Origin of the sequence: Kribbella sp. NPDC050470 (assembly GCF_044458365.1) — a bacterium.
Lineage (GTDB): Bacteria > Actinomycetota > Actinomycetes > Propionibacteriales > Kribbellaceae > Kribbella.
Genome location: NZ_JBITHV010000001.1, coordinates 172,563 through 229,146 on the forward strand (window position 1 = coordinate 172,563; position 56,584 = coordinate 229,146).

Sequence of the window (56,584 nt, forward strand, 5' to 3'; positions counted from 1 at the left end):
TGTAATGAGCTATGTACAGGGAGTCCTGACGTTGCTACTGTCCGGCTGATTTGACATCGATGTCAGCGACAGGGGAGTGGTCACGATGGTCTCGAGACGAACGTTCCTGGCGGGTAGCGGCGCGGTGGCGGCGGGTGGGTTCGGGGTGGTTCAGCCCCTTTCCGCCGCCGCGGCCGACAACGCTGCCAATGCTTCGGCCCAAGCGGCGGCAGACCGCTGGTTGCCTGCCTTCGCCAAGCCGGGGCGGTTGCACTACGGCGACGTCAGCAAGCTCAGCGGGGGCGACCAGACCCTGCTGACCACCTTGCAGGGCGTCGTCAACCGCACGAAGCCTGAGCTGTACTTCCTGTTCAACCCGGGCGGCCCGGACGGTCCCGATGCCAAGTGGCTCGCGGACATGAAGCTGCCGACCACCCGGTACGACGATCCGCTCGACCTGGTGGCGAAGTACCGGAGCCGGATCAAGGGCGCGATCGTTCACGATCCCGCCGTAGCGGACTCGATCAACGTCGCCACGACGCTGGCCGGGCTGGAGAACGCGGTCGTGGCGACCGCGGAGCAGGCGCAGGCGCACGGGCTGCGGATCGTGAAGGACCTGCGTGGGGTCTTCGACGGCGACCGGGTGAAGACCTATCGCTGGCAGCTGGACAACCTGTTCCCGCGGTGCAACCAGAAGCTGCTCACCGGTCTGCCGCCGACGATGGTGGTGCAGGTCGAGGACGTGCAGTGGCAGGAGATCGCCCGCGAGACCCGGCAGATCCGGGACTCGTCGAACCGTGGGACGTACGACCTGGACGTCTCGGCGAAGCTCGGCCCGGACGGGGTGTTCGTCCGGTTCGGGGACTCGTTCGGCGACGACGGCTGGGGCGCCTCGGTGCTCGGGGTGACGGTGAAGGCGAACGGGACCGAGATCGCGCGGTTCCTGCCGAACACGCCGGAGGAGGCGCCGTACCTGTTCGAGGCCGCGAACTCGTCGATCGGTGGCGAGGGCAACCGGTTCGCCGACGGCGGGAACTACTGGATTTACCGCTTCGCCCCGCCGGCCGGTACGACGAGCCTCGTGGTGACGGTGGAGATGTGGAACCAGTACGTCGTGTCCGCGACCGACACCGCGCCGACCCGGATCGAGCCGTTCCCGTTCTTCCGCGACTACGTGGTGGCCACCAAGGCCCTGGTGAGCTGGCTGCCGCCGAACGGTCCGACCGGCGACCTGCTGACCGAGCACTTCGACAAGGTCGGGCCGACCGCGCCGTACGCGGGCTGGTTCTCGAACGACGTCGCGGGGGAGTGGAGCGGTGTCGACCTGGCGTCGCAGGGCGGCTCGCCGGTGATCCCTGCGGACTTCTACATGAACGGCACCGTGCACTCCGGCTTCGTCGCGCCGATCTCGGACAAGGTCCGGCCGGTACGGCGGTTGCAGCCGAAGAACAAGGTGTACGTCACGCTGACCTTCGGCGAGGGCGACAACGTGCAGTACTGCCAGCGGCGGATGCGCGACATGTGGGACGACCCGCGGCGTGGTGAGGCGATGGTCAACTGGACGATCAGCCCGCTGCTCGCCGAGATCGGCCCGGGGCTGTTCAGCTACTTCCAGCGGACCGCGACCTCCAACGACCTGCTGATCTGCGGGCCGTCCGGCGCCGGCTACAGCTACCCGGGGTCGTGGCCGGCCGACCAGCTGACGGCGTACCTCAAGTTGTCCGGGTCGTTCATGCGCCGTACCGGCATGGACCTCGTCTACGCCTACAACCACCGGGATGCGAACGGCTGGGTCGCGTTCCCGGAGGAGATCGCCCAGGGGTACAACGACCACACCCCGCTGCAGGGCATCGTCCAGTCGTGGGAGGGCGGCGACCTGCTGGTCAAGCGCGGCGGCCTGCCGATCATCGGGAACTTCGGCGCACCCGGGAAGGCCGCTGAGTACAAGGCGGCCCTGGACGCGAAGATCGCCGACTGGGACGGCGCGAGCCCGGCCTTCATCGCCTGCGGTATCAACGCGTGGGGCTGGACGCCGTCGGACATCGCCGACCTGGCTCCGCTGCTGACGGACCCGTACGAGCTGGTGCTCGGCAACACCTTCTTCGACCTGCTCAACCAGGTTCTGTAGGGAGCCACGCTCCGGCGGGCGGTCCGCCAGCGCCCGCCGGAGCGTGGATTCACCGGAACAGGTCCGCCCAATGGAGTAGGGCGGCCGCCCGGCGGGGGAGCCGGACGGCCGCTGGGGTGGGGGTCTGGGTTACCAGCGGTGGGCGACGTCCACCACGAGGCGGGTGTTCGAGCCCGGGCCGGCGAGCGTGAAGACGCGGAACGGAAGGCGGGCGCGAACGCCGAGACCGATGGTGGTCTGGCCTTCGAAGCTGCCGCCGTACGCGACCTGGCGGAAGGTGCTGTAGCCGGCCACGTTGGTCAGCTCGCGCTTGTTCGCGGGGCGGTACGTCTGCTGGCCGGCCAGTGTGTGGGCGGGCGCGCGGACGATGATCTGGAGCTTCGCGCCGCCGCGGAGCGGTACGACGAAGCCGGAGCCGTCCTGGGTGACGTTGCTGACGTAGCGGACGTCGTACCCGGCGGCGCGGCCGCGGAGGTCGACGACCAGCCGGTCGAAGCAGGCGTGCCGGCCGGTGCGCACGTTGGTGATCGGCGCGGAGGTCATCCGGCTGTTGGTCTCGGGCAGCGAGCCCCAGCCCTTCGGGCATGCGGTGGTGGTGCTGGTCGAGGCGGCGCTGGTGGAGACGGTGCGGGGGGCGGAGGTGGAGCCGGTGACGGCCGGTGCGGCGATCGCTGCGGCGGGGATCGCCATGATGGCGAGGGCGGCGACGATCGTCTTGCGCGAGATGTGGTGGATGTTCATGATGTCCCCCCTTTCAGGACAAACGGTTAGACGCCGCTGTTCACCAGTTGGTTGACTGCGGACATGACGCCTGCCGAGTTGCTCGAGGTCTTCCATCGCCGGATCCGGTTGCCGGACGCCGACGCCATTCCCGGCTGGAAGACCGAGCATGTCGGCCTGGTGCATCGCTCGTACGTCGAAGGGCCCGACGGCGCCGGGTTCGTCGAGTCGCCGCGCGGCCTCGGCGACGACCCGGACGCGGTGATCGCGGCCGAGGTCGCGTTCTTCCGTGACCGTGGGTTGCCGTTCGAGTGGAAGACGTACGCGTACGACGAACCCGCCGACCTCGGCGACCGGCTGGTCCGGGCCGGGTTCACCCCGGACGATCCGGAGACCCTGATCCTCGGCGAGGTGGACCGGATCCTGGAGCGGCCGTCCGCGCTGCCGTCGAAGGTGCGGCTGCGGGAGGCCGACGGCCCGGCCGACTACCACCGGATCGCCGTACTGATGGACACGCTGTGGCACAACGGGCTGGAGCGGATCGAGGAGCGGCTGTCCGGCGAGGCCCGGATGTTCCCGGACCGGCTGTCGGTGTACCTGGTCGAGGACGCGCTGAAGGGGCCGGACGGGCCGGCGGTGTCGGCCGCGTGGGTCCGGTTCCACCCCGGGACGGGGTTCGCGAGCCTGTGGGGTGGCGGCACGCTGCCGGAGTGGCGGCGACAGGGTCTGTACGGCGCTCTGCTGGTCCATCGGGCCCAGTTGGCGAAGGAACGCGGGTACGAGTTCCTCCGCGTGGACGCGTCCGAGGACTCCCGTCCGATCCTCCAGAAACTGGGCCTGCACGCCGTCACCACGACCACGCCGTACAACTGGACCCCCTGATACGCCTACCTGCATTACGGAACGACACGCCGAGGCTGTACGTTGCCGAATCATGGCTCTGAAGATCGCTTCCCGCTTCCGCCGGCTGCTGCAGCGCCCCGGCTCGATCGACCTCGGCCCGTACGAGCGGCTCACCCAGCTGGTCGGCGAGGCGGAGGAGTCGGTGCAGTCCCTGACCGACGAAGAGCTCACCGAGGCGGTGGGCGAGCTGCGCACCACCGGCGGGCTGCACGAGGACGAGCAGATCGAGTTCCTCGCCCTGGGCCGGGAGGCCGGTCACCGCGCGATCGGTGAGCGGGCCTTCGACGGCCAGGTCGTCGGCGCGCTGGCGATGCTGCAGGGCCGGGTCGTGGAGATGGCGACCGGTGAGGGCAAGACGCTGGCCGGCGCGATCGCCGCGGCCGGGTACGCGATCGGCGGCCGCAAGGTCCAGGTGCTCGCCGTCAACGACTACCTGGCGCGCCGCGACGCGGAGTGGATGGGCCCGGTGTACGAGCTGCTCGGCGTGAGCGTGTCGCACGTCGGCCAGGCATCCACACCGGAGGAGCGCCGGGAGGCGTACCAGGCGGAGGTCTGCTACGTCCCGGTCAGCGAGGTCGGGTTCGACGTACTGCGGGACCGGCTGGTGACCGACGTGGCCGACCGGGTCACGGTCGAGCCGGACGTGGCGCTGGTCGACGAGGCCGACTCGGTGCTGATCGACGAGGCCCGGGTGCCGCTGGTGCTCGCGGGTGCGACCCGGACCGAGGCGCTGGACGACGACGTCGTACAGCTGGTCCGGACGCTGCGTGCCGGTGTGGACTACGAGATCGACGGCGACGGCCGGACGGTCGCGCTGACCGACAAGGGCACGGACAAGGTCGAGGACACGCTCGGCGGGATCAACCTGTACGAGGACGACAACCTCGACCGGCTCACCCAGATCAACGTCGCGCTGCACGCCGAGGTGCTGCTGCGCAAGGACGTCGACTACCTGGTCCGCGACGGCAAGGTCAGCCTGATCAACAACAACCGCGGCCGGATAGCGAAGCTGCAGCGCTGGCCCGACGGCCTGCAGGCGGCGGTCGAGGCCAAGGAGGCCGTGCCGGTCAGCGACTCCGGCGAGGTGCTGGACAGCATCACCGTGCAGGCGCTGGTCAAGGGCTACAAGACGCTGTGCGGCATGACCGGTACGGCGGTCGTCGTCGGTGAGTCGCTGCAGGAGTTCTACGACGTCGAGGTGGCCGTCGTACCCCCGAACAAGCCGAACGTCCGCAAGGACGACCCGGACCGGCTCTACCTGACCGTCGAGCAGAAGAACACGGCGCTGGTCGAGCACATCGCCGAGGTGCACGAGACCGGGCGGCCGATCCTGATCGGGACGCACAGCGTGGAGGAGTCCGAGCAGCTGAGCGACCGGCTCGAGGCGGCCGAGATCCCGCACGTCGTGCTGAACGCGAAGAACGACGCCGAGGAGGCCGGCATCATCGCCGAGGCCGGTGTGCCGGGAACGGTGACCGTGTCGACGCAGATGGCCGGTCGCGGTACGGACATCCGGCTGGGTGGGCGCGACGAGTCGCACGACAAGGAGAAGGCGCTCGAGCTGGGCGGTCTGTACGTGATCGGGACCGGTCTGCACGCGTCGCGGCGGCTGGACGACCAGCTGCGTGGACGGGCCGGGCGGCAGGGTGACCCGGGTGGGTCTCTGTTCTTCGCGAGCCTGGCCGACGAGCTGGTGACCCGGTACTCCGTTTCCTCGGGGCTGCGGCCGCATCCGGACGACTCCGGGCGGCTGACCGACCGCAAGTCGATCGGTGTGCTCGAGCACGCACAGCGGGTCGCGGACGGTGCGAACGCCGAGCTGCACCGGACGACGTGGCAGTACCACCGGCTGACCGGCCAGCAGCGGGCGATCCTGCTCGACACCCGCGAGAAGGTGCTGACCGAGGACCTCGCGGCGACCGAGCTGGCCGAGAAGGCCAAGGAGCGGTACGACGAACTCGTCGAGGAGCTCGGTGAGGACGTGGTGAAGGACGCCGTACGGCGGATCGCCCTGCACCACCTGGACCGGCGGTGGACCGACCACCTGGCGTACCTGGCCGACCTGCGGGAGGGCATCCACCTGCGGTCGCTGTCCGGCGGCATCGTGCACCTGAAGCCGATCGACGAGTTCAACAAGTCCGCGATCGCGTCGTTCGACACCCTGATCGCCGACGCCTGGGCCGACGCCGTCGAGACCTTCAAGACCGCCGAGATCACCGCCGAGGGTCTGGACGAGGAGGCGAGCGGCGTCCCCCGCCCGATCGCCACCTGGACCTACCTCGTCAACGACAACCCCTTCGGCACCGAGGCCGACCGGATCCTCGGCCGCCTCCGCAACGCCATCAAGCCGGAGTCGGTGGCCGAGTTCGAGGAGATCCTGCCCGAGGAGTTCGACGAGGACGACCTCCCGGAGGAGCTCCGCGAGGCCGACGACGAGGACCTCCCCGAGGAACTCCGCGAGGCCGACGACGAGGAAGACCCGAAGGACAGCAAGAAATAACTGTCTGTAGGGCTAGGTAGGCTCTCACCTGTGAGTGAAGGCTTGTTCGAGATCCCGGGAGCTCCTGCGCCTGCTCGGGGCGGCGGGAGCTTGGCCGACATGGACCACACGGCTGCGCCGTTGGCTGTGCGGATGCGGCCTCGGAGCCTTGACGAGCTGGTGGGGCAGCAGCATCTGCTGGCGCCTGGGTCACCGCTGCGACGGCTGGTCGAGGGGGACCAGCCGATGTCGTTGCTCCTCTGGGGGCCGCCGGGAACCGGGAAGACGACGATCGCGGCGGTGGTCTCGCATCAGACCAACCGCAAGTTCGTGGAGTTGTCGGCGGTCACCGCGGGGGTGAAGGACGTCCGGCAGGTGATCGACGCCGCGCGAAGGGATCTGGCGCGGGCGGCGGGGACGGTCGAGACAGTGCTGTTCATCGACGAGGTGCACCGGTTCACGAAGGCTCAGCAGGACGCGTTGCTCCCCGGCGTGGAGAACCGCTGGGTGACCCTGGTCGCGGCCACCACCGAGAACCCGTTCTTCTCGGTGATCTCACCGCTCCTGTCCCGATCACTCCTGCTCACCCTCGAGTCGCTGACCGACGACGACATCGCCGTACTGCTGGACCGGGCGCTGGCCGACGAGCGCGGGCTGAACGGCGAGTTCGAGCTTGCGCAGGACGCCCGCGACCATTTGCTCCGGATGGCCGGGGGAGATGCCCGGCGGGCGTTGACCTACCTGGAGGCCGCGGCCGGTGGCGCGCGGGCGAAGGAAGCCGAAGTCATCGACCTGAAGACACTCGAGACGGCGGTGGACCGGGCCGCGGTGCGGTACGACCGGGCCGGCGACCAGCACTACGACGTCGCGTCGGCGTTGATCAAGTCGATCCGCGGGTCCGACGTGGACGCCGCGATGCACTACCTGGCCCGGATGATCGAGGCCGGCGAGGACCCGCGGTTCATCGCCCGCCGCCTGGTGATCTCGGCGAGCGAGGACATCGGCATGGGCGATCCGACCGCGCTCGGCGTCGCGGTCGCCGCAGCCGAGGCGGTCCAGCTGATCGGCATGCCGGAGGCCCGGATCAACCTGGCCCAGGCGGTCGTCGCCCTCGCGCTCGCCCCGAAGTCCAACGCGGTGATCATGGCCGTCGACGCCGCGATCGCCGACGTGAAGGCGGGCAAGGTCGGCCCGGTGCCGCCCCACCTGCGCGACGCGCACTACGCCGGCGCGAAGAAGATCGGCCACGGCTCGTCGTACCAGTACTCGCACAACGACCCGCGCGGCGTCGTCCCGCAGCAGTACGCGCCGGACGTGATCGACGGCACCGACTACTACAACCCGACCCGCCGCGGCGGCGAGGCGGCGTACGCGGACCGGGTCGCGAACATCCGCAAGATCCTCCGGGACCGCAAATGAGCCGCACGACCGACCACGTCGACGCCTTCAACCAGGCCGTCAGCACCGGCGACTGGGACACCTTCGCCGCCCGCTTCGCCCCCGACGCCACCATGACCTTCGTGAACGTCCCAGCCGGCCCCTTCCACGGCCGGGAAGCCATTGCCGAGGCGTACCGGGCCACTCCACCCACCGAGACCATGAGTCTGGTCGAAGAGGTCGGCGACTTCGCCCGTTTCCGTTGGTCCGGAGGTGGGACCGGCACCATGCGCCTGGTTTGGACACCTAACGGGACGGTTCGGACACTCACTGTCAGCTTCGACTGACGGATGGAGGGCCCACGCTTGCGTGGTCGGCTGCGGTGGGTAGGCTGCGAGTCGGCCTGGGGGTGAAAGGTAGCGTTTTGAGGCACTTCAACCCGCCCCCTGGTTGGCCCGAACCGCCGAACGCGCGCTGGCGGCCACCGAAAAGCTGGAAACCCGATGACGACTGGCCGAAGCCTCCGGCCGGCTGGTCCTTCTGGGTCGACGAGAACGGCGTACCGGTCCGCGGCCCCGTCGGCCGGTACGGCGGCCCACCGGTGCTCAAAATGGGTGCGCTCGCAGCCGTCGTGATCACGCTGGTCGGCCTGTTGCTCGTCGTACCGTACAACGCGCGCGAGTCGGCGACCACGACGCCGAGCCTGGCAGCGCCCGAGAGCAGCACTCCGTCCGAGACGACTGATCCCGGCGACCCCGCGGGTGCCTCGCCGAGCCTGGTCGGAGTGCCGCCCCGGGAGCTCACGAGCCAGTCTCCGAGCCAGTCGCCGAGCCAGAGCACCTCACCTGCCCCCGGCCCGGCGACGAGCTGGTTCCCGCCGGCCCAGCCCGCGAATAGGCCGGCCACGCTGAGCCCACCGTGGTCGCCGACGAAGGCGGCCGCCACCCCGAACTCCCCGGCCCAGCCGTCGACGCAGCCCTCCACCGAGCCGTTCTCTCAACCCCCGTCGACACAGCCACCGTCGACGATCCAGCCGTCGACACCGCCCAGCAGCACCGTCCCGGGGCCGACCACCACAACCCAGCCGTCGACCACGCCAAGTACGACCCAGACGACTCCTCCGGCCACCACACCGACGGTGGTTTACAAGAACTGCGCTGAGGTTCGCGCCGCAGGTAAGGCACCTCTGTACCGCGGGGACCCGGGCTACACCCCGGCCCTGGACCGCAACGGCGACGGCATAGCCTGCGAGCGCGGCAACCCCTGACTGTCGGCCCCTGAGCTAGAGCCGAAGGTCACTGTCATGCGTGCCCCCAGCGCGCTCCCCTGAGAACATCAGCATTCGGCGCTGGGGGAGCCCCGAAGTATTGGGGGAGTCATCATGACCATCAGTCGACGCCGCCTGTTCCAAGCCGGAGCAGGACTGGCGATTCCGGTTGCGTTCGGTCCGGCCGCCCGCGCGACCGCCGCCGTCCCGGCCGGACTCACGATGTTCACCGAACAACTGCCGACGCTCGCCGACCTGGGTGTCATCGACGCCACCGGGGGCGGCAGCGCGACGATCCGGATGGTGAACGCCGTCCACCGGTTCCACGGCGCGCTGGGTCCGGCGGACACCTTCGCGTACCGGACGTCGGCCGGTGCACAGTCCTATCTCGGTCCGGTGATCGTGGCCCGCCGCGACGTTCCGTTCGACCTCACCGTCCGCAACGAGCTGGGCGCTCACCCGCTCGCCTTCGCGATCGACGACGAGCTGGTCGAGCAGGCCGTCGAGGAGGGCTTGGTGGCGGCCGGCACGAACGACGCGGTGGCGCCACGGGCCGCGGTCCACCTGCACGGCGGCAACACCCGGCCGGAGTTCGACGGGGGACCGCTCGACGTGTTCCTGCCGGGCACCGAGTTCGTCTACTCGTACGAGAACAGGCAGGAGTCGGCCGGGCTCTGGTACCACGACCACGCGCTGGCGATCACCCGCCTGAACGTGTACGCCGGGCTGGCCAGTGGTTACCTCATTCGGGACGACAACGATCCGGGCGACGGCAGCCGGTTGCCGGCGCCGCCGTACGAGGTGCCGCTGGTGATCCAGGACCGGATGTTCACCCAGGAAGGGACGCTCGCGTACCCGGCGAACCAGAACCCGACCACGCCACGGCCGTGGGCGCCCGAGTTCTTCGGTGACGTCGCGACCGTCAACGGCAAGGTCTGGCCGAACCTCGACGTGGCCAAGGGCAAGTACCGCTTCCGGGTCTACAACGGTTCGAACGCCCGCTTCTACCTGCTGAAGTTCATGATCGGCGCAAACGCGCACAACTTCCATCAGATCGGTACCGACGGTGGCCTGCTGGACGCCCCGGTGCAGATGAACAAGCTGACGCTCGGTCCGGGGGAGCGAGCCGACCTGGTGGTCGACTTCGCCGGGCTGCCGACCGGCGCCGCCGTCATCCTCACGAACAACGCCCGGACGCCGTTCCCCGACGGGCCGCAGGCCACACGGCGCGGCGGGGCGCCGCTGCCGCAGATCATGCGATTCACGGTGACCGGTGCGAGCGGCTACACAGCTCCGCTGCCGGCCACGTTGCGTTCGGTCCCGCTCACGAGGCTGGCGGGACAGCCGGTCGCGGCCACCCGGACGATGTCGCTGGTCGAGATCCTCGACGCGGCCGGGGCACCGCTCACCGCACTGCTCAACAACCGCTCCTTCGCCTCCGTCGACTACCGGGGCGTGCCGGTCGGCCAGGACACGCTCGAGGTCTGGGAACTGGCGAACACGACGGGTGACGCGCATCCGATCCACCTGCACTTCACCCAGTTCCAGGTGCTCAACCGGCAACGATTCGCAGTCAGCCAGTACACCGAGGCCGCGTACGGCGTGGACCCGCTCGAACCCGGGACGGGGCTCTACCTGCCGCCGTCGGTCACGCCGTACCTGGTCGGCGGCGCCGCACCGCCGCCGGCGAACGAGCGCGGCTGGAAGGACACCGTCGCGGCGATGCCCGGTGAGGTCACCCGCATCCTGGTCCCGTTCGGAGCGAACGCCGCCGGCGGTGCGCCGCTGGCGATCGGCGCGTCCTACACCGGCGAATACGTCTGGCACTGCCACATCCTCGAGCACGAGGACAACGACATGATGCAGCGCTACGTCATCGCCTGAACACGGACGAATTCCGGTCCCCGGGGCTGGCCGGCCCCGGGGACCGGCACGCGTGCGGCGACGCAGGATCGCCGGTTTGGTGGGGGACTGTGATCTGAGGGATGGTGTCCTGGAGCGGACTGAGGTATGGCCGCGCGATAAGGTCGGGCGGTCCACGAGGTCGCAACGGAAGGTGGATCGTTTCCCATGAGCGTCGGTGAAGTCGCGGGGCTGATAGCCGCCTGCGCGCTGCTCATCCTGGTGGGCCTGCTGGCCTATCCGATCCTGAAGCTGGGCAAGGTCTTCGACGAGACCCGCATCATGGTCAAGGGCGTCTCCGACTCGAGCATCCCGTTGCTCGGCGAGGTGACCACCACCGTGTCCACCACGAACGCGCAGCTGGCCAAGGTCGACACCATCACCGACAACGCGACCACGGTGACCACGAACGCGGCGGCGCTGATGTCGCTGTTCTCGGCGACCGCCGGCGGCCCGCTGGTGAAGGCCGCGGCGTTCACGTACGGCGTCCGCAAGGCGCTCGGCGACAGCCAGCGCAAGGACGTCACCCGGCGAGTGAAGGATGAGATGAAGGCCGAGCGCAAGGCACGGAAGCGAGGTGATGTCGGATGAAGCGGATCTTCTGGCTGATCGTCGGCATCGCGGTCGGCGTGTACGCCGTGACCCGGTTGAAGAAGCGCGCCCAGGTGCTCGCCCCGGAGAGCCTGCAGGAGTCCGCGGCCAAGGTGGCCGCCGCGATCCGGCACTTCGGCGACGAGGTGCGCGAGGGCATGGCCGAACGGGAGACCGAGTTGCGGGACGCGCTCGGCATCGACACAAACACAGACACGCGTGAGGACTACCGGTAACACCCATGGAAACCAGTGAGATCAGGCGGCGGTTCCTGCAGTACTTCGAGGACCGCGGCCACACCGTGGTGCCGAGTGCGCCGCTGCCGTCGCCGGACCCGAACCTGCTGTTCAACGTGGCCGGCATGGCCCAGTTCGTGCCGTACTTCGTCGGCCAGCAGACGCCGCCCTACCCGCGCGCGACCAGTGTGCAGAAGTGCGTCCGCACCCTCGACATCGACGAGGTCGGCAAGACCACCCGGCACGGCACGTTCTTCCAGATGAACGGCAACTTCTCCTTCGGCGACTACTTCAAGGAGAAGGCGATCGAGTACGCCTGGGACCTGGTCACCCGGCCCCAGCACGACGGCGGCTACGGCTTCGACGAGTCGGTGCTGTACGCGTCGGTGTACTACGAGGACGACGAGGCGATCGACCTGTGGAAGCGGGTCGCCGGCCTGCCCGACGACCGGATCGTCCGACTCGGCATGAGGGACAATTTCTGGTCGATGGGCATCCCCGGCCCGTGCGGCCCGTGCTCGGAGATCCTGATCGACCGCGGCCCGGAGTTCGGCGCCGACCGGGACTGGGAGGCGGGCGACCGCTACCTGGAGTTCTGGAACCTGGTCTTCATGCAGAACATCCGCGGTGAGGGTGGCGGCAAGGAGGGCTACCCGATCCTCGGCGAGCTGCCGAAGAAGAACATCGACACCGGTCTCGGCCTGGAGCGGGTGGCCTACCTGCTGCAGGGCGTCGACAACATGTACGAGATCGACGAGATCTACCCGGTGATCGAGAAGGCGTCGGAGCTGAGCGGCCGCAAGTACGGCGCCGACCACACCGACGACGTGCGGTTCCGGGTGGTCGCCGACCACGTCCGCAGCGCGCTGATGCTGATCGGCGACGGCGTGAACCCGGGCAACGAGCAGGGCGGCTACGTGCTGCGCCGGCTGCTCCGCCGGGCCATCCGCTCGATGCGGCTGCTCGGCTACGAGGACCCGAGCCTGGTCGAGCTGCTCCCGGTCAGCCTGGAGCAGATGAAGAAGTCGTACCCGGAGCTGGAGCCCGACTTCGGCCGGATCAGCCAGGTCGCGTACGCCGAGGAGGAGGCGTTCCGCCGGACCCTCACCGCCGGGACCAGCATCTTCGACATCGCGGTCCGCGAGACCAAGGCCGGCGGCGCGCACCAACTGGAGGGCGCGAAGGCGTTCCAGCTGCACGACACCTACGGCTTCCCGATCGACCTGACCGTCGAGATGGCCGCCGAGCAGGGCCTGAACGTGGACACCGAGGGCTTCAAGGCGCTGATGAAGGAACAGCGCGAGCGGGCCAAGGCCGACGCGCGGGCCAAGAAGGCCGGTCACGCGGACACCTCGGGTTACCGGGAGCTGCGCGAGAAGGGCGTTACCGAGTTCACCGGCTACCAGGAGCTGGCGACCGACTCGCAGGTCCGCGGGGTGCTGCGGGAGGGCGTGGTCGCACCGGCCGCCGAGCAGGGCGAGACCGTCGAGGTGGTGCTGGAGAAGACGCCGTTCTACGCGGAGTCCGGTGGCCAGATCGCCGACGAGGGCCTGATCGTCGCCGACGGCGTGAAGCTGAAGGTTCTCGACGTACAGCGGCCGGTCAAGGGCCTGATCGTGCACAAGGTCGAGGTCGTCGAGGGCGTCCTGACGCCGGGCCTGGACGTGCACGCCGAGGTTGACCACGAGTGGCGCGTATCGGCATGCCAGGCGCACTCCGGCACGCACGTCGTGCACGCGGCGCTGCGGCAGGTGCTCGGCCCGAACGCGTTGCAGAGCGGTTCGTACAACAAGCCCGGCTACCTGCGGCTCGACTTCGCCTGGTCGTCGGCGCTGGACCAGGCGACCCGGTCCGAGATCGAAGAGGTCGCGAACCTCGCCGTCCGCCAGGACCTGCCGGTCTCGGCGCAGTACATGACGCTGCCGGAGGCCCGGGACTGGGGCGCGCTGGCGCTGTTCGGCGAGACGTACGACGAGCAGGTGCGGGTCGTGGAGATCGGCGGCCCCTGGTCGCGTGAGCTCTGTGGTGGCACGCACGTGAAGCACTCGTCCCAGGTCGGTGCGCTGACCGTCACCGGTGAGTCGTCCGTCGGCGCCGGTGTTCGCCGGCTCGAGGCGTTCGTCGGCATGGAGGCGCTCCGCTACCTCGGCAAGGAGCGCGCGCTGGTCCGGCTGCTGAGCGAGAACCTCAAGGCCCGTCCGGAGGAGCTGCCCGCGAAGGTGGCCGACTTGGCCGAGCGGCTGCGGGTCGCGGAGAAGGAGCTCGAGCGGGTCCGCGCCGGCCAGGTGCTGGCGGCCGCCGCCGAGCTGTCCGCGAACCCGAAGGACGTCTTCGGGGTCCAGTACGTCGGTCATCGCGCCCCCGACGGCGTGAACGGCGGGGACCTGCGGAAGCTGGCCCTCGACGTCCGCGGCCGGATGGCGGCCGACAAGCCGGCCGTGGTCGCCGTACTGAGCGTGAACGACGGCAAGCCCGGTGTGGTGATCGCGCTGAACGACACCGCGCGCGAGTGGCGGCTGAAGGCCGGTGACCTGGTCCGGGTCGCGGCCGAGAAGCTGGGCGGCCGCGGTGGCGGCAAGGACGACGTCGCGCAGGGTGGCGGCACCGACCCGGCCGGCGCCGACGACGCGCTGTCCGCGGTCGAGCACACCATCGGCCAGCTCGTGACGGGTTGATGCGTTCCTGATGAGATCTGGTGTGCGGCTCGCGCTCGACATCGGCGACGTCCGGATCGGCGTCGCCAGCAGCGATCCGCACGGAATCCTGGCCACCCCGGTGGAGACGATCCGCCGGGGCCCCGGCGATCTGGATAGGATCGCGGCACTCGCCGCCGAACTCGAGGCGGTCGAGATCGTGGTCGGCCTGCCGCGCTCGCTGTCCGGGGGCGAAGGCCCGGCCGCGGTGAAGATCCGGGAAACGGCGGAGCTGGTGCGGGCTAAGGTGCAGGAGGGCAACTCGGGGACGGCGGTGCGCCTGGTGGACGAGCGGTTCACCACGGTCACGGCCGAGCGGATGCTGCGGGAACGGGGAAAGAAGGGCTCCAAGCGGCGGGCCGTGGTCGACCAGGCCGCGGCGGTCGTGATTCTGCAACACGCTCTCGACGTGGAGCGCGAGACTGGGAACCCACCCGGGAGGCCCCTGTGAACAGAACACCGGTGGAAGACGACGTGACGGACGGCGACGATCTGGGCGCCGGCCTCGGGCTCCGTGCCGAGAGCCGGGTCGACCGCCGCGCGAACCGCCGCAAGGCGCGGGCCCGGCGCGGGTTCGGCTGCTTCGCCGGCCTGATCTCGCTGGTGGTCGTCGGCGCGCTGGTGGCCGGGGCCGTGATCGGCTTCGGTAAGGGCCGGGACGCGCTGGAGCAGATGTTCGCCGCCCCCGACTTCCAGGGCGCCGGCACCGGCTCGGTGGTGGTCGAGATCACCCAGGGGCAGAGCGCCCAGGCGATCGCGGACACGCTGGAGAAGAAGGGCGTGGTGAAGAGCGCCAAGGCGTTCGAGCGGGCGGCCCGGGACGACCCGCGCTCGCGCCAGCTCCAGGCCGGCACCTACACGCTGCACAAGGAGATGTCGGCCAAGGCCGCGCTCGAGCTGATGCTGGACACCGGCAAGTCGATCCTGGTCACCCGGATCGGGTTCCGGGCCGGCCTGACCAAGGCCGAGGTCAGCGACACGCTGCAGAAGTCGCCGAAGCTGAAGCTGCCCGCCGGCGCCGCCGCGACCGCGCTGTCGAAGCCGGCCGCGCTGGGCCTGCCGTCGTACGCGAACAACAACGCCGAGGGCTTCCTGTACCCGGGCACGTACGACGTGTCGAAGGGCGCGACGGCGTACACGATCATCAAGATGATGACGCAGAAGTACGCGACGACCGCGGCCGAGCTGGACCTGGTGGGGACCGCGAAACGCAAGAAGCTGGACCCGTACCAGGCGGTGATCGTGGCCAGCATCATCGGCGCCGAGACCAACCGCCCGCAGGACTACGCCAAGGTGTCCCGGGTGATCTACAACCGGATGCGGATCGGCATGCGGCTGCAGATGGACTCGACGATCCACTACGTGGTCGGCCGGGACGGCGGCGTGTTCACCACGCCCGAGCAGCGCGACATGGACTCGCCGTACAACACCTACAAGGTCAAGGGCCTGCCGCCGACGCCGATCAACTCGCCGACCAAGGACACGCTGCGAGCCGCGCTCAACCCTGCCCAGGGATCCTGGCTGTACTTCACCCTGGTCAACCTGGACACCGGTGAGACGGCGTTCGCCAGTACGTCGGACGAGCACGAGGCAAACGTGAAGAAGCTGCAGGCGTGGTGCCAGTCCCACAAGGGCCGGTGCTGATGACCCGTTGCGCCGTTCTCGGGTCGCCGATCGCGCACTCGTTGTCGCCGGCGATGCATCGGGCTGCGTATGCGGCACTCGGGCTCGACTGGCAGTACGACGCTTTCGAGGTCGGCGAGGACGAGTTGCGCGGGTTCGTCGCCTCGCTCGGGGACGACGTCCGTGGGTTGTCGCTGACGATGCCGCTGAAGCGGGTCGCGCTGGACCTGGTGGACACCGTCGACCCGGTCGCGGAGCTGATCGGCGCGGCGAACACGATGCTGTTCGAGCCGGACGGATCCCGGTCGGCCCACAACACCGACGTACCCGGGCTGGTGAACGCCTTCGCCGAGCGCGGGATCACCGCCGCTGACTCGGCCGTCGTGCTGGGCGGTGGGGCGACCGCCGCGTCCACGCTGGCGGCGTTGCGTGGCCTGAAGGTCAGCGAGGTGACCGTCGTCGTCCGGGACGTCTCCAGGGCCGAGCGGCTGCTGGACCTGGCCGCCGAGCTGGGGCTGAAGACCTCGGTCGCGGACTTCTCGCAGGTCGAGCAGATCGGCGGGTTCGACCTGTGCATCTCGACACTGCCCGGCGGTGCCGTCGACCCGTGGGCCGAGCACTTCGCCGGGGTCGCGCCGGTGGTGTTCGACGTGGCGTACCACCCGTGGCCGACCGGGCTCGCGATCGCCGCGCACCGAATCGGTACAGAGCTGTTGAACGGCCTTGATCTCCTCGTGCATCAGGCGACCCTCCAGGTGGAGATGATGACCGGTAGGTCGCCGGCGCCCCTGGCGGCCATGAGGACCGCCGCCCGTGAGGAGCTCGACGATCGTGGGCCAGTTTGACCGCCGGACACTGCTGAGGGCAGGTGCTGTCGTCACCGCCGGAGCGCTGACCAGCGGAAGGCGGCGGCCGTCGTCCGCGGCGGGCAGAAGTTCGCGCAGTCGGCGCCGATCACGTCCTGGGGCAACTGCACATCGATGCCCGCAGCAACGGAACGCTGTCGATCCACGTGCTCGGCATCTCCACTACCGGCAACGCGGCGGCCGCGGCCGCGCAGCTGGAGTCGTTCGTCGGCTCGAAGGCGTCGACGCGGTCGATCACGGTGAAGACGCACATGGAGGCGGTCCGGTACCTCGGCGCCTGGCGGTCGGCGCTCGGGGTCATCCAGTGGTACTCGTCCGCACAGGGCCGGACCGCGCAGACCTTCATCACCAACTGCCATCGCGCGGTCCGCAAGTACTCGGCCGGCGGCTACGTGAACTACGTCGAGAACGGCCGCTCGGTCAGCACGTACTACGGCGCCGGACTGGCCCGCCTGCGCACCGTCAAGAAGAAGTATGACCCCAGCAACTTCTTCCGCACTCCGTACACCCTTGTCTAGCTAGTCTCCCGCCATGAGGTTCTGGCGGGTTGTCGTGGGTGTGCTGGCTCTCGGGTTCGTTGCGGCCGGGGTGACGCCGGCGTGGGCATGTGCCTGCGGCGGCTACCTGCCCGACCAGGAGTCGCGGGCCCGGGCGTACGGCGAGAACGCGCTGGTCCGCCACCAGGGCGGGACCGAGGAGATCACGCTGTCGATGGCGATCAACGGGTCGTCGAAGAAGGCGGCCTGGATCATGCCGGTGCCGTCCGAGGCCAAGGTCGAGCTCGGCGAGGAACGCCTGTTCGACCGGCTGCAGTGGACGACCCGGGAGCGGGTCGAGAGGCGAAAGACGTACTGGCCGTTCCGGGACCTCGGCATCATGGGAAGCGGCCGGGACGGCGCCGGCGCCGCGGCTCCCGGCAGCGCCAACGGGGTGAACGTGCGGCAGCAGATGCTGCTCGGCCCGTTCGAGGTCGTCCGCCTGACCGGCACCAGCGGCGGCGCGGTGACCGACTGGCTGCGCTCGAACGCGTACGTCGTACCGCCCACGCTGGCTGCGAACCTGACGCCGTACCTGGCCGAGAAGTGGGAGATCGTCGCGGTGAAGCTCGCGCCGAAGCAGCCCGGTGAGGACATGAGCGGGTCGACCCCGCCGCTCAAGCTGACCTTCGCCTCGGAGCGGATCGTCTACCCGATGCGGCTCAGCAAGGGCGCCACGTCCGACCAGACGGTCACGGTCTACGTCGCCGCCGAGCACCGCGTCGACGCGACCCAACTGCCGGACGCAGCCGTGCAGCCGGAGCTCCTGTACGCCGGTCGCGTCGAGGACGAGGCATTGCCGGCGCCCGCCAACTTCCTGACCGCCTACACGGCCGAGTACGACGAGCCGGGGCGGATCACCTCCGACTTCGTCTTCCAGCGGGCCGCGACGGACGACGAGTTCCAGCGCGTCCGGTATGTCACGGTCAACGACGGCCTGTGGAGCACGGTCGGCATCCTGCTCGGCGGTCCGCTGCTACTCGGCCTCGCCGCGGTGGTGATCGCCAGGATCCTGGTACGGCGGTCGTCCACAGGCCGCGCGTAGCAGTCCGCGGAAATCGTCTAGGCTCCTGGATCGTGCCGGCTGAGAACGCGTTGCTCGCCGCAGGGGCCGGTGTCGCCTTCTGCGGTCCCGCGGCGTACCTGCTCGGCCCGTGGCTGATGCGGCGGATCCCCGAGCCGACGCTGGAGGAGGGCGAGACCAAGATCCCGTACGCCGACCTCGCCGGTCGCCGGGCGGCGTTCTGGTGCGGTCTGCTCGCGGGCGTATCCGGGGGACTGCTCGGCTGGATGCTAGGGACGACCCCGGTGCTGGTCGCCTGGCTGCTGCTCGCTGTGTCAGGCGCCGTGCTCGGGTACATCGACGCGCGGACCCGGTACTTGCCCTCGGCGATCATCTGGCCGTCGTACCTGGTCGTCGGGCTGGCGCTGCTGGGCGCGGCCGTGGTGTCGGGCGAGTGGGGCTCGATGCGGCGCGCGGTGATCGCGGGTGCGATCGGGTTCGTCGTGTTCTACGTGCTGTGGTTCGTGTTCCCGCGCGGCGTCGGCTTCGGCGACGTCCGACTGTCCGGCTTGCTCGGGCTCGCGCTCGGCTGGCTCGGGTGGGGTGAGTTCATCACCGGTCTGTACGGCGGCTTCTTCCTCGGCGCGGTCGTCGGCATCGTGCTGATCGTGACCAAGGTGATGACCCGCAAACAGATGGTCCCCTTCGGCCCCTTCATGCTCATCGGCGCCCTCGGCGGCGTCCTCCTCGGCGGCCCCCTCGCGGAGTTGTACGCCGGATAGCTGATGCGGCCGGTCAGTTGTCGATCGAGGGTTACCAGCCTGGGTAGCGGGTCCGCCACCTGAGGTCGGGGTTGTAGTCGCCGTGCAGGCTGGCCGGCTTGGTGAACTCCAGGGCGAAGTCGTCGGCGAGCTCGAGGATGACTGCGCGGCCCTCGACGGCGAAGACGAGCTCGGGCGGCAGAGCCGTCTCGCCGTGGAGGGCGCCCAGGATGTTCCCGCAGATTGCGCCGGTGGAGTCGCTGTCTCCGGTGTGGGTGACCGACAGTGCGAGCGCGTCCAGGAACTGCTCCGGTGCCGGGTAAGCGAGAGCGGCGTACACCGCGATCGCGAGCGCCTCTTCGGCAACCCAGCCACCGCCGAGCTTCTCGACGGTCGTTGGCCCGTGCTCGGATGCACTGGCGGCGAGTTGGCGGGCGGCCGCTAGCGCCGTACTGGTCTCCTCGTGGTTCGGCCGCTGGGCGAGCACCGCGGCGGTCGTATCCAGCGCGGCGTTGAGGTCCGCGCCCTCACAGAGCTCGCGGATGATCACTGCCAAGGCGCCGGAGGCGAGCTTTCCGGTCGGGTGACCGTGGGTATAGCCGGCGGCGTCGGCGGCCGAGTCGAAGACCCAGTCCCGGTCGAACCACTTGGAAGGCAGCAGGCCGAAGGGCGCCACCCGCATCACTCCACCGCAACCCTTGGAGTCGTTCCGCGCCTGCCCGCCGAACTGCTCGATCTTGGCGTTGCCGTTGCGTGCGCCCCGCAAGGCGCTGAGGCAGGTGTTGCCCGGCGCGCGGCGTGCGTACAGCCACTGCTCGCCCTGCAACCAGCCGTCGCGTTCACCACTCGGCGAGCGGAGCTCCTGCGTGTCCAGCCACCGGTCGTAGGCGTGGTGCACGACCGCCACCGTGAACCCAATACCGCGATCGGCCCGCACTCCCGCCCGGATCAGTCCTTCGGCGGTGAACAACGTCATCTGAGTGTCGTCGGTGATCGTCCCCGGCGGCCAGCCGATCCGCCCGGACACGAATGTCCGGACTCCGTCGGGATGCGTGGCGACGATCGACGTACTGTCCTCGAACTCGACCGGAGCTCCCAGCGCGTCGCCGATCGCTCCACCCAGCAGGCAGCCGCGAATCCGCGCCCGCCACGTCTCCTCCGTAGCCCGGTCCATGCCACGACCCTATCGACGGTGGTGTCAGCGCTACCCCGAACACGGGTTCCCGAGCCAGTTCCCGCGAAGCCGATCGCTCCTACGGTCGTTGGTAGAGCGAAAGGAGCACGTGATGACCACCGCATTCCGCCGTACCGCCGGGCGCGTCGCCGCGGCCGGGCTCGCCAGTGCGGCGCTCGCGGGCGCCGCGATCTCCGGCGGTCAGGCCGCCCGGGAGTCGACGGGCTGCACGGAGTCCGTTCTCGGCAAGACCTTCGACGTCGTGCTGACCTTCCGGGACGCGCTCTCCTCCGACACCGCTCACGCGTGCATGCGCCGCCAGTAGCCACGGCCCCGAGGCATCGGTCGCGGCGAGTGCATTGGTGAATTCTGTCCAGTCTGTCTAGACTGTTTCCGAGGTGATGGGTGATGGCGATCGCTGGACAGTGGCAGGTGCAAGAAGCGAAACAGCATTTCAGTGAGCTGATCCGGGCCGTGCATGCCGACGGTCCGCAGTTCGTGACGAAGCACGGCCGCCAGGTTGCCGTCGTGCTGGACATCGTGGACTACCGGCGAATGACGGGAGAGGAACTGGTGGTTGACTTCAAGGACTTCCTGGCCTCGGCACCCGATCTGACCGTGCTCGAGATCGAGCGCTCGGATGCTCCGGTCCGGCAGGTCGAGTTCGAGTGAACTACCTGCTCGACACCAACGTGGTGTCGGAGTTCCGGAAGAAGGTTCCGCACGCCGGTGCCGCGGGCTGGATCAGGTCGGTGCGGTCGAGTGACCTGTATCTGAGTGTGCTGGTGGTCGGAGAGCTCCGGCAGGGGATCGAGCGACTCGCGGGCCGTGATCAGGTGCAGGCCATGGCGATCGAGGAATGGACCCAACGGCTGGTCAGGGGGTACGGCGACCGGATCATCCCGGTGACTGTGGAGGTCGCCGAGACGTGGGGCAGGCTCAACGCTCGCTCACTGCTGCCACTGGTGGATGGGCTGATGGCTGCGACCGCCTTGGCGTACGACTGGACTCTCGTCAGCCGTAACACCGCGGATGTGGCACGGACCGGTGTCCGGCTGCTCAACCCGTTCGAGCTCGCTGCGCAGTGAGACCGGCGTCCGGGCGGTGGAATGCGCGTGGAAGAATCGGGGGCATGCTGCGCTGGCTCACCGCCGGCGAGTCGCACGGACAAGCGCTCGTCGCCGTACTCGAAGGTCTTCCCGCAGGCGTCAAGGTCACCACGGACGACGTGGCCGACGCCCTGGCTCGTCGTCGGCTCGGCTACGGCCGCGGCGCCCGGATGAAGTTCGAGCGGGACGAGGTGACGTTCGTCGGCGGGTTCCGGCACGGGCTGTCGCTGGGCAGCCCGATCGCGATCCAGGTCGGCAACACCGAGTGGCCGAAGTGGGAGCAGGTGATGGCCCCCGACCCGGTCGACCCGGAGACGCTGGCCGACCTGGCCCGGAACGCGCCGCTGACCCGCCCGCGCCCCGGTCACGCGGACCTGGCCGGCATGCAGAAGTACGGCTTCGACGAGGCCCGCCCGGTGCTCGAGCGGGCCAGCGCCCGCGAGACCGCGGCCCGGGTCGCGCTCGGCGAGGTCGCGGCCCGCTTCCTGAACCAGGCGTTCGGCGTGACCATCGTCAGCCACGTCGTCGAGCTCGGCACGGTCAAGGCGCCGTACGGCGTGATCCCGTCGTACGGCGACGTCGCGAAGCTGGACGCGGACCCGGTGCGCTGCCTGGACGCGGACGCGAGCAAGGCGATGGTGGCCGAGATCGACACCGCGCAGAAGGCCGGCGACACCCTCGGCGGCGTCGTCGAGGTCGTCGTTGACGGGCTGCCGCCCGGCCTCGGCAGCTACGTGCACTGGGACCGGCGGCTGGACTCGAAGCTGGCCGGCGCGCTGATGGGCATCCAGGCGATCAAGGGTGTCGAGCTCGGGGACGGGTTCGAGTTGGCCCGGACGCCGGGGTCGAAGGCGCACGACGAGATCGTCGCCGAGGACGGCGTGGTCCGGCGGACCGGCGGTCGCTCCGGTGGCACCGAAGGCGGCATGAGCACCGGCGAGACGCTGCGGGTACGGGCCGCGATGAAGCCGATCGCGACCGTGCCGCGGGCGCTGCGCACGATCGACACCACGACCGGCGAGGCCGCGTCGGCACACCACCAGCGGTCCGACGTGTGCGCCGTACCGGCTGCGGGGATCGTGGCCGAGGCGATGGTGGCGCTGGTGCTGGCCGAGGTCGCGCTGGAGAAGTTCGGCGGCGATTCGGTCGAGGAGTCGTCCCGCAACCACAAGGCATACCTGGCGAACCTGCCGTCGACCATCACGCCGCGGGAGTGGGCAGAGCTGTGAGCCCGGTAGTCGTCCTGGTCGGGCCGCCCGGCTCGGGGAAGTCGACCATTGCCGAACTGCTGGCCGAGCGGCTCGGCGTGCGGCACCGCGACACCGACACCGACATCGAGGAGGAGGCCGGCAAGCCGATCTCGGACATCTTCGTCGACCACGGTGAGCCGCACTTCCGGGCGCTCGAGCGGGCCGCCATCGTCGCCGCGCTGCAGGGCGACGACGTCCTGTCGCTCGGCGGCGGCGCGATTCTGGACCCGGACACCCGCGCCGACCTGGCTGGGCACAACGTGGTCTTCCTGGACGTCAGCCTCGGCGAGGCGGCCAAGCGTGTCGGCCTCGGGGTCGCGCGCCCGCTCCTGCTCGGCAACGTCCGCACCCAGCTGCGCAACCTGATGGAAGCGCGCCGGCCGCTGTACACCGAGGTCGCCAAGCTCACCGTGCAGACCGACAACCGCACCCCCGACGAGATCGCCGACGAAATCCTGGAGCACCTCAAGTGAACCGGATTCGAGTCGCCGCGGCGGCGCCGTACGACGTGGTGATCGGCAACAACCTGCTCGGGGAGCTGCCCGGGCTGCTCGGTGACGGTGTCCAGCGGGTCGCCGTCATCCACCCGCGGGCGTTGCGGACCAGCGGGGACGCGATCCGCGACGACCTGACCGCCGGCGGCTACACCGCGCACGCGATCGAGATCCCGGACGCCGAAGAGGCCAAGACTGCGGAGGTGCTCGCGTACTGCTGGTCGGTGCTCGGGCAGGCCGGGTTCACCCGGTCGGACGCGATCGTCGGCGTCGGCGGCGGGACGACGACCGACCTGGCCGGCTTCGTCGCCGCGACCTGGCTGCGCGGCGTGAAGGTCGTGCACATTCCGACCACGCTGCTCGGCATGGTCGACGCGGCGGTCGGCGGCAAGACCGGCATCAACACCGCCGAGGGCAAGAACCTGGTCGGCGCGTTCTGGGAGCCGGCCGGGGTGCTGTGCGACCTGGCCGCGCTGGAGACGCTGCCGCGCAACGACTACATCAGCGGTCTCGCCGAAGTGGTGAAGTGCGGCTTCATCGCGGACCCGGTGATCCTCGACCTGGTCGAGAAGGACCCGGCCGGCGCCTCCAGCGCGGAGTACGACGCCACCGAGGAGCTGATCGCCCGCGCGATCCAGGTGAAGGCGGACACCGTCGGCGCGGACCTGCGGGAGCGGACCACGACGGTCGGCGGCCGGATCGGCCGGGAGGCGCTGAACTACGGCCACACCCTCGGCCACGCGATCGAGCGGGTCGAGCGGTACAAGTGGCGGCACGGCGCCGCGATCAGCATCGGCATGGTGTTCGTCGCCGAACTGGCCCGTGCGGCCGGTCGCCTCGACGACGCGACCGCCGACCGGCACCGCGCCGTACTGGAGACGCTGGGGCTGCCGGTGAAGTACCGCGCCGACGCCTGGCCGCACCTGCAGGACGCGATGAAGCTGGACAAGAAGACCCGGGCCGACCGGCTCCGCTTCGTCGTCCTCGACGGCCTGGCCAAGCCCGCGATCTTCGAGGCGCCCGATCCAAGCCTGCTGGTCGCGGCCTACGCCGAAGTCAGCTGACGCCAGTTCGACCATCGGCTGACCGGATCCGGTCACCTGCTGGACTTGCCCTTGTTCATCGGTGGAAACCACTCCAGGATGTCGGAGGACACCTTGGAAAGGGCTTTCCGATGGGCAAGAGGCTGGGGCGCGCCCTGCTGGGCGCGGTGTTGCTCGGGGTAGGGCTGCTGCCGTCCAGTGCGGCCGCGGTGGAAAGCGGCGGCGGCACCAAGTACTACGTCGACGCCGTGCACGGGTCCGACCAGGCGAAGGGCACCTCGCCCGGTCGCGCCTGGCGGAGCCTGCAGAAGGTCAACGACACGACCTTCGAGCCGGGCGACCAGGTTCTGCTCCGCGCCGGCCAGAGCTGGGGCGGGCAGTTGTGGCCGAAGGGCTCCGGCGCGACTGGCCGGCCGATCGTGATCGACAAGTACGGTCCGGGCGCGAGGCCCGCGATCCACGGCGCCGGTGAGGTCGCCGAGACGGTCCGGCTGTTCAACCAGCACGACTGGGAGATCCGCAACCTCGAGGTCACCAACGCCAGGCCGCTCACCGGCGAGCCCGGGACCAATCTCCGCGACCTCCGCGGGATCGAGGTGGCCGGCGACGCCGGCGGCACCCTCAGCCACTTCGTCCTCGACGGCGTCGACGTGCACGACGTCACCGGCGAGGTGAACTGGATCGGCGGCGACCCGGCCGGCAACAAGCCCGGCGTCACCTTCCAGACCGGCTGGGACCGCTCGAAGAACACCGGCGGCATCGTCTTCCGCGGCACGGTCGCCGACGTCGCGAACCCGGGTACGGCGACCGTCCTCGACGACATCCTGGTGCAGAACTCCTCGGTCAAGCGCACGTCGTTCGCCGGCATCGTCGTCAAGCAGCACACCGGCTCGTCCGAGGGCGCGGTGCAGACCGGCTGGGGTGAGCGCGCGAACGCCACCGACCCGCGGTTCACCCCGCACACGAACGTCGTGATCCGCAACAACTTCATCCAGCAGGACGGCAACGACTACGCCTGCAACGGGATGTACCTGACCGACGTCCGCGGCGGCCTGGTCGAGGGCAACGTGGTCTACCGGGCCGGCACGTCCGGCATCGAGGCGTACTACGCCGACGACGTGGTGATCCAGCACAACGAGGTGTACGAGACCCAGCAGAAGGCCGGTGGCGCGGACTCGAACGCGATCGACCCGGACAAGGCGACGACCCGGATCGTGGTGCAGTACAACTTCGTCCACCACAACGGGGACGGGATCCTGATCTGCCAGTTCTCGTTCGGCGACACGGTCATCCGCTACAACACCATCGCCGGCAACTCGCGCTACCAGATCTACCTGCACTCCGACCGGGCCGCGACCGCGAAGGTCTACAACAACACGATCTACAGCGATCGCAGCGACCACCTGATCTACGGCTACGGCAGTTCGCTGGCCGCGACGTACGACATCCGCAACAACATCCTGTACTCGACCCGGGCGAACGCTTCGCTGACCACGAGTCCGACGATCACCTACGACAACAACCTCTACGCCGGCGCGGCGCTCGCCGTACCGTCGTCGGATCGTCGTGCGCTGCAGGGCGATCCGCTGTTCAAGGCGGCGCTGAGCGGTCCGTACGGGACTGAGGAGAGCGGCCCGCGGCTGGATCGGGCGCTGGCGCTGGTGCCGACGTCGGGATCGATCGCCGTCGGCACAGCGGCTGCGGTCGAGGACAACGGTGGGCGGGACTACGCCGGTACGGCGCTCTACCAGGGACCGCCCGACCTGGGCGCCTTCGAGTACCGGACTCCGCGGCAGCAGACGTGGGAGTCCGTCAACGGCTTCGTCCGCGACCAGTTCGGTCACCCGGTCGAGGGAGCAACCGTCGTTGCCGGGTCTCGTAGTGCCGTGACTCAGGCCGGTGGGTTTTACCGGCTCGAAGGCTTCGCGTTCGGCTCGGTCGCCACGGTCACCGCGAGCAAGGACGGGTATGACGCGGGCAGCGCGACTGTCGCCGTACGCCGGGGTGACACGAGCAGGCAGGACCTGACGGTCGGGTTGCAGGACACCGATGGGTCGATCACCGGGCGCGTGCTCGACCAACGGGCTCAGGCCTTGCCGGGTGCTGCGGTCACCGTGCGGTCTGGAGGCGAGGTTGTCGGCACGACTCAGTCGGGTGCGGACGGCGGCTTCGTCGTACCGGATGTGCCGATGGGCAGTGGGTACACGGTGGTGGCTGAGCTCAGCGGACGGCAGACCGTCGAGCGGTCCGGTGTGGCTGTGCTGCCTGCGGCTGCGGCCGACGCCGGTGCGTTCCTGCTGGCGGATCCGGTGCGCGACGAGCAGCAGGCCCACGACTTCGATGCGTTGCCACCCGGTGCACTGCCCACGGGAACCGGCGGCTGGACGGTGAATGCGACCGGCAACGCGGTCGACGTCGCCGAGGTGCCGTCGGCGTCGGATCGGAGCGTCCGGCTCGCCCGCGGGACGAACACCGGCGGTACGGCGGGAACCGGGATCTCCCAGGTGTTCGCGACGCCGCTGCGTGGGCTGGTGACCGTCGAGGCGCGGGTGATGCGCGACCAGCCGTACCTGTCCGGCAGCAACTGGTTCGGCCTGCCGTACCTCTACAACGAGAGCGGCACGGCGGCAGTCAGCGTCGCCTTCGACAAGGGCAACATCATCGCGTACGAAGGCTCGACCTCGCGGACCGTCGGCAGCTACGAGCTCGGCCGCTGGTACGACGTCCGGCTGGTCGTCGACACGGTCAACCAGCGGTTCGACCTGTTCATCGACGGAGTGCGGATCAGTGACGACCAGCCGTTCCGCACCGCGATGCCCGCGCTGGGCGGGATCGCGTTCTACGCCAACAGTTCCAACTACGGCAGCGCGCACGTCGACGACGTACGCATCTCCTACGGTCTCTCCTGAAAGGGTATGCATGTCTGACAGCAAGTACCGGATCGCGATCGTCGGCACCGGCGGGATCGCCAACGCCCACGCCGGAGCGGTGGTGGCCTGTGCAGACCGCGCCCAGCTCGTCGGCGCGGTCGACGTCGACCTCGACCGGGCGCAGGCGTTCGCGACCAAGTGGGACATCCCCACCGTGTACTCGAGCCTGACCGAGCTGCTCGCGGCCGGCGAGGTCGACCTGGTCCACCTGTGCACGCCGCCGAGCTCGCACGTGCCGTTGGCCGCGGAGTGCCTCGCGGCGGGTGTCGACGTACTGACGGAGAAGCCGCCGACGTTGTCGCTGGACGAGCTCGACGAGCTGCTGGAGGCCGAGCGGGCGTCGTCCGCGCAGGTCGTGTGCATCTTCCAGCACCGCTTCGGTTCGAGTGCGGTGCGGCTGCGCGAGCTCGCCGCCGACGGGGTGCTCGGGCGGCCGTTGGTTGCCCTGTGCAACACAGTCTGGTACCGCGACGACGAGTACTTCGCGATGCCCTGGCGGGGGACCTTCGAGGTCGAGGGCGGCGGCCCGACAATGGGGCACGGGATCCACCAGTTCGACCTGCTGCTGTCGATCCTCGGCCCGTGGGAGAAGGTCACCGCGATCGCGGCCCGGCAGGCCCGGCCGACCAAGACCGAGGACGTCTCGATGGCGCTGGTCACCTTCGAGAACGGCGCGGTGGCGTCGGTCGTGAACTCGCTGGTCTCGCCGCGGCAGACGTCCGAGCTGCGCTTCGACTACGAGAACGCGACGGTCGAGCTGGAACACCTCTACGGCTACAAGAACGAAAACTGGACCGTCACGCCCGCACCGGATCAGGACTCGGTGAGCGAGGCGTGGGCCAACGGCCTCCCCGAGGTGCCGAGCGGTCACACAGCCCAGCTCAACGCCGTCCTGGACGCCCTGCTGGCCGGCAAGGCGGCACCGGTGCCCCTGGCCGAGGCCCGAAACACGATTGAGCTCGCAGCCGCGATCTACGCCTCGGCCTTCACAGACAAGCCAGTCCGCCGCGGCGAGCTGACCAAGGGCTCCGACTACGCCCACCGAATGGGCGGCCCCGGAGCCCCCTGGTCCTGACTGGCAGGACGGTTTGGAGGCGTGGTGGGGGAGGGGCTCCACTAGGGTGGTTGTGTGAGTGGACGACGGGTGCTGGTGCTGAACGGGCCGAATCTTGGGCGGCTGGGGTCGCGGGAGCCGGAGAAGTACGGGACGACGACGTTCGCCGACCTGGTCGGGGAGTGCGAGAAGGCCGGTGCCGAGCTCGGGTTGGAGGTCGAGGTCCGGCAGACCGACGACGAGGCCGAGTTGGTCGGCTGGCTGCACGAGGCGGCCGACGGGAAGCTGCCGGTGGTGCTCAACCCGGCCGCGTTTACGCACTACTCGTACTCGCTGCGCGACGCCTGCGCGCAGCGCACCGCGCCGCTGATCGAGATCCACCTGACGAACCCCGCCACCCGCGAGGAGTTCCGGCACAACAGCGTCGTCTCCGGCGTCGCCACCGGCACCATCGCCGGCTTCGGCATCGACTCCTACCGCCTCGCCCTGCGCGCCATCAGCTCGCTGGACGCGTAACCAATCTGCCCTTTCGGGCATCTAGCAGGTGAAGGCAGGCCCGGGGAGCTGGTTTTCCGGGCCTGTTTCCGCGGTCTCGCGGCCAAGAGATCGAGGTGAGACGCCGGTGCTTCACGCTTGGCGTGGGTCGTGACCCGGTCTTAAGGCTGGCTGAAGGTTCGGGTGCACGATCGGAATCGACGATTTTGGGGGTTCGTGTGCCTACGGATTCGGTCCGTTCCGTTCATCAACGCTCTGGGGGAGTGACAAGTATGTCCATGCAGCAACGTATTCCGGTCTGGGTGAAAGCCCTCGACCCGCTGTCGCAGTTCGGGTTGGTGCACGCGCTGCGGCAGCGGCCGGAGATCGCCCTGCTCACCGACGCCGACCTGGCGTCGATCCAGGCCAAGCCGACCGATCAGCGCACTGCCCCGCCAGTGGTCGCGTTGATCGCCGTCGACTCGCTGGACGCGGCAGCTGTACAGGTGCTCCGGGCGGCAACTCAGCGGGGGTGCCGCCGGACCGTGCTGATCGGCAGCACGATCGACGACGACGCGTTGATGACCGCGGTCGAGCTGGGGGTGTCCGGTGTGCTTCGGCGTACCGAGGCGACGGCCGATCGCATCGTGCACCTCCTGCAGGCCGCGGCCGCGGGTGACGGCAGTCTGCCGCCGGATCTGCTCGGCCGGCTGCTCGGTCAGGTGTCGCGGATGCAGCGGCACGTGCTTGCGCCGCGCGGGCTGTCCCACACCGGGCTGTCCGACCGCGAGACGCAGGTCCTGCGGCTGGTGGCCGACGGCAAGGACACGCAGGAGATCGCCCGGGAGCTGTCCTACTCGGAGCGGACGGTCAAGAACGTCCTGCACGACGTGACCAGCCGCCTGCAACTGAAGAACCGCTCGCACGCCGTCGCCTACGCCCTCCGCGAGGGCCTGATCTGATATGGACTGACCTGGTGTAAAGAGGGCAGGGTCAGGCGCCGCTGGAGAGGGCTGGTCCAGCGGCGCCTGACGTGTCAACGTGGAGCACGCGCAGCGCAGCGAGCATGAACGACGTTGATGCCGACCAGCGCCTGGACCACCATCACCGAACGAGGCAATGCAGTCCGCGCCCACTCAGTCGTGCGTCACTCCATACCGTCTAGTGCCTCGTCGAGAAGCATTCGGGGACCCATCCGCGACCCCCGTCCACCCCGCGGTCACATGACGGGTTATCCCCTCAAGTTGTCCCTTCTCCCCCCGCAGGGGACGGGAGAAGGGACAATTTCAGGGGTTCTCCCCTGAAATGCCCGCGCCGGGGGGCGGCGGCGGTGGTGGATGGTGGGTGCGGGCGCCGGTGCTGTGGTGGGTGGACAGGGCGGGCGGGTGGTGCGGTTCGACAGGAGGTGTCCGGTGCTCGAGCCTGCTCGGTGGCCGGTTCAGGCGAGGATCGGCCGGCAGTGGGCCTATACGTCCTGTCGAGCGGTACCGAACAGCGGTTACGACCCGAACGTCCCTTGACGCGGATATCAGGTGCCGACAGTGAAGCGGGTGCGCCGATGGCGTGCCCGCTCGGCTTCGTCGATCAGGGCGATCGCAAAGTCCTCCATCGAGAGGGACGACGTGCCGTCGTCAGCGGTCACCAGGTGGTCCCGGCCCAGTCGGTAGCCGCCGGTGCGGACGCCCGGTTCGAGCAGCGCGGGCGGAGTCACGTAGGTCCAGTCGACGTCCGCGGCCGCCCGGATCACCTCGTACTGCTCGATGCACGCGAGCGCGATCGGCAGCAGGCTCTCCGGAAAGTCCGGTGCCTCGACCAACGGCACCTCCAGGCCCGGCACGAGCAGACTCGCCGCGCCGCCGACCAGGATGAGTCGTACGCCGCTGGCTCGCAGACCGATCAGCAGACCCTTGGCGGCCTCGACGAGCTGCCCCTCCTGGCCGGGTGGCGGCCGGGTCGCGCTGATGACTACGTCATGGCCTTCGCTCAATGCGGCGACGTCGTTCGGGTTGGAGGCGTCGCCTTGCCGATGGTGAGCGGACGGTTGGAGTGGCCGGGTGCGGCTGACCGTCGTCACCTCGTGGCCGCGACGGACTGCTTCCTGCACAACCCGGCTGCCGACGGCGCCGGACGAGCCGAAGACGAGGATGCGCATGCTCAGCACCTCTCCGCAGCCGGGATCAGCACCGGTGCCGCGGTGGGTCTCCGCCCGAGTTGCGAGCTGAGCAGCGCCGCCAGGACGACGAGGCCGCCGACGCCCTGAGCCGTGGTGAGGCGCTGGTCGAGCGCCAGCCAGCCGATGACCGTCGCGGTCACCGGGCTGAGGAGCAGCAGAAAGGTGACATCGGTGGGGGAGAGGTGCCGGATCCCACGGAACCACAGGGCGTACGCGACCGCGGAGCCGATGAGCGCCAGGTAGGCGTAGCCGAGGACGTTCTGGGCAGTCATCGCCGGCGGCGTTCCCTCGACCAGGTAGACGACGGGCAGCAGCACCAGACCGCCGGCGGCGAGTTGCCAGCCGGTCGTGGCCAGCAGCGGAGCCGGTGACGTCCAGCGCTTGCTCAGGACGACGCCGAAGGCCATCACCACCGCGCCACCGAGCGCTGCGATCACACCCCAGGTGTCGAGGCGGGCGTCGGCGCGCAGGACCAGCAGGCCAACGCCGAAGACACCGCCGATCGCTGCCAGCACGGTCCGCAGCGACAGTCGCTGATGAAGCAGACCGGTCGACAACAGGGCGACGAACAGCGGCTGGATTGCACCGACGGTCGCGGCCACACCGCCCGGCAGCCGGTAGGCACCGATGAACAGCAGCGCGTTGAACGCACCGATGTTGAGCGTGCCGAGGACCAGCGACCGCCACCACCAACTGCCACGGGGGACGGCGCGGGTGATCAGGACGAGGAGCAGTCCGGCGGGCAGTGTTCGGAGCAGCGCGGCCAGGAACGGACGGCCCGGCGGCAGCAGCTCGGTGGTGACCAGGTAGGTGGTGCCCCAGAGCAGCGGCGTGATCGCCGTGACCAGGAGAAGAGAGACTCGATTGCTTAGCACTAAGATAAAATATCTCAGCGCTAAGCTACTTTCAATCCCTCACCACTAAGCAATCCGGGACTAGGCTGGAACCATGGCTGATCACGTCGACCTGGTGCTCGAGCAGTGGGCCGAGCAGCGGCCGGACCTGGACGCCTCGCCGATGGGAGTCGTCGGGCGGGTGAGCCGGCTCGGCCTGTTGTTCGACACCGAGCTGCGGCGCAACTTCGCGCGCTACGACCTCGACCGCGCGTCGTTCGACGTCCTGGCGACACTCCGGCGGAGCAACGCCGAGCACAGCCTGACCCCGGCCGGCCTGATGCGCTCGTCGATGGTGACGTCGGGCGCGATCAGCCAGCGCCTGGACCGGCTGGAGGCGCGCGGCCTGGTCACACGTCAGCCGAGTGAGACCGACGGCCGTGGTGTCCGGGTGACGCTGACCGAGGACGGCCTGCAGCTGATCGACCGTGTGCTGCCGGCCCACATCGACACCGAGAACCAGCTGCTGTCGGGGCTGTCCGACGCCGAGCGGGAGCGGTTCGCGGACCTGCTGCGCACACTGCTCGAGTCCCTCGGGGACAAGAGGGACTGACCGATGAGTGCCCGCGACGCGCTCCAAGCGGACGAGCTGCGTGCGGCCCTCACCAGGCATCTGGTGGCCGAAGGCTCCATCCGGGACGAACGGGTGGCAGCCGCGTTCCGAACCGTGCCACGGCACCTGTTCGTCCCGCAGGCGCCACTGCACCGCGCGTACGCCGACGACGTCGTGCTGATGAAGCGGAACGACGCCGGCGTGGCGATCAGCTCGGTGTCGCAGCCGAGCATCGTCGCGCTGATGCTCGGCCAGGCCGCGATCCAGCCTGGCGACCGTGTCCTCGAGATCGGCTCCGGCGGCTACAACGCGGCGCTGATGCGCGAGCTGACCGGGCCAACCGGCTCGGTCACCACGGTCGACATCGATCCCGAGGTCACCGACCGGGCCCGCGCCGTGCTGGCGGACGCCGGGTACGACGACGTCCGGGTGGTCCGCGCGGACGGCGAGTTCGGGGTGCCGGCGGGTGCGCCGTACGACCTGATCGTGGTGACCGTGACGGCGTGGGACATCGCTCCGGCCTGGATGGACCAGCTCCGGATCGGCGGCCGCATCGTCGTACCGTTGCGGCTTCGGGGGCAGACCCGGTCGATCGCGTTCGACCGGGTGGCCGACCACCTGGACAGCCGGTCGACGACGCTGTGCGGATTCGTCAGCATGCAGGGCGCCGGTGCGAACTACGAGCGAGTCGTGCCGATCGCGAAGGACGAGGTGTACGTCGGCTTCGACGAGGACCAGGAGAGCGAGGCGCACCCGTACGACGGCGTGCTCGACGAGCCACGTGGGCAGGTCTGGTCGGGTGTCGTGATGAACCGCGAGGAGCCTCTCCTCGACCTCAACCTGTGGCTCGCGGCGACCCTGCCCGGGTACTGCGTTCTGTTCGCCGACCAGAGCGTGCAGACGGTCGCGCCGTCGCCGCGCTGGGGTGCAGCCGCCATGGCGACGCGCGACAGCGTGGCCTACCTGACGTCATGCCCGGCTCGGCGCCGACCCGCGTCATTCGTGGAGCTCGGCGTCAACGGGCATGGGCCGGACGCGCGGGAGCTGATGCGTCGGATGGTGGACCAGGTGCAAATTTGGGACGCGCACCATCGGCACGGACCGGGCCCGACGTTCCAGGTCTACTCGAAAGGCGCCGCCGTACCAGACGGGTTCCGGATCGAGCGCCGGCACGGGTGCTTCCGGATCAGTTGGCCGGGTTAGCTCCGGGCCGTGGTGGGTTGGCGACCGTCTGCCAGAGCTCGTCGATGTCGGAGCGGTCCTCGGGCTCGGGGGCGTCGACCCAGCCGCTGGCCCAGGTGTCCTCCTCGCGGTCCAGGTCGAAGATCGATTCGGCGAACGCGGCGGAGCCGACGTACCGGGTCTCCTCTTCCTCAGGCGCCGGCGCAGGAGCCGGCGCGGTGGCCGGCTTCGACTGCGCGGGTGCGGAGCCGGGCGGCGCGACCAGAGCGCGGGCGTGCTTCTGGGCCTCGAGGATGCCCATGTCCTGCTCGTCGCACAGCAACCGGATGGCGGCCACCTCGTTGCCGGCCTTCATCAGCTCCCGCACCCGGTTGTCGGTGTCCTGCCGTGGCGCCGGCAGGTTGTGCTGCGGCGGCCGGTGCCCCTGCGGCGGCCCGTACGACGGCAACCACTGCCCCGACAACTGATGCTGCGGCTGGTACGGCGGGGGAGTCGCGGGCCGGCTGGATCCGTACTGGCCCTGGAGCTGGGTCGGCTGGCTGAGGTACTGGTTCTGCACCTGCTCGATCAGCTTCTGCACCCGGGCGTTCGGGTTCTTGCCGCCGGAGGCCTCTTTCCGCACCTTCCCGACCACGCTGACCACGATCATGACGATGACGAAGATCGCGAACTCCAGCATCGGCTGCCTCCGTCGGTCCGGCCGTCCCTCGGGTTGCCAGCCTAAGGCCCGCAGGGGGCCGCCCGTTGCCGCCCGCGGTCGCGGAATCGGAGGAAAGGGCAGGTGACCGCTACAATCCGGTGTTACCGCTGATCGAATTCGAAGGGCATATCCGCGTGGCAACGACGAACGACCTCAAGAACGGCATGGTGCTCGACCTGGACGGGCAGCTGTGGTCCGTCGTCTGGTTCCAGCACCACAAGCCCGGCAAGGGCGGCGCCGTCGTCCGGACCAAGCTGAAGAACGTGCTCTCCGGCAAGGTGGTCGACAAGACCTTCAACGCCGACGTCAAGGTCGACGTCGCGACTGTCGACAAGCGGGACATGACCTACCTGTACAACGACGGCTCGGCGTACGTGTTCATGGACAAGTCCACCTACGACCAGCTCCAGATCCAGCCCGACGTGGTCGGCGACGCCTCGCACTTCCTGCTGGAGAACCAGGACGCCATCGTCGCGGTGCACGACGACCTGCCGCTGTACGTCGAGCTCCCGGCCTCGGTCGAGCTCGTGGTGGAGTACACCGAGCCGGGCCTGCAGGGCGACCGGTCCACCGGCGGCACCAAGCCGGCCAAGCTGGAGACCGGCTACACGATCCAGGTCCCGCTGTTCCTGACCACGGGCGAGAAGGTCAAGGTCGACACCCGCACCGGGGACTACCTCGGCCGCGTCACCTCCTGAGCCCTCGAGAGAGCTGACAACAGAACATGTCTGCCCGTAGCAAGGCCCGCAAGCGCGCACTGGACGTGCTGTTCGAGTCGGAGGTCAGGGGCCTGCCGGTCGGCGGCACCCTGGCCGACCGGGTGGCCGACAACGACCCGCCGGTGAACGAGTTCACCGTGGCGCTGGTCGAGGGTGTCGCAAAGCACATCGACGTGATCGACGATCTGCTGGAGACCCACTCGGTCGGCTGGTCGCTGGACCGGATGCCGGCCGTGGACCGCAACATCCTGCGGATCGGAAGCTACGAGCTGCTGTTCGACGACCAGGTCCCGGACGTGGTCGCGGTGAGCGAGGCGGTCGCGCTGGCGCGGGACCTGTCCACCGACGAGTCGCCGGCGTTCGTGAACGGGCTGCTGGCGAGACTGCTGCAGCTCAAGCCCACGCTGGGCGTCTGAGGAAGTAGAGCCGGCGCCTGGCGGGCGGCGCCCTCTCGGGGTGTTTCAGCAGGAAGACCTTCGAGTGATCGTGGCCCGGTACCGTCTCGGTACGGTCCGGGCCGACTCGGCGTCCCCGTGGTGGTCGGCGTGGGGGAACGGCCCCGGCCTGGTGCAGCGGGTGAGGTGGTTCCCGCCGCGGTACTGCGTCGTACTGCTGTTGTCCTGCTCTGTTCTGTCAGGAGGAGGCGGGCGGCCGTGGGCCAGCTGCTACGAGCCCCGACCGTCTCTGCTGCCTCCGGTCAGGCGCCGGCTGCCTCGGTCTCCTCGACGTCACCCTTCGCCTCTGGGTTCAGCACACCCCAGGAGATGAAGCGCTCGGTCAGAGTCGTCGGCGACTCGTCGTAGATCACGGCGAGCGTGCGCATGTCGTCCTGACGGATCGACAGCACCTTGCCGTTGTAGTCCCCGCGCTGAGCCTGGATCGTGGCCGCGTACCGCGTCAGCGGACCGGCCTCGCTCGCGTCGAGGTGTTGCAGGGCCTCCAGGTCGAGGATCAACCGGGGAGGAGCGGCAGCCGCAGCGGCCGCGCTGGCGGAACCGGGCAGGAGCTCACGGATGGGCACACCGTAGAAATCGGCGAGCTCCGCGAGCTTCTGGACGGTGACGGCTCGATCGCCACGCTCGTACGAGCCGACGACGACCGCCTTCCAGCGACCCTTGGACTTCTCTTCCACGCCGTGCAGCGACAGCCCTTGCTGCTGGCGGATGGCGCGCAACTTGCCACCCAGTGTCTTCGCGTATTCGCTAGGCACGCTGGTTCTTCCCTCCGACTAGTTTCGTCATGTCCGGTCCGCCGGAACGGCCCGGTAGGTGAAACCCCCCTCGGTTACACAGAGTAACAATATTCTGGGCGCGAGGCCAGCGTCAAGACGGCGTGTCACTTCCGATACCATGTCAAGCGGTCCGAACGTCCTTTAAAGACCCGTCCAGAGAGGCGGGAAAGGAGGAACGGTAGCGATGAGCCATGCCCACGACGGCGCGCCCAAACGCGGCAGCCGCACGGTCCTGGACGCTTCCGACATTTCCCGGGCACTGACCCGGATCGCGCACGAGATCCTCGAGCGCAACCGCGGCGCCGACCCGGTCGTCCTGCTCGGCATCCCCACTCGCGGCGTTCCGCTGGCCGCCCGGATCTCGGCCCGGATCGCGGCGGTCGAGGGGCAGAGCGTGCCGACAGGGTCACTCGATGTGACGATGTACCGCGACGACATCGGCCTCAAACCACCCCGCGGCCTCGAGCACACCGACATCCCGGCGGACGGGATCGACGGCAAGGTCGTCGTCCTGGTCGACGACGTGCTGTTCTCCGGCCGCACCATCCGGGCCGCGCTGGACGCGATCGGCGACATCGGCCGGCCGCGCGCGGTCCAGCTCGCGGTCCTGGTCGACCGCGGCCACCGGGAGCTGCCGATCCGCGCCGACTACGTGGGCAAGAACCTGCCCACCTCGCTGGTCGAGCGGGTCACCGTGCACCTGACCGAGTACGACGACCAGGACGCGGTGCTGATCGCGGACAAGACCGCGGACAAGACGAAGGTGGGGGCGTGATGAGGCATCTACTCAGCGCGGGTGACCTGAGCCGGGACGAGGCGAACCTGATCCTGGACACGGCCGAGGAGATGCGGTCGCTGGCCGACCGGCCGATCAAGAAGCTGCCGGCGCTGCGCGGCCGGACCGTGGTGAACCTGTTCTTCGAGGACTCCACCCGGACCCGGATCTCGTTCGAGGCGGCGGCCAAGCGGCTGTCGGCCGACGTGATCAACTTCTCCGCCAAGGGCTCGAGTGTCAGCAAGGGCGAGAGCCTGAAGGACACCGCGCTCACCCTGCAGGCGATGGGCGCCGACGGCGTCGTCTGCCGGCATGGCTCGTCCGGCGCGCCGCACCTGCTGGCCACGTCGGGCTGGATGACCGGCTCGGTGGTCAACGCCGGGGACGGCACCCACGAGCACCCGACCCAGGCGCTGCTGGACGCGTTCACGATGCGCCGCCACCTCGGCTCGCTGGACGGCCGCCGGATCACGATCGTCGGCGACGTCCTGCACTCCCGGGTGGCCCGGTCGAACGTGCTGCTGCTCTCGACGCTGGGCGCCGAGGTGACCGTGGTCGCGCCGCCGACGCTGCTCCCGGTCGACATGCGCAACTGGCCGTGCGTCACGTCGTACGACCTGGACGCGAATCTGGCCAAGAGCGACGCGGTGATGATGCTGCGGGTCCAGCGGGAGCGGATGAACGACGCGTTCTTCCCGAGCGCCCGCGAGTACACCCGCCGCTACGGCCTGGACGTGCACCGGATGGCGCAACTGCCGGACGAGGCGATCGTGCTGCACCCCGGCCCGATGAACCGCGGGATGGAGATCAGCGCCGAGGTCGCCGACTCGACCCGCTCGGTCATCGTCGAACAAGTGACCAACGGGGTCGCCATCCGGATGGCGGTCCTCTACCTCTTGCTGTCCGGAACCAACGACGAGGAGTCGAACGCGTGAGCGCCTACCTGATCACCGGAGCCAAGATTCTGGGCGGTGAGGTGGCGGATCTGCTGGTCGACAACGGCGAGATCGTTGCTGTCGGCACCAACCTCGAAGCGCCGGCCGACGCCGAGACCGTCGACGCCAAGGGACTGGTCGCGCTGCCTGGCCTGGTCGACCTGCACACCCACCTGCGCGAGCCCGGCCGTGAGGACGCCGAGACCGTGCTCACCGGCACCCGGGCCGCGGCGATGGGCGGGTTCACCGCCGTCTTCGCGATGGCCAACACCGATCCGGTCGCCGACACCGCCGGTGTGGTCGAGCAGGTCTGGCGCCTCGGTCGCGACGCCGGGTACGCCGACGTCTTCCCGATCGGCGCGGTCACGGTCGGCCGGAAGGGCACCCAGCTCGCCGAGCTCGGCGCGATGGCGGACTCGGCGGCCCGGGTCCGGGTGTTCTCCGACGACGGCGACTGCGTCTGGGACGCCGCGCTGATGCGCCGGGCGCTGGAGTACGTGAAGGCGTTCGGCGGCGTGATCGCCCAGCACGCGCAGGAGCCGCGGCTCACCCAGGGCGCGCAGATGAACGAGGGCGCGCTGTCCGGCGTCCTCGGCCTGACCGGCTGGCCGAGTGTCGCCGAGGAGGCGATCATCGCCCGCGACATCCTGCTGAACGCGCACGTCGGCTCGAAGCTGCACATCTGCCACCTGTCCACCAAGGGCTCGGTGGAGATCGTCCGGGCCGCGAAGAAGCGCGGGTACGAGGTGACCGCCGAGGTCACCCCGCACCACCTGCTGCTGACCGAGGACCTGGCCGCGTCCTACAACCCGGTTTACAAGGTGAACCCGCCGCTGCGGACCAAGGACGACGTCGTGGCGGTCCGCGAGGGCCTGGCCGACGGCACCATCGACATCGTCGCCACCGACCACGCGCCGCACCCGGTCGAGGACAAGGACTGCGAGTGGAGCGCGGCCGCGTTCGGCATGCTCGGCCTGGAGACGGCGCTCAGCGTGGTCCAGCACGCGATGGTCGACACCAAGCTGATGACCTGGGCCGACGTCGCCGACCGGATGAGCTACCGGCCGGCGGAGATCGGCCAGGTCGCCGACCACGGCCGGCCGCTCGAGGCCGGCGCCGCCGCCAACCTGGTCCTGGTCGACCCGTCGGCCGAGCGGACCGTCGTACCGGGGGAGTCCGCGTCGCTGTCGCGGAACACGCCGTTCGACGGGATGACGCTGCCGGGCCAGGTCGTGGCGACCTTCCTGCGCGGCACACCGACTGTGCTGAACGGGAAGCTCGCCCGGTGAAGGCCTTCCTGGGCGTTCTCGGCACGTTGCTGGTCATCGCGGCCGGCTACTGGGCCATGTACCGGGGCTGGCGGAACCGCCAGGCCCGGCAGATCGACCTGGCGCCGCTGCCCGAGGCGCCGGCCGATGACAAAGGCGTTTTCTCCCAACGGGGAGTGGAGGGCGTCTACGTCGCCACCACCTCGGCCGGCGACTGGATGGACCGGATCGCCGTGCACGAACTGGGCGTCCGCAGCACCGCGGACCTGGCCGTCAGTGAGGCCGGCCTGATCTTCCATCGGCAGGGCGCGGCGGATGTCTTCATCCCCGTGGACCACCTGACCGGCGTCCGGACCGACCGCGGGATCGCCGGCAAGGTGACCGCGGAGAAGTCCGGCCTGGTGGTGGTCACCTGGAACCACGACGGCCGCGCGCTCGACACCGGGTTCCGGCCGCGCCGCAAGGCCGACACCGCCGCCCTGACCGAATCCATCTCGACCCTGATCGGAGCCGAGCAGAAATGAGCCAGCCTGCCCATCAGCCTGCGCTGCTGGTCCTGGAGGACGGCCGCAGCTTCGCGGGGACGTCGTACGGGGCGACCGGCGAGACCTTCGGCGAGGCGGTGTTCTCCACCGGGATGACCGGCTACCAGGAGACGCTGACCGACCCGTCGTACCACCGGCAGATCGTCACCCAGACCGCGCCGCACATCGGCAACACCGGAGTCAACGACGAGGACGACGAGTCGCAGAAGATCTGGGTCGCGGGGTACGTCGTCCGCGACCCGGCCCGGGTGCCGTCGAACTGGCGCGCCACCCGCTCGCTGGACGACCAGCTGAAATCCCAGGCCATCGTCGGGATCTCCGGCATCGACACCCGAGCCCTGACCCGGCACCTGCGCGAGCGCGGAGCGATGCGGGCCGGGATCTCGACCGAGGTCCTCGACCCGGAGACGCTGCTGGAGAAGGTGCTGCAGCAGTCGCCGATGGTCGGCGCTGACCTGGCCACCGAGGTGACCACGTTCGAGCCGTACGTCGTCCCCGCGGAAGGCGAGAAGCGGTTCACCGTCGTCGCGCTCGACCTCGGGATCAAGTCGATGACGCCGAAGCGGATGGCCGAGCGCGGTATCGAGGTGCACGTGCTGCCGGCCACCGCGACGCTGGCGGAGATCCTCGAGCGCAACCCGGACGGCGTCTTCATGAGCAACGGTCCCGGCGACCCGGAGACCACCGAGCACCCGACCGAGCTGCTCAAGGCGCTGCTGGAGCAGAACACGCCGTACTTCGGGATCTGCTTCGGCAACCAGGTGTTCGGCCGCGCGCTCGGACTCGGCACCTTCAAGCTGAAGTACGGGCACCGCGGCATCAACCAGCCGGTTCTCGACCGGGCCACCGGCAAGGTCGAGATCACCGCGCAGAACCACGGCTTCGCCGTCGACGCGCCGATCGAGGAGACCGTCGAGACGCCGTACGGCACCGCCGAGGTCAGTCATGTGTCCCTGAACGACAACGTGGTCGAAGGACTCCGCCTGACCGGGAAGGACGGCCGCGTGCTGGCCTTCTCGGTCCAGTACCACCCGGAGGCAGCCGCGGGTCCGCACGACTCCGCGTACCTGTTCGACCGGTTCGTCGAGCTGATGGAGGGACGGGCCTGATGCCACGTCGTACAGACATCGATTCGGTCCTGGTGATCGGCTCCGGCCCGATCGTGATCGGCCAGGCCTGCGAGTTCGACTACTCCGGGACCCAGGCCTGCCGGGTGCTCAAGGAGGAGGGTTTCCGGGTCGTCCTGGTGAACTCCAACCCGGCCACGATCATGACCGACCCGGAGTTCGCCGACGCCACCTACGTCGAGCCGATCACCCCGGAGTACGTCGAGAAGGTGATCGAGAAGGAGCGCCCGAACGCGCTGCTCGCGACCCTCGGCGGCCAGACCGCGCTGAACGCGGCGATCGCCCTGCACGACAACGGCGTACTGGAGAAGTACGGCGTGGAGCTGATCGGCGCGTCCGTGGACGCGATCCAGCGCGGTGAGAACCGGGAGTCGTTCAAGCAGATCGTCGAGAGGCTCGGGGCCGAGGTGGCCCGGTCGCGGATCTGCCACACCATCGACGACGTGCTCGGCGCGGCCGCCGAGCTCGGCTACCCGCTGGTGGTGCGGCCGTCGTTCACGATGGGCGGCGTCGGCTCCGGGATGGCGTACGACGAGGCCGACCTGCGCCGGATCGCCGGCGCCGGTCTGCACGCGAGTCCGACCACCGAGGTGCTGATCGAGGAGTCGATCCTCGGGTGGAAGGAGTACGAGCTGGAGGTGATGCGCGACAAGGCCGACAACGTCGTGATCATCTGCTCGATCGAGAACGTCGACCCGATGGGCGTGCACACCGGCGACTCGGTCACGGTCGCCCCGGCGATGACGCTGACTGACCGCGAGTACCAGGTGATGCGGGACCTGGCCATCGGCATCATCCGCGAGGTCGGCGTCGACACCGGCGGCTGCAACATCCAGTTCGCGGTGAACCCGGCCGACGGCCGGCTGATCGTGATCGAGATGAACCCGCGGGTGTCGCGGTCGTCCGCGCTGGCGTCGAAGGCGACCGGCTTCCCGATCGCCAAGATCGCCGCCAAGGTCGCGATCGGCTACACCCTGGACGAGATCCCGAACGACATCACCCGGCAGACGCCGGCCAGCTTCGAGCCGACGCTGGACTACGTGGTGGTGAAGGTGCCGCGGTTCGCGTTCGAGAAGTTCCCGGCCGCGGACGCCACGCTGACCACGCACATGAAGAGCGTCGGTGAGGCGATGGCGATCGGCCGGAACTACACCGAGGCGCTGCAGAAGGCGCTGCGCTCGCTGGAGAAGCCGGAGGCGCGATTCTCCTGGGCCGGCTCGCCGGCCACCGAACTGGAGCCGTTGCTCGAGGAGATCACGACGCCGCACGACGGCCGGCTGCGGACGATCATGGACGCGATCCGGGCCGGTGCGACGCCGGAGCAGATCTTCGACAACACCAAGATCGACCCGTGGTTCGTCGACCAGCTCTACCTGATCCACGAGACCGCGCTGCAGGTCGCAGCCGCGCCGCGACTCACCCCCGAGGTGCTGCGGCTGGCCAAGCGACACGGGTTCTCGGACCTGCAGCTGGCCGAGATCCGCGGGCTGACCGAGGACGTCGTCCGCGGGGTCCGGCAGGCGCTCGGGATCCGGCCGGTCTACAAGACGGTCGACACCTGTGCGGCCGAGTTCAAGGCCGAGACGCCGTACCACTACTCGTCGTACGACGAGGAGACCGAGGTCGCACCGCGGGACACCCCGGCCGTGCTGATCCTCGGCTCCGGGCCGAACCGGATCGGGCAGGGGATCGAGTTCGACTACTCCTGCGTGCACGCGTCGATGGCGCTGCGCGAGGCCGGCTACTGCACGGTGATGGTGAACTGCAACCCGGAGACGGTCTCGACCGACTACGACACCTCCGACCGGCTGTACTTCGAGCCGCTCACCTGTGAGGACGTGCTCGAGATCGTGTACGCCGAGCTGCAGGCCGGCCCGGTCGCCGGAGTCATCGTCCAGCTCGGCGGCCAGACCCCGCTGGGCCTGGCGCAGCGGCTCGCCGACGCCGGCGTGCCGATCGTCGGGACGTCGCCCGAGGCCATCCACCTGGCCGAGGAGCGGGGCGCGTTCGGCAAGGTGCTCGCGGACGCGAAGCTGCCGGCGCCGAAGCACGGTACGGCGATGTCGGCCGACGAGGCGCACGGGGTGGCCCTGGAGATCGGGTTCCCGGTGCTGGTCCGGCCGTCGTACGTGCTCGGCGGACGCGGGATGGAGATCGTCTACAGCTCGGCCGAGCTCACCGCCGCGCTGGAGCGGCTGAGTGGCGGGTTCGGGTCGTGGGAGCACCCGGTGCTGATCGACCGGTTCCTGGACGACGCGGTCGAGATCGACGTGGACGGGCTGTTCGACGGCGACGAGCTCTTCCTCGGCGGCGTGATGGAGCACATCGAGGAAGCGGGTGTGCACTCCGGCGACTCGTCCTGTGCGCTGCCGCCGATCACCCTCGGGAACGCCGACATCGAGAAGATCCGTCAGTCGACCGAGGCGATCGCTCGCGGTGTCGGCGTCCGCGGCCTGCTGAACGTGCAGTACGCGCTCGCCGGCGACGTGCTCTACGTGCTGGAGGCGAATCCGCGCGCGTCCCGGACAGTGCCGTTCGTGTCGAAGGCGACCGCGACCCCGCTGGCGAAGGCGGCGGCCCGGGTGATGCTCGGTTCGACGATCGCCGAGCTCCGGGCCGAGGGCATGCTGCCGGCCACAGGCGACGGTGGGACGCTGCCGACCTCGACGCCGATCGCGGTCAAGGAAGCCGTGATGCCGTTCAACCGGTTCCGGACCGTTGACGGCCGCTCGGTGGACACCGTGCTCGGGCCGGAGATGCGCTCGACCGGTGAGGTGATGGGCGTCGACGACACCTTCGGCACGGCGTTCGCCAAGTCGCAGGCGGCGGCGTCGCAGCCGCTGCCCGGCTCCGGCAAGGTGTTCGTGTCGGTCGCGAACCGGGACAAGCGGCACATGATCTTCCCGGTGAAGCGGCTGGCCGACCTGGGCTTCCACATCTACGCGACCGAAGGTACGGCGGACGTGCTGCGGCGCAACGGGGTCGAGGCGGTCACGGTGCGCAAGAGCAGCCAGGGACCGGGACCGAACGGCGAGCCGACGATCGTGCAGATGGTCCAGGACGGTGAGCTCCAGCTGATCGTCAACACCCCGATCGGCATCACCCAGGGCGGTTCGCCGCGACTGGACGGGTACGAGATCCGCACCGCGGCGGTGGCCCGCAACATCCCGTGCATCACCACGGTGCAGGGGCTGGCGGCCGCCGTACAGGGGATCGAGGCGCAGCAGGCCGGGGACATCGGCGTCCGGTCGCTGCAGGACTGGGTGTCGAGGATCCGCGGTGTATAGGAAGGTCGTTCGGCCGGTCCTGTACCGGCTGGGTCGCGGAGACGCGGAGGTCGCGCACGAGCAGACGCTCGCCGGCCTCCGGCTCCTCGGCCGCATCCCCGGCACGCCGCGTGCCGGGGCCCGCCTGTCCGGCTCGACCGCCGCGTCATCCCGCACCGTCTTCGGCATCCGCTTCCCGTCACCCGTCGGGCTCGCTGCCGGCATGGACAAGAACGGGGTCGCGCTGCGCGCCTGGCCGGCGCTGGGCTTCGGCTTCGTCGAGGTCGGCACCGTCACGGCGCATCCGCAACCTGGCAACGAGAAGCCCAGGCTGTTCCGGCTGGTCGAGCACGAGGCCGTGATCAACCGGATGGGGTTCAACAACCTCGGCAGCGAGGCGCTGGCTGCGCGGCTGGCGGCGTACGGCGACCTCGGCTACCCGCTCGGGATCTCGATCGGCAAGTCGAAGGTGACCCCGCTGGAGGACGCGGTCGAGGACTACGTGACCTCGCTGCGCCGGCTCTACCGGTACGGCGACTACTTCGCGGTCAACGTGAGCTCGCCGAACACGCCGGGGCTGCGGGCGCTGCAGGACGCCGGGCACCTGCGGGAGTTGCTGACCGCTCTCCACGCCGAAGCCTTGTCGCTGAGTGCCGGCGGGTTGGCCGGGAAGCCGATCCTGGTGAAGATCGCGCCGGACCTGACCTCGTCGGCGATCGACGAGCTGCTCGGCGTCTGCACCGACGTCGGGATCGCCGGGATCATCGCCACCAACACGACCATCGGCCGGCCGGGCGTCGAGTCGCACCCGCTGGCCGCCGAGACCGGCGGGCTGTCCGGGCGGCCGCTGACCGAGACGGCGGCCAAGACGGTCGCCCACATCCACGCCGAGACCGGGGGAGCGCTGCCGATCATCGGGGTCGGCGGCATCCTCGAGCCCACCGACGCGGTCCGGCTCGTCGACGCCGGCGCCAGCCTGGTCCAGCTCTACACCGGCCTCATCTACCGCGGGCCCGGCCTGGTCCGCCGCATCAACAGGAGCTTGCCATGAGCAATGAACCCTTCGGCGCCCGGCTGCGGTCCGCGATGGACACGCGCGGGCCGCTGTGCGTCGGGATCGACCCGCACGCGCACCTGCTGGAGGCCTGGGGTCTGCCGGACACGACGGAGGGTCTGGCGTCGTTCACGTACGGCGTCGTGGACGCGCTGGCCGACCGGGTCGCGGTGTTCAAGCCACAGTCGGCGTTCTTCGAGCGGTTCGGGTCCGCGGGGATCGCGGTCCTCGAGCAGGCGACGACCCGGCTGCGGGACGCGGGTGCGCTGGTGATCATCGACGCGAAGCGCGGTGACATCGGGTCGACGATGGCCGGGTACGCGTCGGCGTACCTGGCGGAGAAGGGGCCGTTGGCGTGTGACGCGCTGACGGTCAGCCCGTACCTCGGGTTCGGGTCATTGCAGCCCGCTATCGACGAGGCGCGGGCGGCCGGCGCTGGGCTGTTCGTGCTCGCGCTGACGTCGAACCCGGAGGGTCCGCAGTTCCAGTCCGCGCGCACCGTCGCCGGTCCGACCGTGGCGGGCGCCGTACTCGACGGCCTGCGCGCTCTGAACGCGGACGCCGACGATCTCGGGTCCTTCGGCGCCGTGGTCGGCGCGACCATCGCTTCGACCGACGAGAACCTCGACATCAACGGTCCGCTGCTGGCTCCGGGCCTCGGCGCGCAGGGCGGGACGGCCGAGGGGCTGGTCGCAGTCTTCGGGTCGGCGGTGCGGAACGTCGTACCGGCGAGCTCCAGGGAGATCCTCGGCGCCGGCCCGTCGGCCGGCGCCCTCCAGGACGCGGCCGCCCGGGCAGTCGACGCCTACCGGGCGGTCCTCAGCTACTGAGCGCCGTACCGTTCTCGGTATGAGTGCTTTCGTGCCCGGCCTGGAGCTGAGCCGGCGGTTCTACACCGAGGCGGTCGCGCCCGCGATCGCGGCGTCGTGCCCGGGTCTGCCCTACGCCGCCGCGGTGCTCGGCCGGGGGTCGGAGGTGCTTGGCTTCGACGACGAGATGTCGGGCGACCACAACTCGGAGCCGCGGGTCGAGCTGTTCCTGCGCAAGGAGGACCGGACCCGGCACGGCGCCGCGCTCGACGAGGTGCTGCGCCGGGACGTCCCCGCCGAGTTCGCGGACCGGGCGACGCAGTTCGCGGTGCACACCGTCCGGGGCTACTTCCTGGAGCAGTTGGACTTCGACGTGGAGAGCGAGATCGCGCCGCGGGACTGGTTCACGTTCCCGGAGCCGCACCTGCGGATGCTGACCGCCGGCGCGGTCTTCCACGACGAGGTCGGTCTGCAGGCGGTCCGGGACCGGTTCGCGTACTACCCGCGCGACGTGTGGCTCTACCTGCAGGTCGCGGCCTGGTGGCAGGTCCATCCGGAGACCAACCTGGCCGGCCGGGCCGGGTTCGTCGGGGACGAGCTCGGGTCGGCGCTGATCGGGGCGCAGCTCGTGGAGGACCTGATGCGGCTGTGCTTCCTGATCGAGCGGCAGTACGCGCCGTACTCGAAGTGGTTCGGTACGGCGTTCTCGCGGCTGCCCTGCGCGGACCACCTGGCGCCACTGTTCGGCAAGGTGCTGCGGACCGAGTCGTGGCAGCAGCGCGAGGACGCGTTGATGGCGGCGTACTCGGGCGTTGCCGAGCTGCACAACCGGCGGAAGGTCACCGCACCCGTGACGACCGGGATCGAGCAGATGTGGGACCGGCCGTTCAAGGTGGTCTGGGGCGACTTCCCGGGCGCGCTGCTGGCCGAGATCAAGGACCCGGAGGTACGGCGGATCGCGGAACGCTGGCCGGTCGGCGGGATCGACCGGATCCGGAACGTGCTCTGGGCAGCCCGTGATCGCCGTCGCGTGGTGGCGCTGTTCGACTAATCGTCCTGGTACAGGCTGGTGATCAGGGCGACCGCGGCCTGGGTCGCCGGGTGTGGGTCCTCGCGGTGCCAGATGAGGTGGACGTCGACCGGCGGCGCGTCGCGGACCGGGCGGTAGACGACGCCGTCGCGGCGGTACTGCGTGACGGTCGCCTGCGGTGTCAGGCCGACGTACCGTCCGGCGGCGATCGCGGCGAGCCAGTCGTCGACGTCGTGGGTGTACTCGAACTCCGGCCGGGACCCTTCCGGCCAGAGATCCGCGGTGGTGCTTCCGGTACGGCGGTCGATCGCAAGCCGGCGGTCGCGGAGCTGGTCCAGTGTCAGGGTGCGCTTCTTCGCCAGCGGGTCGTCGGCGGCCAGAGCGCAGTACCTGCGTTCACTCGCGACCGTCGTGTGCGCGAAGCGCTTCAGGTCGACGTGCGACCGCACGATGGCCAGGTCGCAGAGCCCTTCGGCCAGTCCGCCGGTGGCCGTGTTGGTTCGCACCAGCTGCAGCTCGACGTCGGGATGCTCGGCGGCCCAGCGTTTCTGGAACTCGGCCGTGTGCCGCCCGACCGCCGACCACGCATGACCGACCCGCAACCGGGTGTGCCCGGTCGTTGCCTCCCGCACCAACTCGTCCACCTCGGCCAGCACCTGCCGGGCCCGTGCCAGCGCCTGGACGCCGGCCGTCGTCGGCGTGATCGTCCGGCTGGTCCGATGCAGCAGCCGCACGCCGAGCGCCTGCTCGAGGCTCAGCAGGTTCCGCGACACCGCGGCCTGCGAGACCTTCAACTCGATCGCCGCATCCGTGAACGTCCCCGCGTCCACGATCGCGACCAGGCAGCGCAACTGCCGGAGCTCGACATCCATGACTCCAGCGTATAGATCCGCCGGTTGGTGCATTTTGCCTCGACAACCGCCGGACCGACCCTCGAAGCATGCGCAAAGACCGGATGAGCGGTGTGGTGATGATGCTCGGCAGCGGGCTGTCGACCCAGGTGGGCGCGTCCCTGGGTGCCTTGGCGTTCCCGGTGATCGGGCCGGTCGGGGTGGTGGCGGTTCGGCAGTGGATCGCCGGCGCCGTGCTGCTGGCGGTCGGGCGACCGCAGCTGCGCGCGATCACGGCCCGGCAGTGGCGGCTGGTGATCGGGTTGGCGTTGGTGTTCGCGGTGATGAACCTGTCGCTGTACACCGCGATCGACCGGATCGGTCTCGGCTTGGCCGTGACGCTGGAGTTTCTGGGTCCGTTGGCCGTTGCTTTGCTCGGGTCCCGGCGGGTGGTCGACCTGGCGTGCGCGCTGGCCGTGGCGCCTGCCGTCGTACTGCTGACCCGGCCACAGGCGACCACGGACTACCTGGGTATCGGGCTCGGACTGCTGGCGGCTGCCTGCTGGGCGTCGTACATCCTGCTCAACCGCCGGATGGGGCGGGAGTTCACCGGCGTGCAAGGCGTTGGCGCCGCGGCTGCGGTGTCCGGGCTGGCGTACGTGCCGATCGGGATCTGGGCCCTCTGGCACCACCGGCCGACGCCGACGACCCTCGCGTACGCCGTCGCGGCCGGTCTGCTGTCGTCCGCCGTACCGTTCCTCGTCGACCTGCTCACGCTGCGGCGGGTGCCGGCGCAGTTCTTCGGCGTCTTCATGAGCGTGAACCCGGTGCTCGCCGCGCTGGTCGGACTGGTGGTGCTCGGCCAGCGCCTCGGCTCGCTCGACTGGCTGGCCATCGGGGTGATCGTGGGCGCCAACGTGGTGGCGTTGTCGGCCGGGCGACGCGGCACATCACGGCGCGGTTCCAGTCCGCGGGTGCGACGTTCTTCACGGCGCGCCCTGCGTGCTGGTGACCCCGGGGTTCGGGAGGGTTGCGGAGCGAGAGGGAGAGCGGTTCTCCCCGCGGAACAGTAAGGAACGGAATGCGTAAGGTTGCGGCCCTCGCGGCGGTAGTGACAATGGGCGTCGGAACGTTGACGGCGTGCTCGGGCGGCGACTACTGCAGCGAGCTGCAGAACTATGCCGAGTCGGTCAAGGACCTCGACATCAAGGACTCCGCGGCGGTCGACAAGATGCTGTCCGAGGCCAAGAAGGTCTCGAAGTCGGCGCCGGACGATCTGAAGGACGACTGGAAGATCGTCATCGACTACGCCGAGAAGGCGAAGGACGCCAACGGCGACACCGGGAAGCTGACCGAGCTCGCCAAGAGCGACGGCGACAAGATCGCCCCGGCGTTCGACGCGATCAGCAAGCAGGCCAAGGACACGTGCAAGGTCACCGTCACCGACTCCTGACCGACGGCGTCATGACGGGCCGGGTGCGCAGCGAGCGGCACCCGGCCCGCCGTACGTCCGGCACTGCTGACAGGCACCGGACGGGTGCGGAAAGTATCCGTTTCGGATGGTTTGGTCACCAGCTGTAACGTCGGGGCCAGCACCCCCGAGGACCGACCTCCCGACCCCCGAGGATGATGAGATCCGTGAAGCGAACTCTCGCCGTCGCCGCGACGCTGCTCGCCGGCACCGCCACCCTGACCGCGTGCACCGAGGAGCAGGCCTACTGCGTCGACCTCGCCGGGTACGCCGCGAACGCGGTCAACGTGGACCCGCAGAACCCGGCCGACTACACCAAGATCCTCGAGGACGCGAAGAAGCTGCAGGCTTCCGCGCCCGCCGACGTGAAGGACGACTGGGGCGTCGTGGTGGCGTTCGCCGAGAAGGCCAAGGCGGCGGGCACGGACCGTGTCGAGCTGGCTCGGCTGAGTCAGCAGACCGGCTCGGTGATGACGGCGTACAAGACGATCAGCACGCATGCCAAGGACTCCTGCAAGGTGGACGTGCCGCAGCTGAGCTGAGCCGGCCGCTGTGAGTGGAACGATCGATTCGCCCGAGACGCCCGGCTGACGGCCGCTCCTGCGCCGTGACCTGCCCGAACCCGTGTTAGGTTCCCTTGCGAAGCCACACAACGGGACAGGTGAAACGGTGCCACTTCCTTCTTTGACCCCGGAGCAGCGAGCGGCGGCTCTGGACAAGGCCGCGGCGGCGCGGCGTGAACGAGCCGAGATCAAGAACCGGATCCGGCATTCGGGAGCGTCTCCGACGGAGGTGCTCCACGAGGGACAGACCAACGACGTGATCGGCAAGATGCGGGTCAGTGCGCTGCTGCAGTGCATCCCCGGCGTGGGCAAGGTCCGCGCCCAGCAGATCATGGAACGCGCGGGGATCTCGGAGACGCGGCGGGTGCGCGGCCTCGGCTCCAACCAGATCGCCGCCCTCGAACGCGAATTCGCCGAGTGAGCCAGACCAAGACCAAGACCCCGGTCGGCTCGTTGGACACTGGTGTGAACATGACTGCGAACGTGACCACGCACAGGACGGACGACGCGACCATGGCTCCGCGGCAGACCTCGCCCCGCACGGCCCGGCTGACCGTGCTGGCCGGGCCGACCGCGGTCGGCAAGGGGACGGTGGCGGCGGAGATCCGGGAGCGGTTCCCCGAGATCTGGATCTCGGTGTCGGCGACGACCCGCAAGCCGCGGCCGGGTGAGGTGCACGGGGTGCACTACCTGTTCGTGTCGGACGCGGAGTTCGACCGGATGATCGCCGACGGTGAGCTGCTCGAGTGGGCGGTGGTGCACAAGGCGGCCCGGTACGGGACGCCGAAGCGGCCGGTGCTGGACAAGCTCGCCGAGGGCCGCCCGGCGCTGCTGGAGATCGACCTGCAGGGCGCCCGCCAGGTCCGCGAGACGATGCCGGACGCGCAGTTCGTCTTCCTCGCCCCGCCGAGCTGGGACGAACTGGTCCGCCGGCTGGTCGGCCGCGGCACCGAGACGGCCGAGGAGCGCGAACGCCGGCTGGAGACCGCGACCCTGGAACTGGCCGCCGAGAAGGAGTTCGACGTGACGATCGTGAACGCCTCGGTTCGGGAGGCTGCCGATCAGTTGGTAAAGTTGATCCGATAACCCCTTCCATTCCTGGAAAGAGCTGAACTTGTCTGGCAACCAGCCCGTCGCCATCGGCATCACCTCCCCGCCGATCGACGACCTGCTCACCCGCACCGACTCCAAGTACAAGCTGGTGCTCTACTCGGCCAAGCGGGCGCGGCAGATCAACGCCTACTACTCCCAGCTCGGCGAGGGCCTGCTGGAGTATGTCGGTCCGCTGGTCGAGACCCACGTCCAGGAGAAGCCGCTCTCGATCGCGATGCGCGAGATCAACGAGGGCGTGCTGACCTGCACCGACATCGACCCCGAGGCCGAGGCGGAAGCCGCCGCCGCGGAGAAGTCTGCGTAACCGACCCTCCATGACGACCGGGGAACGGGGTCTCTGATGTCCGGAACCGGTGCAGAACAGACCCCTGGGACCACAGAGGCCCCAGGGGACTCTGTCGTTCCCGCCCAGGAACCGGCCAAGCACCGGCCGAACGTGGTGCTCGGAGTCGGTGGCGGCATCGCGGCGTACAAGGTCTGTGACCTGCTCCGGCGGCTGACCGAGTCCGGGCACAGCGTGCGGGTGGTGCCGACGGCGGCCGCGCTGGAGTTCGTGGGGGCGGCGACCTGGGCTGCGCTGTCCGGTCAGCCGGTGACCGCGGACCCGTTCGACGACGTGCAGGAGGTTCCGCACGTCCGGATCGGCAAGGCCGCCGAGCTCGTCGTGGTCGCCCCGGCCACGGCCAACCTGATCGCCAAGGCCGCGCACGGCCTGGCCGACGACCTGCTCACCAACACGCTGCTGACGGCTCGCTGCCCGATCCTGTTCGCGGCCGCGATGCACACCGAGATGTGGGAGCATCCGGCCACCCAGGCCAACGTCGTCACCCTCCGGTCCCGCGGCATCACGGTGCTCGAGCCCGCGGTCGGCCGGCTCACCGGCGCCGACACCGGCCGCGGCCGGCTGCCCGAGCCGTCCGAGATCTTCGCGATCAGCCAGTTGATGCTCGCCGACGAGGCCGCCCGCGCCGCCGGGCAGGCGGTCGCCGACCTGACCGGCAAGCACGTCCTGATCAGCGCCGGCGGCACCCGCGAGTACCTGGACCCGGTCCGCTACCTGGGCAACTCCTCGTCCGGCAAGCAGGGCTACGCGCTGGCCCGGATCGCCGCCGCCCGCGGCGCCAAGGTGACCCTGGTCGCGGCGAACTCCGAGCTGCCCGACCCGGCCGGCGTCCAGGTCGTCCCGGTGACGAGCGCCCGGGACCTGTACGACGAGATCACCGGCCGCGCGGGTGACGCGGACGCGATCGTGATGGCGGCGGCCCCGGCGGACTTCCGGCCGGCCGACGTCGCCGAGCACAAGATCAAGAAGACCGCCGACGGCGCGGTCCCGGCGGTCAGCCTGGTGCAGAACCCGGACATCCTGCAGACGATCTCGCACGACCGCCGCCGCGCCGGCCAGGTGATCGTCGGGTTCGCGGCCGAGACCGGCGACGCGGAGCACAGCGTGCTCGAGCTCGGCCGGGCCAAGCTGGAGCGCAAGGGCTGCGACCTGCTGGTGGTGAACGACGTCTCCGGCGGCAAGGTCTTCGGCAGCGACGTCAACGAGGCCGTCATCCTCGACACCGACGGCAACGCCCTCCCCGTCCCCTCCGGCTCCAAAGACGCCCTGGCCGGCGTGATCTGGAACCTAGTAGCCACCCACTGGCCCTAACCCCGCCCCCGCCCCCGCCCCGCCCCCGCCCCGCCCCCGACCCGCCCCCGCCCCCGCCCCGCCCCCGCCCCCGCCCCGCCCCCGCCCCGCCCCCGCCCCCGCGAGGGGATATCCGTTCGTGGTGGGGGTTCTCCCTTCGCAGACGAGGGGAGAACCCGGCGTGCCGGGGGATATCCCCTCGAGCGCCGGGGCGGGTGGGCGGGGAGTAAGAGGTCAGGTTCTGGCCGGTTCTGGGGCTAGCGTCGGGGGTATGGAGATCTCGTGGCGGGCGGTGGTTGGGCGGCGGATGCGGCGGCATCACCTGGCTGGTGACCCGGCCGGCTCGGCGGCGGACGCCGTACGGGCTATGTGTGGGGCGCATGCGCAGGTGCTGTCGGCGGGGGAGGTGTCGGTAGCGGTCCGGCTCGACGGGGCGACCCGGGAGACGGTGCAGCAGGCTGACGGCCTGGTGAAGACGTTCGGGCCGCGGGGGACCGTGCACCTACTGCCTCTCGACGATCTGCCGCTGTGGACGGGCGCACTCTCGGCGCTGCCGCCTGGGACACCGGTCCCGGAGTACATGCGGCTGACGCCCGAGCAACGCGCCGAGATCATCGTCGCGATCGGTGACGCGCTGGCCGACGACGACCTGACTGTCGACGACCTGACAGTGGAAGTCGTACGGCGTACCGGCGACTGGGCCGGTGATCTCGTGATGCCCGCCTTCCAGACCTACTGGCCGCGCTGGCGGCAGGTGATCCCGGACGCCGCCAACGCGGGCGTCCTCTGCTACGGACCGAATCGCGGCCGGCTGACGACGTACTCGAACCCGCACCGCTTCAAGCCGTTCGAGCCACTCCCCGGCGACGAGGCGTTCACCGAGCTCCTGCACCGATACCTGTACTCCTACGGTCCCGCGACGCCGCAGCAGTTCGCCCGCTGGCTCAACACCAGCCCCGCGTTTGTGAAGCCGTACTTCGCCGACCTGCCCCAGGTGGAGCTCGCAGGCCAACCCGCCTGGCACGCGCCAGGCGACGGCGACTTCCCGGACGACCCGGTCCGCGGCGTCCGCCTGCTGCCGTACTTCGACGCGTACGGCGTCGGCAGCTTCCCGCGCGAGCTGCTCTTCCCGGGTACGGCGTTCACCCGCGCGCTCGCCCGCGGTCAGGCCGGCAACTATCCGCTGCTCCTGGTCGACGGCGTCGTCGCCGGGGTCTGGCACCACAAGAAGTCCGGCCGGAAGGTGCACGTCACCGTCGAGTCGCTGATCACGCTGAGCGGCACCCGGCGCCGGCTGCTCGACGCCGAGGTGGACCGGTTGGCTGCGATGCTGGACTGCACACCATCACTCACCCTGGGCGACGTGACGGTCGGCCCGCACGCCTGACATCAGTCCTCGTGTCCAAAATATGATCAGCAATCTCGAATCCTGGACGGATTCGGAGCGTCACCGGGACTGCGGGGAAAACTGCTGGCATACTTCCCAGATGCATCGCCATCCGCCGGTGCATGGGGGGATCGTGCGGTTGTAGCTGCGGTTCGTGGTCACAGTCGCGCGGCACAAGAGGAATCCGAGGGAGAATTGTGGCGAGCCGCCTTTTCACGTCCGAGTCGGTGACCGAGGGTCACCCGGACAAGATCGCTGACCAGATCAGCGACTCCATCCTCGACGCGTTGCTGGCCGAGGACCCGAAGAGCCGCGTCGCGGTCGAGACCTTGGTCACCACGGGTCTGGTCGTGGTCGCAGGTGAGGTCACCACGTCGGCGTACGTCGACATCCCGGGGATCGTGCGGGCGCGCATCCTCGAGATCGGCTACGACTCCTCGCTGAAGGGGTTCGACGGCGCGTCCTGTGGTGTCACGGTGGCCATCGGCAGTCAGTCGGCGGACATCGCGCAGGGTGTCGACACGGCGTACGAGACGCGCGCGGACGCGTCCCAGGACGCTCTGGACCTGCAGGGAGCGGGGGACCAGGGCCTGATGTTCGGCTACGCGTCGAACGAGACGCCGGAGCTGATGCCGCTGCCGATCACCATCGCGCACCGGCTGTCGGCGCGGCTGTCCGAGGTCCGCAAGGACGGCACGATGGCCTACCTGCGCCCGGACGGCAAGACCCAGGTCACGGTCGAGTACGACGGTGACAAGGCGGTCCGGATCGACACCGTGGTGGTGTCCAGCCAGCACGCGGCCGACATCAGTCTGGACTCGATGCTGACCCCGGACATCAAGAAGCACGTGGTCGACCCGGTGCTCGAGCAGTTCGACATCGACTCGACCGGCTACAAGCTGCTGGTGAACCCGACCGGGCGGTTCGAGATCGGCGGCCCGATGGGTGACGCCGGCCTGACCGGCCGGAAGATCATCATCGACACCTACGGCGGGATGGCCCGGCACGGCGGCGGCGCGTTCTCCGGCAAGGACCCGTCCAAGGTGGACCGCTCGGCGGCGTACGCGATGCGCTGGGTGGCCAAGAACATCGTCGCCGCGGGGCTGGCGGACCGGGTCGAGTGCCAGGTCGCGTACGCGATCGGCAAGGCCGCGCCGGTCGGTTTCTACGTCGACACCTTCGGCACCGAGAAGGTGCCGGTGGCCCAGATCAGCGACGCGGTCCGCGAGGTGTTCGACCTGCGGCCGGCCGCGATCATCCGGGACCTGGACCTGCTCCGGCCGATCTACGCCCAGACCGCGCGCAACGGCCACTTCGGCCGCACCGGCGAGGACTTCACCTGGGAGCGCACCGACCGGGTCGAGGAGCTCAAGGCCGCGATCAACAAATAACTCCGTTCTGCCCGCGACCCGGCTGTTGTCCACAGCCGGGTCGCGGCATTCCCGCGCACTGTCGTCCCGGCCGTCTAGAGTTTTCCGGTGACATCGAACGGAGACTCCCCGGAGCAGTTGACGCTGCTGCGGGACACCGTTCGCAAGTCCCGGACCAAGGAACCGGCCGGGATCACCTCGTCGTTGCCGGTGGCCCGGATCGCGGTCGACGTCTCGCTGCCGCACCTGGACCGGCCGTTCGACTACCTCGTGCCGGACGACCTGGCCGACGCCGCGCAGCCGGGCGCCCGGGTGAAGGTCCGCTTCGCCGGCAAGGACCTGGACGGGTTCGTCCTGGAGCGGCTCGAGTCCTCCGACCACGACGGCAAGCTGGCCCGGATCCGCAAGGTGGTCTCGCCGGAGCAGGTGCTGACGCCGGAGATCGCCGACCTCTGCCGCGCGGTCGCGGATCGGTACGCCGGGGTCTTCGCGGATGTGACCCGCCTGGCCGTCCCGCCCCGGCATGCGAAGGTCGAGGGCGAGCCGCTGCGCTGCAACCAGCCTGCGCCGCCGCCGCTGTCCACGTCGCGTTCGGAGTGGTCGCCGTACCCGGCCGGCTTCCTGGATGCGGTGGCTCGGTCGGAGGCGCCGCGCGCGATCTGGACCGCCGTACCTGGGGCAGACTGGGCGCTCGCGTTCGCGCAGGCTGCGGCGGTGTGTGCGGCGTCGGGGCGTGGTGCGTTGCTGCTCGTGCCGGATGCCCGGGATCTCGAGCGGCTCGCCTCGGCCTGTACGGCGGTTCTCGGCGAGACCGGGTTCGTCACGTTGTCGGCGGATCTCGGGCCGACCGCTCGCTACCGAGCCTTTCTCGCGACGCTGCGAGGGTGTGCGCGCGTGGTGATCGGGACGCGGGCGGCGGCGTTCGCGCCGGTGGCGAATCTCGGGCTGGTGGCGCTGTGGGACGACGGCGACGACTCGTACGCCGAGCCGCGTGCGCCGTACCCGCATGCCCGGGAGGTCCTGTTGTTGCGGGCGTACCGGCAGCAGTGTGCCGCGTTGCTCGGCGGGTTCGCGCGGTCGGTCGAGGCCGCGGCGCTGCTGGAGTCCGGGTTCGCGGCGGAGTTGATCGCGGACCGGCAGGTGATTCGGGCCGCCGCTCCCGCGGTGCACATCGCGGGGGAGTCGGACACCGATCTCGCCCGTGATCCGGGGGCGCGCGCCGCGCGGCTGCCGCACCGGGCGTTCGAGATCGCGCGAGAGGGGCTGCGGTCCGGCCCGGTGCTGGTCCAGGTGCCTCGGGCGGGGTACCTGCCGAGCCTGGTGTGCCAGACCTGCCGTGCTCCGTCGCGCTGCACGACGTGTGGC

General features: G+C 69.9%; 57 protein-coding genes (1 of these 57 running past the window's edge). 49 read left to right on the forward strand and 8 right to left on the reverse strand.

Going from position 1 to position 56,584, the window contains the following annotated elements; translation table 11 throughout:
* The first annotated feature begins 85 nt into the window (after positions 1-85).
* Entirely contained in the window at positions 86-2,107 is a 2,022-nt protein-coding gene (locus ACIBGM_RS00755; RefSeq protein WP_360530312.1) for a GxGYxYP domain-containing protein, read from the forward strand.
* 129 nt (positions 2,108-2,236) lie between these two features.
* Here the strand turns inward: ACIBGM_RS00755 and ACIBGM_RS00760 are convergent, their stop codons facing one another.
* Entirely contained in the window at positions 2,237-2,848 is a 612-nt protein-coding gene (locus ACIBGM_RS00760) for a hypothetical protein (RefSeq protein WP_360530326.1), read from the reverse strand.
* A gap of 63 nt (positions 2,849-2,911) precedes the next feature.
* Here ACIBGM_RS00760 and ACIBGM_RS00765 point away from each other — a divergent pair, with 63 nt between their 5' ends.
* From ACIBGM_RS00765 to ACIBGM_RS00820, 12 genes are all read left to right on the forward strand, one after another.
* Positions 2,912-3,709, forward strand: coding sequence for a GNAT family N-acetyltransferase (locus tag ACIBGM_RS00765; protein WP_360530329.1), 798 nt, complete (start codon positions 2,912-2,914; stop codon positions 3,707-3,709).
* Between the two features lie 52 nt (positions 3,710-3,761).
* A complete protein-coding gene (secA2, locus tag ACIBGM_RS00770; protein ID WP_396384030.1) occupies positions 3,762-6,230 on the forward strand; it encodes an accessory Sec system translocase SecA2 in 2,469 nt (822 codons plus the stop codon).
* Positions 6,231-6,260: 30 nt separating this feature from the next.
* Positions 6,261-7,628: a replication-associated recombination protein A gene (locus tag ACIBGM_RS00775; protein WP_396384031.1), complete on the forward strand. Its 1,368-nt coding sequence runs from the start codon at positions 6,261-6,263 to the stop codon at positions 7,626-7,628.
* On the forward strand, positions 7,625-7,933 hold the full coding sequence (locus ACIBGM_RS00780) for a nuclear transport factor 2 family protein (protein ID WP_360530338.1): 309 nt from the start codon (positions 7,625-7,627) through the stop codon (positions 7,931-7,933). The genes ACIBGM_RS00775 and ACIBGM_RS00780 overlap by 4 nt, the downstream gene beginning before the upstream one ends.
* 77 nt (positions 7,934-8,010) lie before the next feature.
* On the forward strand, positions 8,011-8,853 hold the full coding sequence (locus tag ACIBGM_RS00785) for an excalibur calcium-binding domain-containing protein (protein ID WP_396384032.1): 843 nt from the start codon (positions 8,011-8,013) through the stop codon (positions 8,851-8,853).
* A gap of 114 nt (positions 8,854-8,967) precedes the next feature.
* Complete coding sequence (locus ACIBGM_RS00790) at positions 8,968-10,737, forward strand: multicopper oxidase family protein (protein WP_396384033.1); 1,770 nt, start codon at positions 8,968-8,970, stop codon at positions 10,735-10,737.
* A 186-nt stretch (positions 10,738-10,923) separates the two neighbouring features.
* Positions 10,924-11,346 carry a DUF948 domain-containing protein gene (locus tag ACIBGM_RS00795; RefSeq protein ID WP_360530347.1) on the forward strand — a complete coding sequence of 141 codons (423 nt, stop codon included), beginning with the start codon at positions 10,924-10,926 and terminating at the stop codon, positions 11,344-11,346.
* Positions 11,343-11,582, forward strand: a complete 240-nt coding sequence (locus tag ACIBGM_RS00800) for a DUF6167 family protein (RefSeq protein ID WP_360530350.1) — start codon at positions 11,343-11,345, stop codon at positions 11,580-11,582. Before ACIBGM_RS00795 ends, ACIBGM_RS00800 begins: the two co-directional genes overlap by 4 nt.
* Positions 11,583-11,587: 5 nt before the next feature.
* On the forward strand, positions 11,588-14,257 hold the full coding sequence (gene alaS / locus ACIBGM_RS00805) for an alanine--tRNA ligase (RefSeq protein ID WP_396384034.1): 2,670 nt from the start codon (positions 11,588-11,590) through the stop codon (positions 14,255-14,257).
* Positions 14,258-14,267: 10 nt separating this feature from the next.
* Positions 14,268-14,726 (forward strand): Holliday junction resolvase RuvX, encoded by a 459-nt coding sequence (gene ruvX / locus ACIBGM_RS00810; RefSeq protein WP_360530357.1) that lies wholly within the window; start codon positions 14,268-14,270, stop codon positions 14,724-14,726.
* On the forward strand, positions 14,723-15,919 hold the full coding sequence (mltG, locus tag ACIBGM_RS00815; protein WP_360530360.1) for an endolytic transglycosylase MltG: 1,197 nt from the start codon (positions 14,723-14,725) through the stop codon (positions 15,917-15,919). Before ruvX ends, mltG begins: the two co-directional genes overlap by 4 nt.
* Positions 15,919-16,743: a shikimate dehydrogenase gene (locus ACIBGM_RS00820; protein WP_396384035.1), complete on the forward strand. Its 825-nt coding sequence runs from the start codon at positions 15,919-15,921 to the stop codon at positions 16,741-16,743. Before mltG ends, ACIBGM_RS00820 begins: the two co-directional genes overlap by 1 nt.
* Positions 16,744-16,775: 32 nt before the next feature.
* On the opposite strand, the gene ACIBGM_RS00825 is transcribed toward ACIBGM_RS00820, so the two are convergent.
* Positions 16,776-16,910, reverse strand: coding sequence for a hypothetical protein (locus ACIBGM_RS00825; protein ID WP_396384036.1), 135 nt, complete (start codon positions 16,908-16,910; stop codon positions 16,776-16,778).
* Here ACIBGM_RS00825 and ACIBGM_RS00830 point away from each other — a divergent pair, their 5' ends adjacent.
* From ACIBGM_RS00830 to ACIBGM_RS00840, 3 genes are read left to right on the forward strand one after another with little or no spacing between them, the layout of a single operon-like run.
* A complete protein-coding gene (locus ACIBGM_RS00830; RefSeq protein ID WP_396384037.1) occupies positions 16,911-17,282 on the forward strand; it encodes a BBE domain-containing protein in 372 nt (123 codons plus the stop codon).
* 13 nt (positions 17,283-17,295) lie between these two features.
* Positions 17,296-18,345 (forward strand): DUF2330 domain-containing protein, encoded by a 1,050-nt coding sequence (locus tag ACIBGM_RS00835; RefSeq protein ID WP_396384038.1) that lies wholly within the window; start codon positions 17,296-17,298, stop codon positions 18,343-18,345.
* A 32-nt stretch (positions 18,346-18,377) separates the two neighbouring features.
* Positions 18,378-19,085: a prepilin peptidase gene (locus ACIBGM_RS00840; protein WP_396384039.1), complete on the forward strand. Its 708-nt coding sequence runs from the start codon at positions 18,378-18,380 to the stop codon at positions 19,083-19,085.
* A gap of 31 nt (positions 19,086-19,116) precedes the next feature.
* Here the strand turns inward: ACIBGM_RS00840 and ACIBGM_RS00845 are convergent, their stop codons facing one another.
* Positions 19,117-20,238, reverse strand: coding sequence for an ADP-ribosylglycohydrolase family protein (locus ACIBGM_RS00845; RefSeq protein WP_396384040.1), 1,122 nt, complete (start codon positions 20,236-20,238; stop codon positions 19,117-19,119).
* A gap of 112 nt (positions 20,239-20,350) precedes the next feature.
* On the opposite strand from ACIBGM_RS00845, the gene ACIBGM_RS00850 reads away from it, so the two are divergent.
* From ACIBGM_RS00850 to ACIBGM_RS00895, 10 genes are all read left to right on the forward strand, one after another.
* Entirely contained in the window at positions 20,351-20,563 is a 213-nt protein-coding gene (locus ACIBGM_RS00850) for a hypothetical protein (protein WP_396384041.1), read from the forward strand.
* A gap of 83 nt (positions 20,564-20,646) precedes the next feature.
* On the forward strand, positions 20,647-20,910 hold the full coding sequence (locus ACIBGM_RS00855; protein ID WP_360530381.1) for a type II toxin-antitoxin system Phd/YefM family antitoxin: 264 nt from the start codon (positions 20,647-20,649) through the stop codon (positions 20,908-20,910).
* The gene (locus ACIBGM_RS00860; RefSeq protein WP_396384042.1) at positions 20,907-21,326 is read left to right on the forward strand and encodes a type II toxin-antitoxin system VapC family toxin; all 420 of its coding nucleotides are present in this window, start codon (positions 20,907-20,909) and stop codon (positions 21,324-21,326) included. Before ACIBGM_RS00855 ends, ACIBGM_RS00860 begins: the two co-directional genes overlap by 4 nt.
* Positions 21,327-21,370: 44 nt before the next feature.
* Entirely contained in the window at positions 21,371-22,576 is a 1,206-nt protein-coding gene (gene aroC, locus ACIBGM_RS00865; RefSeq protein ID WP_396384043.1) for a chorismate synthase, read from the forward strand.
* A complete protein-coding gene (locus tag ACIBGM_RS00870) occupies positions 22,573-23,070 on the forward strand; it encodes a shikimate kinase (RefSeq protein ID WP_396384044.1) in 498 nt (165 codons plus the stop codon). Before aroC ends, ACIBGM_RS00870 begins: the two co-directional genes overlap by 4 nt.
* Positions 23,067-24,155: a 3-dehydroquinate synthase gene (aroB, locus tag ACIBGM_RS00875; RefSeq protein WP_396384045.1), complete on the forward strand. Its 1,089-nt coding sequence runs from the start codon at positions 23,067-23,069 to the stop codon at positions 24,153-24,155. Before ACIBGM_RS00870 ends, aroB begins: the two co-directional genes overlap by 4 nt.
* 110 nt (positions 24,156-24,265) lie before the next feature.
* Positions 24,266-27,043, forward strand: coding sequence for a carboxypeptidase regulatory-like domain-containing protein (locus ACIBGM_RS00880; protein WP_396384046.1), 2,778 nt, complete (start codon positions 24,266-24,268; stop codon positions 27,041-27,043).
* A 10-nt stretch (positions 27,044-27,053) separates the two neighbouring features.
* Positions 27,054-28,139: a Gfo/Idh/MocA family protein gene (locus ACIBGM_RS00885; protein ID WP_396384047.1), complete on the forward strand. Its 1,086-nt coding sequence runs from the start codon at positions 27,054-27,056 to the stop codon at positions 28,137-28,139.
* A gap of 54 nt (positions 28,140-28,193) precedes the next feature.
* The gene (gene aroQ, locus ACIBGM_RS00890) at positions 28,194-28,634 is read left to right on the forward strand and encodes a type II 3-dehydroquinate dehydratase (RefSeq protein ID WP_360530402.1); all 441 of its coding nucleotides are present in this window, start codon (positions 28,194-28,196) and stop codon (positions 28,632-28,634) included.
* Positions 28,635-28,885: 251 nt separating this feature from the next.
* Positions 28,886-29,554 carry a LuxR C-terminal-related transcriptional regulator gene (locus tag ACIBGM_RS00895; protein ID WP_396384048.1) on the forward strand — a complete coding sequence of 223 codons (669 nt, stop codon included), beginning with the start codon at positions 28,886-28,888 and terminating at the stop codon, positions 29,552-29,554.
* Positions 29,555-30,120: 566 nt separating this feature from the next.
* Here ACIBGM_RS00895 and ACIBGM_RS00900 read toward each other — a convergent pair.
* On the reverse strand, positions 30,121-30,744 hold the full coding sequence (locus ACIBGM_RS00900) for an NAD(P)-dependent oxidoreductase (protein ID WP_396384049.1): 624 nt from the start codon (positions 30,742-30,744) through the stop codon (positions 30,121-30,123).
* A gap of 2 nt (positions 30,745-30,746) precedes the next feature.
* Positions 30,747-31,640, reverse strand: coding sequence for an EamA family transporter (locus ACIBGM_RS00905; protein WP_396384050.1), 894 nt, complete (start codon positions 31,638-31,640; stop codon positions 30,747-30,749).
* 73 nt (positions 31,641-31,713) lie between these two features.
* On the opposite strand from ACIBGM_RS00905, the gene ACIBGM_RS00910 reads away from it, so the two are divergent.
* Positions 31,714-32,211, forward strand: a complete 498-nt coding sequence (locus tag ACIBGM_RS00910) for a MarR family winged helix-turn-helix transcriptional regulator (RefSeq protein ID WP_396384051.1) — start codon at positions 31,714-31,716, stop codon at positions 32,209-32,211.
* Positions 32,212-32,214: 3 nt separating this feature from the next.
* A complete protein-coding gene (gene fxlM, locus ACIBGM_RS00915) occupies positions 32,215-33,414 on the forward strand; it encodes a methyltransferase, FxLD system (RefSeq protein ID WP_396384052.1) in 1,200 nt (399 codons plus the stop codon).
* Here the strand turns inward: fxlM and ACIBGM_RS00920 are convergent.
* The gene (locus tag ACIBGM_RS00920; RefSeq protein ID WP_396384053.1) at positions 33,398-34,072 is read right to left on the reverse strand and encodes a hypothetical protein; all 675 of its coding nucleotides are present in this window, start codon (positions 34,070-34,072) and stop codon (positions 33,398-33,400) included. The two genes, fxlM and ACIBGM_RS00920, sit on opposite strands and share 17 nt — an antisense overlap.
* Positions 34,073-34,227: 155 nt before the next feature.
* Between ACIBGM_RS00920 and efp the strand changes: the two genes are divergently transcribed.
* Both efp and nusB read left to right on the forward strand, forming a co-directional pair.
* Positions 34,228-34,791: an elongation factor P gene (efp, locus tag ACIBGM_RS00925; RefSeq protein WP_360530423.1), complete on the forward strand. Its 564-nt coding sequence runs from the start codon at positions 34,228-34,230 to the stop codon at positions 34,789-34,791.
* Between the two features lie 26 nt (positions 34,792-34,817).
* Positions 34,818-35,228, forward strand: a complete 411-nt coding sequence (nusB, locus tag ACIBGM_RS00930) for a transcription antitermination factor NusB (RefSeq protein ID WP_360530426.1) — start codon at positions 34,818-34,820, stop codon at positions 35,226-35,228.
* Between the two features lie 281 nt (positions 35,229-35,509).
* On the opposite strand, the gene ACIBGM_RS00935 is transcribed toward nusB, so the two are convergent.
* Positions 35,510-36,022: a transcriptional regulator gene (locus ACIBGM_RS00935; protein ID WP_360530429.1), complete on the reverse strand. Its 513-nt coding sequence runs from the start codon at positions 36,020-36,022 to the stop codon at positions 35,510-35,512.
* A 205-nt stretch (positions 36,023-36,227) separates the two neighbouring features.
* Between ACIBGM_RS00935 and pyrR the strand changes: the two genes are divergently transcribed.
* Genes pyrR through ACIBGM_RS00980 form a run of 9 tightly spaced genes read left to right on the forward strand, consistent with a single transcriptional unit; the run spans position 36,228 to position 46,873 of the window.
* Entirely contained in the window at positions 36,228-36,818 is a 591-nt protein-coding gene (pyrR, locus tag ACIBGM_RS00940) for a bifunctional pyr operon transcriptional regulator/uracil phosphoribosyltransferase PyrR (RefSeq protein WP_360530432.1), read from the forward strand.
* A complete protein-coding gene (locus ACIBGM_RS00945; RefSeq protein WP_360530435.1) occupies positions 36,818-37,753 on the forward strand; it encodes an aspartate carbamoyltransferase catalytic subunit in 936 nt (311 codons plus the stop codon). Before pyrR ends, ACIBGM_RS00945 begins: the two co-directional genes overlap by 1 nt.
* On the forward strand, positions 37,750-39,042 hold the full coding sequence (locus ACIBGM_RS00950; RefSeq protein WP_396384054.1) for a dihydroorotase: 1,293 nt from the start codon (positions 37,750-37,752) through the stop codon (positions 39,040-39,042). The genes ACIBGM_RS00945 and ACIBGM_RS00950 overlap by 4 nt, the downstream gene beginning before the upstream one ends.
* Positions 39,039-39,545 (forward strand): hypothetical protein, encoded by a 507-nt coding sequence (locus tag ACIBGM_RS00955; RefSeq protein WP_360530441.1) that lies wholly within the window; start codon positions 39,039-39,041, stop codon positions 39,543-39,545. The genes ACIBGM_RS00950 and ACIBGM_RS00955 overlap by 4 nt, the downstream gene beginning before the upstream one ends.
* On the forward strand, positions 39,542-40,675 hold the full coding sequence (carA, locus tag ACIBGM_RS00960) for a glutamine-hydrolyzing carbamoyl-phosphate synthase small subunit (protein WP_396384055.1): 1,134 nt from the start codon (positions 39,542-39,544) through the stop codon (positions 40,673-40,675). Before ACIBGM_RS00955 ends, carA begins: the two co-directional genes overlap by 4 nt.
* Positions 40,675-43,980 (forward strand): carbamoyl-phosphate synthase large subunit, encoded by a 3,306-nt coding sequence (gene carB, locus ACIBGM_RS00965; protein ID WP_360530447.1) that lies wholly within the window; start codon positions 40,675-40,677, stop codon positions 43,978-43,980. Before carA ends, carB begins: the two co-directional genes overlap by 1 nt.
* Entirely contained in the window at positions 43,973-45,010 is a 1,038-nt protein-coding gene (locus ACIBGM_RS00970) for a quinone-dependent dihydroorotate dehydrogenase (protein WP_396384056.1), read from the forward strand. The genes carB and ACIBGM_RS00970 overlap by 8 nt, the downstream gene beginning before the upstream one ends.
* Positions 45,007-45,843, forward strand: coding sequence for an orotidine-5'-phosphate decarboxylase (pyrF, locus tag ACIBGM_RS00975; RefSeq protein ID WP_396384057.1), 837 nt, complete (start codon positions 45,007-45,009; stop codon positions 45,841-45,843). Before ACIBGM_RS00970 ends, pyrF begins: the two co-directional genes overlap by 4 nt.
* Before the next feature lie 19 nt (positions 45,844-45,862).
* On the forward strand, positions 45,863-46,873 hold the full coding sequence (locus tag ACIBGM_RS00980; RefSeq protein WP_396384058.1) for a DUF4037 domain-containing protein: 1,011 nt from the start codon (positions 45,863-45,865) through the stop codon (positions 46,871-46,873).
* Here ACIBGM_RS00980 and ACIBGM_RS00985 read toward each other — a convergent pair.
* Positions 46,870-47,724: a LysR family transcriptional regulator gene (locus ACIBGM_RS00985; RefSeq protein ID WP_396384059.1), complete on the reverse strand. Its 855-nt coding sequence runs from the start codon at positions 47,722-47,724 to the stop codon at positions 46,870-46,872. The two genes, ACIBGM_RS00980 and ACIBGM_RS00985, sit on opposite strands and share 4 nt — an antisense overlap.
* 68 nt (positions 47,725-47,792) lie before the next feature.
* Here ACIBGM_RS00985 and ACIBGM_RS00990 point away from each other — a divergent pair, with 68 nt between their 5' ends.
* The 10 genes from ACIBGM_RS00990 to ACIBGM_RS01035 form a co-directional block, all read left to right on the forward strand.
* Positions 47,793-48,755, forward strand: coding sequence for an EamA family transporter (locus tag ACIBGM_RS00990; RefSeq protein ID WP_396384060.1), 963 nt, complete (start codon positions 47,793-47,795; stop codon positions 48,753-48,755).
* An 8-nt stretch (positions 48,756-48,763) separates the two neighbouring features.
* Entirely contained in the window at positions 48,764-49,135 is a 372-nt protein-coding gene (locus tag ACIBGM_RS00995; RefSeq protein ID WP_360530465.1) for a hypothetical protein, read from the forward strand.
* 185 nt (positions 49,136-49,320) lie between these two features.
* The gene (locus tag ACIBGM_RS01000) at positions 49,321-49,695 is read left to right on the forward strand and encodes a hypothetical protein (protein ID WP_360530468.1); all 375 of its coding nucleotides are present in this window, start codon (positions 49,321-49,323) and stop codon (positions 49,693-49,695) included.
* A gap of 127 nt (positions 49,696-49,822) precedes the next feature.
* Positions 49,823-50,137, forward strand: a complete 315-nt coding sequence (gene mihF, locus ACIBGM_RS01005) for an integration host factor, actinobacterial type (RefSeq protein WP_132320042.1) — start codon at positions 49,823-49,825, stop codon at positions 50,135-50,137.
* Between the two features lie 92 nt (positions 50,138-50,229).
* Positions 50,230-50,802 carry a guanylate kinase gene (gmk, locus tag ACIBGM_RS01010; protein WP_396384483.1) on the forward strand — a complete coding sequence of 191 codons (573 nt, stop codon included), beginning with the start codon at positions 50,230-50,232 and terminating at the stop codon, positions 50,800-50,802.
* 28 nt (positions 50,803-50,830) lie between these two features.
* A complete protein-coding gene (rpoZ, locus tag ACIBGM_RS01015; protein WP_360530471.1) occupies positions 50,831-51,133 on the forward strand; it encodes a DNA-directed RNA polymerase subunit omega in 303 nt (100 codons plus the stop codon).
* 132 nt (positions 51,134-51,265) lie between these two features.
* Positions 51,266-52,483, forward strand: a complete 1,218-nt coding sequence (gene coaBC, locus ACIBGM_RS01020; protein ID WP_396384061.1) for a bifunctional phosphopantothenoylcysteine decarboxylase/phosphopantothenate--cysteine ligase CoaBC — start codon at positions 51,266-51,268, stop codon at positions 52,481-52,483.
* A gap of 250 nt (positions 52,484-52,733) precedes the next feature.
* On the forward strand, positions 52,734-53,849 hold the full coding sequence (locus ACIBGM_RS01025; RefSeq protein ID WP_396384062.1) for a winged helix DNA-binding domain-containing protein: 1,116 nt from the start codon (positions 52,734-52,736) through the stop codon (positions 53,847-53,849).
* Between the two features lie 197 nt (positions 53,850-54,046).
* Positions 54,047-55,240: a methionine adenosyltransferase gene (gene metK / locus ACIBGM_RS01030; RefSeq protein ID WP_360530479.1), complete on the forward strand. Its 1,194-nt coding sequence runs from the start codon at positions 54,047-54,049 to the stop codon at positions 55,238-55,240.
* A gap of 87 nt (positions 55,241-55,327) precedes the next feature.
* Positions 55,328-56,584 carry the 5' portion of a primosomal protein N' gene (locus tag ACIBGM_RS01035; RefSeq protein WP_396384063.1) on the forward strand. Its footprint extends 768 nt past the window's final position, so the window shows 1,257 of its 2,025 coding nt (coding positions 1-1,257); it begins with the start codon at positions 55,328-55,330; its stop codon lies beyond the right edge, outside the window.

Excerpts from the sequence above, each read along its gene's own strand:
- ACIBGM_RS00755 (WP_360530312.1), top strand. The coding sequence starts at position 86 with ATGGTCTCGAGACGAACGTTCCTGGCGGGTAGCGGCGCGGTGGCGGCG.
- ACIBGM_RS00760 (WP_360530326.1), bottom strand. The coding sequence starts at position 2,848 with ATGAACATCCACCACATCTCGCGCAAGACGATCGTCGCCGCCCTCGCC.
- ACIBGM_RS00765 (WP_360530329.1), top strand. The coding sequence starts at position 2,912 with ATGACGCCTGCCGAGTTGCTCGAGGTCTTCCATCGCCGGATCCGGTTG.
- secA2 (WP_396384030.1), top strand. The coding sequence starts at position 3,762 with ATGGCTCTGAAGATCGCTTCCCGCTTCCGCCGGCTGCTGCAGCGCCCC.
- ACIBGM_RS00780 (WP_360530338.1), top strand. The coding sequence starts at position 7,625 with ATGAGCCGCACGACCGACCACGTCGACGCCTTCAACCAGGCCGTCAGC.
- ACIBGM_RS00790 (WP_396384033.1), top strand. The coding sequence starts at position 8,968 with ATGACCATCAGTCGACGCCGCCTGTTCCAAGCCGGAGCAGGACTGGCG.
- ACIBGM_RS00795 (WP_360530347.1), top strand. The coding sequence starts at position 10,924 with ATGAGCGTCGGTGAAGTCGCGGGGCTGATAGCCGCCTGCGCGCTGCTC.
- ACIBGM_RS00800 (WP_360530350.1), top strand. The coding sequence starts at position 11,343 with ATGAAGCGGATCTTCTGGCTGATCGTCGGCATCGCGGTCGGCGTGTAC.
- alaS (WP_396384034.1), top strand. The coding sequence starts at position 11,588 with ATGGAAACCAGTGAGATCAGGCGGCGGTTCCTGCAGTACTTCGAGGAC.
- ruvX (WP_360530357.1), top strand. The coding sequence starts at position 14,268 with ATGAGATCTGGTGTGCGGCTCGCGCTCGACATCGGCGACGTCCGGATC.
- ACIBGM_RS00820 (WP_396384035.1), top strand. The coding sequence starts at position 15,919 with ATGACCCGTTGCGCCGTTCTCGGGTCGCCGATCGCGCACTCGTTGTCG.
- ACIBGM_RS00835 (WP_396384038.1), top strand. The coding sequence starts at position 17,296 with ATGAGGTTCTGGCGGGTTGTCGTGGGTGTGCTGGCTCTCGGGTTCGTT.
- ACIBGM_RS00845 (WP_396384040.1), bottom strand. The coding sequence starts at position 20,238 with ATGGACCGGGCTACGGAGGAGACGTGGCGGGCGCGGATTCGCGGCTGC.
- ACIBGM_RS00850 (WP_396384041.1), top strand. The coding sequence starts at position 20,351 with ATGACCACCGCATTCCGCCGTACCGCCGGGCGCGTCGCCGCGGCCGGG.
- ACIBGM_RS00855 (WP_360530381.1), top strand. The coding sequence starts at position 20,647 with ATGGCGATCGCTGGACAGTGGCAGGTGCAAGAAGCGAAACAGCATTTC.
- aroC (WP_396384043.1), top strand. The coding sequence starts at position 21,371 with ATGCTGCGCTGGCTCACCGCCGGCGAGTCGCACGGACAAGCGCTCGTC.
- ACIBGM_RS00880 (WP_396384046.1), top strand. The coding sequence starts at position 24,266 with ATGGGCAAGAGGCTGGGGCGCGCCCTGCTGGGCGCGGTGTTGCTCGGG.
- ACIBGM_RS00885 (WP_396384047.1), top strand. The coding sequence starts at position 27,054 with ATGTCTGACAGCAAGTACCGGATCGCGATCGTCGGCACCGGCGGGATC.
- ACIBGM_RS00895 (WP_396384048.1), top strand. The coding sequence starts at position 28,886 with ATGTCCATGCAGCAACGTATTCCGGTCTGGGTGAAAGCCCTCGACCCG.
- ACIBGM_RS00900 (WP_396384049.1), bottom strand. The coding sequence starts at position 30,744 with ATGCGCATCCTCGTCTTCGGCTCGTCCGGCGCCGTCGGCAGCCGGGTT.
- ACIBGM_RS00910 (WP_396384051.1), top strand. The coding sequence starts at position 31,714 with ATGGCTGATCACGTCGACCTGGTGCTCGAGCAGTGGGCCGAGCAGCGG.
- fxlM (WP_396384052.1), top strand. The coding sequence starts at position 32,215 with ATGAGTGCCCGCGACGCGCTCCAAGCGGACGAGCTGCGTGCGGCCCTC.
- ACIBGM_RS00920 (WP_396384053.1), bottom strand. The coding sequence starts at position 34,072 with ATGCTGGAGTTCGCGATCTTCGTCATCGTCATGATCGTGGTCAGCGTG.
- nusB (WP_360530426.1), top strand. The coding sequence starts at position 34,818 with ATGTCTGCCCGTAGCAAGGCCCGCAAGCGCGCACTGGACGTGCTGTTC.
- pyrR (WP_360530432.1), top strand. The coding sequence starts at position 36,228 with ATGAGCCATGCCCACGACGGCGCGCCCAAACGCGGCAGCCGCACGGTC.
- ACIBGM_RS00945 (WP_360530435.1), top strand. The coding sequence starts at position 36,818 with ATGAGGCATCTACTCAGCGCGGGTGACCTGAGCCGGGACGAGGCGAAC.
- carA (WP_396384055.1), top strand. The coding sequence starts at position 39,542 with ATGAGCCAGCCTGCCCATCAGCCTGCGCTGCTGGTCCTGGAGGACGGC.
- carB (WP_360530447.1), top strand. The coding sequence starts at position 40,675 with ATGCCACGTCGTACAGACATCGATTCGGTCCTGGTGATCGGCTCCGGC.
- pyrF (WP_396384057.1), top strand. The coding sequence starts at position 45,007 with ATGAGCAATGAACCCTTCGGCGCCCGGCTGCGGTCCGCGATGGACACG.
- ACIBGM_RS00980 (WP_396384058.1), top strand. The coding sequence starts at position 45,863 with ATGAGTGCTTTCGTGCCCGGCCTGGAGCTGAGCCGGCGGTTCTACACC.
- ACIBGM_RS00985 (WP_396384059.1), bottom strand. The coding sequence starts at position 47,724 with ATGGATGTCGAGCTCCGGCAGTTGCGCTGCCTGGTCGCGATCGTGGAC.
- ACIBGM_RS00990 (WP_396384060.1), top strand. The coding sequence starts at position 47,793 with ATGCGCAAAGACCGGATGAGCGGTGTGGTGATGATGCTCGGCAGCGGG.
- ACIBGM_RS00995 (WP_360530465.1), top strand. The coding sequence starts at position 48,764 with ATGCGTAAGGTTGCGGCCCTCGCGGCGGTAGTGACAATGGGCGTCGGA.
- gmk (WP_396384483.1), top strand. The coding sequence starts at position 50,230 with ATGGCTCCGCGGCAGACCTCGCCCCGCACGGCCCGGCTGACCGTGCTG.
- ACIBGM_RS01025 (WP_396384062.1), top strand. The coding sequence starts at position 52,734 with ATGGAGATCTCGTGGCGGGCGGTGGTTGGGCGGCGGATGCGGCGGCAT.